The sequence below is a fragment of the Paraburkholderia sp. MM5384-R2 genome, from assembly GCF_014201025.1.
Classification (GTDB): domain Bacteria; phylum Pseudomonadota; class Gammaproteobacteria; order Burkholderiales; family Burkholderiaceae; genus Paraburkholderia; species Paraburkholderia tuberum.
Genome location: NZ_JACHDI010000027.1, coordinates 57672 through 101419, shown reverse-complemented (window position 1 = coordinate 101419; position 43748 = coordinate 57672). Strand labels below are relative to the sequence as shown.

Sequence of the window (43748 nt, the reverse complement as noted above, 5' to 3'; positions counted from 1 at the left end):
CACCTTCTCACACGACGTCGGCAAGGCAACATTGCGACAACAGAAAACCACATTTGTGCTTGCGCTCAATGGGGAAGCCCTTGTAGTAGCCTTAGCCGTCGTTCGCGTATTTACGCTGATATGCCTGCTGAATGCTGCAGAGCGGTCATTTGGCGAAGGCAACGGCGAACGACCACTGCCACTTGAGCGAACAGGTAGTCTCGTCCCACCCGGACTGTCTAAATGTCGAATCGTCAACTACTCATCGCATGGTGAGATGGAGTTTGCTAAACCACAGATTAATGTCGTGCTTGGTGGGCAGCCACGCCACCAAATTGATCTACGATTCGCGTTCAGCGTGGAGGCTTTCACTCATTGAAACCTTCTTCGTCATAGTCAAACGCATAGCTCTCCAATGCTACTGTTGGTAAGTACTCGCCCCACCTTCCACCTTTCTGTCGACCGGTCTCAGAGATTAGGTGAAGGTTTTTTCGAGCGCGCGAGCCCGTTACATACAAAAGCTTCCGGGCGCTCGTAAGTCCCTCAGGATCGCTGAAATGCGGCACCATTCCTTCCAGGAGAGTGCAGGCTATGACGACATCAAATTCTGCTCCCTTGACGCCATGAATCGTCGACACCGTTATCCCCGAGCGTTCCTGGAATACTCTCCGGAAAAACGCGATGTCTCGACTATCACGGACGCCCTCGCGCTCAAGTTTTCCGATGCGTGCGAGGGAACTGTCGAAGAACGCCGTATGGTGCTCCTCTAGTAGCTGATGGACGCGGTAGTCAATCTCGATTCTTCGGAAGAGTGAGTCGAAAAACTCTCGAAGGTAATCGAGGCCATCAGTTTCCGTGACTTGAATAGCGTTGCAGTGCTTCAGAAATGACTTCTGGTCAATCCGATGTGCGACGACTCCAGCATTAGACAATGCGGTCAGTACCTCCTTCGCCCATCTCATGCGACGCAGGTAAATTGATGGGGGCGGCTCGGTCAGCGCCAAGCACGCGACCGTATACCAGAAATTCTCAATGTCTCTCGAAAATGGCGCCATCCCGGGGCCGTCAAATGCAAATTCAGGTGCTTCCGTAACCAGACGTCGCGTCAGGGCTGCCAGATGTATCCATTGCGGCGCGAGAACGCAGATTTCGTTGGCTTCTATGCCGAGAACCTGTGTGCTGTGTCTGACCAATCGAACAATTTCGCCAACAAGATTGGCTTTGGATATGACCTTGTTGTAGGTAATTAAGCTCGGATAGTGCATTTGCCCCCGTACCTCGGACACCGCCTCACACTTGAGTTGATGAGCGCAATCTCGCCACCGCGTTCGAGCATTACAACGAGCAGCGTCCTCATAGCGCGCTGAAGTACCGCTCGCCACGCGAGTTCAGGCGCAGGACCGATTCGCGCTGCGGTCGCGGCGTCCGGCTTGGGCATGAACGCCACGCAGTGGATAGCGTCAAGCAGTAAGGCCGGTTTACCGATAACCATCTTGGCCGGTCGACCGGGGTGCCACAGCATGTGACGCGTGCTTCCTCCTCAACGAAGTCCGTCGTGCGCCTTGGCGGCAGATCCATGAGCTTTTCGCGCTCAAGGCGGAACGCCGCTGCGTTACGTCGGTTGCGGCGCATGATGACTTCACGCAGAAACTCCTCGTAGGCCGCGCGATCATCGAAGTCCCGGTGGCCGCGCAACATCAACGCCTGATCGATGGCTTCCTTCAGATAGCGATGAGATGACTCAACGCTGCCGTTCTCGTGACCCAGGCCACGATTGTTGCGTGTCCCGTCCATGCCATAGTGCTCGAGCAGCGCCGCATAGCGCACCGTGAAGTCTTCTTCATCTGCGAGGTTTCGGAACGCCGCTGACAGGCTTTCGGTGCGATGCTCTCGCGGGCAGCCCCCGGCCTGCCACAGTGCTTTCTGCAATCCCATGGACAGTGCTTCGAAGCTCTCGCCGCCTTCAACGATGTTGGCGTACTCCCAACGGGAAAACGCCAGCGCGAAGTGGTACAGCCGGTGTTCGAGGGGCACGCCAGCGATGGTCACTCGCAGTTCGGCCATATCGGTGAAGTCGGACAGACCGCGGGCAGCCGGCTCATGCAGCTGCGGGAAGAAGACTTCCTTCGATGGGCCAGATATCGCCCTCCAATGCCGCACGCGTCGCTCGAGCGTGCGGCGTGTGCTGTCGGGATACTCCCAAGTCTATCAATATAGACTTTTATCTCAATAGTAATGTTATGTTTCGATTTCTGGAGAAAACTCGGGCTTAGTGTTCTGGTGGGGTGCTATCGAATGATCCTAGCGGGTATTCAATCAAACTGCGCCTCTAATCATCAACGAGGAGGGTGTGGCAGAGTGTCGAAACTAAGTGGTTCCGCCGAGGTATATCAGTAGTCAGCCAGATGGTTGAGGAGATAGTCGACAAAGACTTTAACCCTCGGGGGCGTTAGCGGGCCGTTGTGGTAGCAGACGAAGTGTCCTCCGCCCCGTGGTGCAAATGCCGTCAATACTGGGATCAGTTCTCCGTTTTCGACCTGCTTACTGACTTGCTCGCTGTCGAGTTGAGCCGGCCCGCACCCGAAAAGCACTGCCTGCTCTAGGAGATCCGGATCATTGGCAACAATGTAGCCATCGAAGCGACGCTTTACTGCCCCGTCGTCTAGGTCAAACGTCCATTCAACAGGGCGGCCGGAATCTGTGCTTCGATGCAGGATGAGTCTGTGCTGGAGAAGATCGTCTATGGTTAGCGGGGTGCCATGTTCACTGAGATACGACGGCGACGCGCATACCACCAGCGCGGAGTCGCAAAGACGCCGCGCAACAAAATCGCCCTTGCTCACCTCGCCGTACCGGATCGCTACGTCGACGCCGGTTCGCCCCGGATCGGGACTGCAATCATTGAGATCAAAGTCGATCTCGATGCCTGGGTACGTTGAACAAAACGACGGTAACATGCTGGCGACGTACTGGCGTCCGAAGCTCGGAGAGCAGATGGCACGAACGTTGCCAATGCGGCTGGCAGTAGATCCGGTCAAATCTCGTAACTCGAATGATGTGATTCACGGCAGGAACATATTCCTCAAAGAGAATCGTACCTTCGGCCGTCAATGCAATTTTGCGATTAGATCGCTGCAGCAGGCGCACATTAACTGGGACTCGAGCCGGGCAATGCTCTTGCTCAGCGAGGGCGACGACACACGTAGGCGGCATGACGCTTCCGCGAGGCTGCCGCTTAGCGCGACGTTGATGAACCCAATAGCGCCTGAGAAGTTTCGTGAAATCCCCGCGCGGCGCAGCGTCGTCGATTCCCGAGCCACGAAGCCCCGAGGGTTCGTGGTTGTGCGCACGTAGCTATCATATTTTTCGTCATTCGAGGCCACGCCGTTACGTACACCGTGCGGAGCCTTGAGCCGACGTAGCGATCTATGCCGTGTGTTATATCGACGTTGCAGCTTGACGTTTGGCAGGTGTCACCGCTCGCCGGGAGACTAAAGTGCGGTAGGAATCAGGGCATTGGGAACGGCGGAGACGGCGCCACAGCATAGAGCGGACCCATCGCAGCGTAACAGCAGACCTGCCCGCTACAGTGGCCCCACTAAGAGCAACCGCTCGCCATGGAATCTTTATGGCCAATCAGTCGAATCGAATGGGAGACGATGCGTACGATCCCTGTTTCCTTGAGTGATTCGACACTCGGCCGCTATCAGGATCAGAGGTGGCGGATAGGTCTCGCGCCCACGTCTGAAATTGCAGACTGACGGGTGTTCGGGTGCGTCGCGGCGACGCCGTCTTTCGACCGCTAACGCGCGGCGGTGCCAGGCCGCAGAATTACCTACGAGGGATTGAAGATGGCGCCATGCGCGCGAGATTTGTGCCGCCGCGGGGCTCACGTGTCTTTCGGACATTCGCCAATCGACTGCGAGACTGCCCTCGTCGGACCATCCAACGCCGGAGACGCGCCCGTGATCAGCGTCGAGGTCGTTAAACTGACCTCGGTGGAATATAGCGCCTTTGTATCGTGCCCGTGACACTTGTCGAGTGGTGCAGGCGGCGCTGGATCAGCTACTTGGCAAACTAGCGCATGAGGTCAAACGTGGGCAGTAACGAATCGTGCGCGTGTCGAGGCGAGCGGAGCGCGGCCGCGGTGTGCGTTATCCCGCGAGACACTCGCACAACGTCAGTGCGAAGCGGCCTGCTTCACCTGCATCGGCAACATTCGCGAAGCCCATCACAAGGCCGCGCGGCGTCCGCCGCATGCGGCCATTCGCGTACCAGATCGAAAGTGGCAGCACGGCGACTCCCGCCTCGCGGGCGCGCGCAGCAACCGCAACGTCGTCGACCGGGCCATCAGGACCTTCAATGAACTGCGCTGCGAACTGGATTCCGCCCTGTGGCAATTCGACGGCCAATCGTTCGCCGAACGCCTGCTCGAGTGCGCGCACGATCAGCACGCGACGCGCGGCGTATAGAGTACGCATGCGCTTCAGGTGCCGCGCAAAATGCCTCTGCTCGATAAAGTCTGCCAGAGCGGCCTGCAGGAGGGTTGGCGATCCGGCGTTCATGCTGCGCGCCACCCGCCCGACACGCTCGACGGCCCGCTCCGGCACCACCGTATACGCCAGCCGCAAGCCCGAAAACATCACCTTGCTGAATGTGCCGCAATAGATCACATGATCGTGCCGGTCGCGGCTCTTCAAAGCCCGCAATGGCCGGCCCAGATAGCGGAACTCGCTGGCGTAGTCGTCTTCGACGATCCAGTTCGATGCCTGTTCTGCCCAGTCCAGCAGCGCCATGCGCCTGGCGAGAGATAACGTGTGCCCGAGCGGGCTCTGGTGCGACGGCGTGACCAGCGCGAAGCGCGCCTGCGCATCCAGTTGTGTCCCGCGTTCGACGTCGATTCCCTCTTCGTTCACCGGGACTGGGATGAGCTGAACCCCGGTTTCGGCGAGAAAGCCGCGCGCGAGCAGATAGCCCGGATCTTCGTACCACACGCTGTCGTTCGGGCGGCCGAGACTGCGCAATACGAGTTCGAGCGTCGCACGGTAGCCGCTCGTCACGAACACCTAGTCCGGCAGGTAGGTCACACCGCGCGACAGTCCAAGATACGTGGCGATGTGTTCACGCAGCGGCCGATAGCCAACAGGATCCGGGTAGGCGAGCATCGTTCGCTCGCCGCTGCGCGCGCGATGCGAAACGAGCCGATTCCAAAGCTTGACCGGAAACGCGTCGAGCGCGGGCAGCCCGGGTTGCAACGGCCGCGGCTCGCCGCTCATGGCGGCCGCAATGGGAATCGGGCGCGGCGGCAGTTCAGCGCCGCGCGATTCGCTTGGCGCCTGAGGTGCGGCAGCCGCTTTGGTGCGCTGTTGGCCGTTCGAATTCTGGGCGTTTTGCATACGAGACGAGTGCGTCACCGATGCCGGCAGCGAGGGCGACACGAACGTGCCTGCCGCGCCGCGCATTTGAAGGTAGCCCTCGTCGAGCAGGATTGTGTAGGCCAGCTCAACCGTGCCGCGCGCTGTGTTCAGTTGCGTGGCGAGGCTGCGCAGCGCCGGCACGCGATCGCCGGGGCGCAGATGCCCCGCGGCGATTGCCGTTCTGAAACGCTCGCAGATTTGCTGATAGATCGGCAGGTGATGCTGCCGATTGATATCTAACGTGAATGTGGTGGGCGGCATGGTCATGAGTGTCTTGCCGGCAAGGGGGCGAAAACGACTTGGCCTGGTCCGAGCGACAATTCTTGGCACTTTCCGATAGTTCATGGTCTTCCCACAATAGCTTCACACGATGCGAGGGCGGCGAGTAGTTTCACGCGATGCAACGGCCGCCCGCCGCGTAAACGTGTCAATTGACCCTCATCTGTGGAATGTGTCATGAAAATCGTCGTAATCGGTGGTTCCGGCCTGATCGGCTCGCGCCTCGTTACGCTGCTTCGGGAGGCGGGCCATGAGGCGCTTGCTGCGTCGCCGCGAAACGGTGTGAACGCCGTGACCGGCGAAGGCCTGAGCACCGCTCTGGCGGGCGCGGACGTCGTCGTGGATGTGGCGAACGCGCCTCCGTGGGAGCCTCAGGCGGTGCTCGATTTTTTCCGCACCTCGACGCGCAACCTCGGCAAGGCCGAAGTGGCCGCAGGGGTACGCCACCACGTCGCGCTATCCATCGTCGGCTGCGAGCGTACGCCCGAAAATGCGTATTTCGTCGCGAAGTTTGCGCAGGAAGAGGCAGTTGAAGCGGCGGGCGTACCCTACACCATCGTGCGTGCGACCCAGTTCATGGAATTCATCGGCGGCATTGCTGATTTCGGCACGGAAAATGGGACCGTGCGTGTTGGCGACGGCCTGTTCCAGCCGATCGCTGCGGATGACGTCGCGGCGGCCCTCGCGCAGGTCGCACTTGCTGCGCCACTGAACGGCACGGTCGATATCGCCGGCCCGGACCGTGTGCCGTTCGCGGAAATCATCTCGCGGTATCTGAGATCGGTGGGCGATGCGCGCCCGGTGGTGACGGATCGCGATGCGCGCTACTACGGAGGTCTCGTCGAGGAACGCTCGCTCGTACCGCTCGGCGACGCACGGATCGGCCGCATCAGTCTCGACCAGTGGCTGATGCAGCCTAAAAAGGGTTGATTTCAGGTATAGCCGAAACCTGAATCAACGTATTCGTAAATCTGGCTTGATCGGAGCCGCCGACCCGGCAGGCGCTGTAGCCGGTCAATCATTTTTCTGGGTAAAGCATGAGCACATCACAAAAAGTTGTCGTCGTGACCGGTGCCTCACAAGGCATAGGTGCCGAAGTCGTCAAGGCATTCCGCGAGCTTGACTATCGCATCGTCGCGACCTCGCGCTCGATCAAGCCGTCGAACGACCCGAACATCCTGAGCGTCGCGGGCGATATTGGTGACCCGTCAACCGCCCAGCGGGTCATTTCCGAAGGTGTCGCACGATTTGGGCGGATCGACACGCTGGTCAACAACGCCGGCATCTACATCGGCAAGCCTTTCACCGTACACACTGCCGAAGACTACGCCGCGGTGATGAACGTCAACGTGGCGGGGTTCTATCACATCACCCAGCTCGCCATCGCCGAAATGGAACGGCATTCGTGCGGCCACGTGGTGAGCGTGACGTCCAGCGCCGTTGACGTTGCCCATAGCGGCGTGTATTCAGCACTCGCAGCGCTGACGAAGGGGGGGCTGAACGCTGTCACGAAATCGCTGGCGATTGAGTATGCCAGCAAGGGTATCCGCGTGAATGCTGTCGCGCCGGGCATCATCAAAACCCCGATGCACGCGCCGAAGACTCATGAAGCGCTGGGCGCGTTTCATCCGCTCGGGCGCATGGGGGAGATGAGCGATATCGCCGATGCAATTCTCTTCCTTGATGCCGCGTCATTCATCACAGGCGAAATTCTGCACGTTGATGGAGGTCAAAGCGCCGGTCGCTAGCTTTCGCGGGCACTGCAAGCCAGTGCCCATTTGTATGGGGCAATAAGATCATTCGAGAGTTCATGGCATCGCGCATTCCGTTGATTGCGACGATGCGTTCGGCCGCGGGGTTCGGGCCGAATTCGATCCCATGAGGATTATTGCGCAGAGAATCCTGATGACGCGCAAGTTCGACAGGATGCTCCTCGCCGTGGATCGCGCGTGGCATGGTTTCGCCGCAACTTGGCAGGGCGCCGACTTCCACGGCTGAATGCAGCTCTGTGAAGAATAGCGGTTGATGCGAAGCTCGTCGTGACCGGGCGTGGACCCACCGTGCCCGGCCACGAAGAGGGCGGCTATTTGCCTCAGCGGCTCGCTCTTTGAAGGGGCCCGTCAGCGAACCTAAAAAAATACATTGCAAGGGAATTTCGCGCCGGTCATTTCGGTTGTGCACGCACCTGGTCTCGAGAGTGCGACTGCGCCTGTCGCCGCGCGCGAACTGGGGAATTGCGGTGCGATTCCACTCGCGCTACAAGGGCGTTACACGGCGCTACCCTATTGGTATTGCAAGGGACACGGGATTCGTGATTCCATTCGCCTTCGGCCCAACCGGACTGCCAGTCGTACCGTACGTGCCGTTACATTTTAGGACCCGGTCGCGGTCTTGGCGAAATAAAAGGTGACCGGCTGCTTGTCGTCACCAAGTGAGTCGTAGGGATTGACCTGCTGGCTGGTTGTGTAGCTGGTTGGGTTACTCGGACTGAATGTGGTGTTCGTGACGTTGCTGTCTCCGGAGTTCAGGTTATAGGACACCTAAATGTTCGTGGTCGCCGTAGGCGGGCACACCGGCAATCACCGTCGAACCAGAATCATCAATCACAGGAGTCCCCAGGGCGTCGAATTGCAGCAAGACTTGCTGGCGAAGAGTCGCTCACGAAACGGGCAGGAGCGCTCGTCCTTACCGGATACTCGCGAACGTGGCCTTCCGGTAGCAGCGAGTATGCGTGCGCCGCTGAGCCATTGGAACACCCTGCGGCTAACTCAATATTAGCCATTGGCTAACTGAATCTGGATAGGCTCGACAGCGTACTGCTCGTCGGTAACCTTCTCCTTCCAGATTACGCTACGCGTTGTACAGAGCATGCTGAGCGCGAGGATGGGCCGTGCGGCCGTGGCTGAATCAGCGTTCAGGAGGCTGTAACCGGGCAGGCACGAGATCGCATCGCCCGCCCGAATTTAGACGACAGGTTCACTCTCGCACTGGCCGCAGCCACAACCCGTGGTGGTGATCTGAATTTTGCCGCGTGTCTGGATGCGCGAGGCGCTCCGGGCGTGCAGCTCGCACGTCACGCTGACCACTGGAACAAAGAGGAGGCACATGCAAAGCAGGCAATCCGAAGACTGCCCATGAAGGGCTGTTCCGCGACTTTCTTCGATGGCAGAGGAACCTCGATGGTTGAGATCCACGGTCGAGCCGCCTCGTGCACGTACCTGAGACGCGTGCGTTGCCAGAATATTGCAATGTCATGTTGGCTTCGCGAGGTGGGGGCCGCTCGCCCGATCAACGGGTGACAATTGGCCGGGGGTAGGCGGTGCATCCCGCGATGGGAACACGAGCCTGCACTGGAAAGGCTGCAGCCTCGGTTCGACAGGAAGCCGGGCGAGCGTGCACCCAAACGAACTTCAGGTGTCGAGGGCCTCAAGCGAAACGTGATGAATATTCCTGGGAGCGCAAGGACGATGAGGAGGGCGCTGGGTATCGCGAGCCTCGAAGAGGTCAGCATCACGCGCATTACCGGAACGCGCGGCGGACCTGTAGACGCATGATCGGCGCCACGCCTTGATCGCAACGACCTCGATTTACCTTTAGAAAGATGAGGTGAAACTCGCGCCGGATGAATCAGGTCATCGCAGCAAGATGGCTTCGGATTGCCCGTCAAATGGGAGCACCGAGGCCTGCACACCTTTTATTTCCGTATTCTGAAGTGCCGATAAGCCAACACGATGAAACGGCAGTGGTGCGGTATCAGTCAACGAGTCTGGACTCCTATAGTGCGATGATTGCAGGGTTTGATGGACCGCTGGCATATTCGCCGAGCATTTCTTTCAGATCGCGTTCGATAACGGTGCATAGCGTTGAAATGGGAACATCGTTTGCACCGCCTTCGAATGGATTCTCCGTGCTTTCCCCAACCTGCTCGAGCGACGTGTACATCCACGATACTGCGACACTGCATGGCACCACCAGCCATATCATGTTGCCATGCATGAAACCGCTCACACTATCATTCAGTTTGTCGAATTCATGGAGCAGACCGAATGGGAAAAGAAAACAAAAGAATTTCACGAACAGCGAACTGACCGTTGCATATTGACGTGGATAGGGAAAATTTTTGAAGCGTTCCGATCTTGACTGGAGCTCGATGAGATCTCCAACGGCCTTCTGAAGCTCCATGTAGAAGCTTGAGTTCAACTGCCCCGCAGCGTGAAGCATCTTGAGGGAAGCGCCTTGCAGGCTCAGCACGAATGTAGCGATCGACGTAGAGGACAGCGCTTGCGCTGTTTCCGAGGGAGACAAATATTGTGGCAATAACTCGCTAATGTCTGTTTCCCACTCCGGCACACGATAATACCGCCGATATTCAGCGTTGAAATCCCTGTTCGTACTTTCCCAGATACGAGGTCGACGCAATTCATATCGCAGCGCGGTCAGCCAGGCAATGTGCCGATACACCAGTTTTCGAGACGTTTCTTCCTCGTTGATGAGATCGCGTGCGATTTCACCCCATCGACGGCTTCTGCTCAATATGTCGATCCAGACGTCGAGGGCTTCCATTGCCCGGTTGTAGGTTTGGACGTTTTTGAAGCCGACGATGAACGACGTCGCGGTTCCGAGCAAGACCACGATCGTCAGAGGTACCGACAACCATGTTAGAGCGAAGAACTTGTATAGAACGACAGGTACAGACCCGCAAATGAGAAGTGCATAGATTTGTCGTCGAGTCCAGATCAGGAACTCCGATAACGTATACGATTTTCCAAGATGCATTTTCTGTGTCTCAGGCTACCGCAGGTGAATAAGTGAAAGAAGATGCCGACAGCGTGCGCACTCAGCGCCACGCTCAGCGCCAACTGACACCAACCGGATTGCTACCCCTCTAAGACGTTGCGCGCCTGGTTTTGTAACGGGCGGCAGAAAAATCGTCCGCCAGACCTCATGATGCCGGTTCATTCACGTGGAGATTGTTGTTTTTCAGGCAACAATGAGGCATTCGTTGTGATCTTCCGTTAAGAGCTAGACATGCATATGATGGCGGCCGGGTTCGACGCCGGCGCCGCAATACGCTCGGACTTTCACGCGCAACGTTTCATCCGGCGGCCCTCTGCTCCATACGTGGCAATATGCACTGACAGAGAGTGGTTGGACTGCCACCCGGGTTTTCACACGGCTGGAGAGATCTGTTCATGAACAACGACGCACGTGCCTTCGATGCGCTTCGCCCTCGGCTGCACAAGATTGCGTATCGGATGCTGGGAACCATTGCCGAGGCCGAAGATGTCGTGCAGGACGTCTGGCTGCGCTGGCATGCGGCGCCCCGGGAACTCATCGAGAATGTCGAAGCGTGGCTCGTCGCTGTTGCGACGCGCCTGTGCATCGACCGTCTGCGTGCGGCAAAGATCCAACGTGAACATTACTCGGGTATATGGTTGCCGGAACCTGAAATGACGGACCCGTCCGCTACCCCAGAAGGGATCAGGGAGCGCGCCGACGAAGTTTCCCTGGCATTTTTGATGTTGCTCGAGCGGCTTAGCCCGGAAGCACGCGCGGCGTTCCTGTTACGAGAGGTCTTCGACGCGGACTATGCGGAAGTTGCCGGAGCTATCGGCAAGACGGAAGCCGCGTGCCGCCAACTCGTCAGCCGTGCGAAAGCGCAGTTGCGGGATGAACGTCCACGCTATGCTGTGCCGCGCGAAACCCATCTTCGCCTGCTGCAGACCTTCGCGCAGGCGCTGGAGCAAGGCGATTTCGCCGCGATCAATGCGTTGCTGGCCGAGGACGCGATGCTGATCGGCGACGGCGGCGGCAAGGTGCCGAGCTTCCCTAAACCGATGGTGGGCGGCCGGCGCATCGCACAGCTTTTCTACGCTGCTTGCCGGCGCTACGGCAGCGAAGTCAGCGTCAAACTCGTAATGCTCAACGGTCAATGGGCGTTGATACGATTTGTCGAAGGCAAGCTCGAGTCGGCACAGTCGTTCGAAACGGATGGCGTGCGCATTGTCCGTATTCTCGTGCAGCGCAATCCCGACAAGCTGGCGTGTATCGCGGCGTCAAACAGCGACGCCTGAACGGGGAGTGTCCGGAATTTTGTGTAAACGGGTTGAGGTTTAACCCGGCACCAGCCGCTCTTCGAACTGGATCGTGAAGCGGTTCAGTGCGGCCTTCCAGTCGCGGATCGGCATCGTCCACTTCTTGCTGATGTTGTTCAGGGCCAGGTAAAACAGCTTGGTGACGGCCTCATCGGTCGGGAACGAGCTGCGGGTCTTGATCACCTTGCGCAGGCTCATGTTGATCGATTCTATGGCATTCGTGGTGTAGATCACCTTCCTGATCTCCGGTGGGTAATCGAAGAACGGAATCACACGTGCCCAGTTGCGTCGCCAGCTCTGTCCGATGGACGGATAGTCCTTGTCCCACCTGGCCTCGAAGGTGCCCAGCATCTGTTCGGCCAGTTCGACGGTCGATGAAGTGTAAATCGTCTTCAGGTCGGCGGCGACTTCCTGCTGCATTTTCCACGGCACGAAGTTCAGGCTGTTGCGCACCATATGCACGATGCGCAGTTGCACGGCCGCTTTCGGGTAGACCGCTTCAACGGCTTCAGGAAAGCCTTTAAGCCCGTCGACGCAGGCGATAAAGATGTCCTGCACGCCGCGCGTCTTCAGCTCAGTGACCACCTGCAGCCAGAACTTGGCCCCCTCGGTCTGGGCGATCCACAGTCCCAGGACTTCCTTGTGGCCGGCCATGTTCACGCCGATGGCCAGAAACACCGCCTTGGTCCGCACCGCGCCGCTGTCGCGCACTTTGACGTGAATGCAGTCGAGATAGACAATCGGATAGAGCGCGTCGAGCGCACGGGCCTGCCAGACCTTCACCTCATCACTGACGGCGTCGGTGACCGCCGAGATCAGCGTCGGCGAGACCTCCGTGCCGTACATTTCTTCCAGGTGCCCCTGGATCTCGCGCACGCTCAGGCCACGCGCATACAGCGAAATGATCTTGTCGTCGAAGCCCGTCCAGCGCGTCTGATGGCGCTCCACCAGCTTCGGCTCGAACGCCCCCTGACGGTCGCGCGGAATATTGAGCGGCAACTCGCCAAACTCCCCCTGCAGCGTCTTGGCGCTATGGCCATTACGGGTGTTGCCCGTGGCATTGGTCACCGTTTCGCTTTTGCCATGGCCCAGGTGTTCGGACATCTCCGTCTCTAACGCACGCTCCACCAGCATCTTGGTAAGCTGTTTGAGCAGGCCGTTCTCGCTTATCAGGTCTTCCGGCTTCTGGTAATTCGCCAGCAGGCTGTCTGCCAGCTTGACGAGTTCAGCATCGGGTTTCTCTCTTTTATTGCGTTTCGCTACGGTCATCTATGCTCCTGTTGCTGGCAGTCTCCTGCCAAATGACCGTTTACACAAAACTTTTTACACCCTCCCTGAACGCCGATACCTCTCAGGTCTGCCTGCGCTAGCGTGCGGTTGATTGGTGTCGCAGGGGCAACACCGTGATCCCGTTCGCGGGCCTACCGTGCAATGCCGCGCTGGCCTACGATGATTTCGTGCGGCGCATTGCCGCTAACGGCATCCGCCCCAGCGCAAACGTTCACAGGAGCAGACCATGACGCAGCGTATCAACTACATTCAGCAATCACCGGAACTCTTCAAGAAACTCCTTGAATTGAGCAATCAACTGAAGGACAGCGCAATCGCAGAGTCGATCCGCGATCTCATTTCGATCCGGGCGTCGCAGATCAATGGCTGCGGCTTTTGCGTCGACATGCATGTCAAGCAGGCACGCCTGCACGGCGAGCGCGAACTGCGCCTTCATCATCTCGCGATCTGGCGCGAATCGACGCTTTTCGCGCCACGCGAGCGCGCCGCACTCGCGTGGACTGAAGCGTTGACGAAGCTTTCCGAACATGGCGTGCCGGACGATATCTACGAACACGTGCGTACGCAGTTGTCCGAGAAGGAACTGTCCGATCTGACGTACGAAGTCATGTCCATTAACGCCTGGAACCGCGCGAACGTAGCATTCAGGACCGTACCGGGTTCGGCCGACAAGGCGTTCGGCCTCGACAAGGCGAACCTCGTCTGAACCGTCTGGTTCTGCCGTTCTTTTCCACGTTCGTCCCGCCCGTGCGGGATGCGTTATCAGGCTGGCATACCATGTTCCCCGTTAAGAACATCTCAATCGCAATGCTCGTCGTCGCAGGCGCACATCTCGGTGTGGCTTGCGCGGCGGCTCCCGAAGCCGTCGTGACACCGCTGATGGAAAAGCCGCTCACGATTATCCCGGCAAGGAAGCGCTGATGATCAGCGTGACCTATCCACCTGGTTCCGTCGATCCCGTTCATCGGCATTACGCCGACGCCTTCGTCTATGTGCTGGAGGGATCGATCGTGATGCAGGTCAAGGGCGGCAAGGAAGTCACGCTCACGCCTGGGCAGACGTTCTATGAAGGTCCGAACGATGTACACACGGTCGGGCGCAACGCGAGCAAGACCCAACCCGCGAAGTTCATGGTGATTCTTCTGAAGGACAAGGGCGCGCCGGTTCTCGTGCCGGAGAAGTAAGTAGATACGTGCGGCGACGCTCCGGTTTTCGATATCTGGCGACCCCGGCGATCGGTAGGTGTGTGGCAGATGCCGCGTTGCTTACATGCTCTCGCGCAAGGCTGCGGCCATGCGTCGCGCGGCCCTGTCCATTTCATCCTCATTGAACGGCGCGAAACCCATCACCAGACCTTGGCCCACGTTATGGCCCCGAGTGTATCGGCCTAATGGCGCAGCTTCGACGCCGGCCAATTTCAATCTTCGAACGGCAGTGCGCTCGTCGAGCTGCGACAGACGGCCCACGACGTCCAGACCGGCGCAAGCCAACGGGATCTCGATCAAGTCCTGCCAGTGTTTCAGAGCCGCATGTTCGAACGCCTGCGCGCGCGCCGCATAGATTTTTCTGGTGCGACGCACGTGTCTCTCGAAATGTCCGTCGACGAAAAAGTCTGCCATGACAGACTGCGCCAAACCGTTAGCACTTCGATCGGTGACTGACGTCGCGCGGATAAACGGCTCGACGAGATGCGGCGGAAGAACGACAAAGGCAAGCCGTAGGGAAGGAAACATTAGCTTACTGAATGTGCCCGCCAGTACGACGCGGGAATCGGCGCCCGGCAGGCTGCGGAGCGCTGGAAGCGGCCTCGGGCGAAAGCAGTACTCGCTGTCGTAGTCGTCCTCGAAAATGATTGCTTCGCTCGCAGTCGCCCAGCGAAGCAGGGCAGAGCGCCGCTCTGCGGACAACGGCATGCCCAGCGGAGCCTGTCGCGACGTAGTGACATAGGCGAGGACAGCGGAAGGCGCGATGCGTATGCCCTCGTGCACACGAAGGCCGTCCCGGTCAACGGGCACATCGACCACTCGAGAGCCGCTCGCATGCATGATCTGACGCGCGCCCAATTTGCCGGGGTCCTCCATCCAGACGGAATCACCTGGCTTGCTCAGCAGGCGCATGCACAGGTCAAGAGCCTGCTGCACACTGCCGACGATGACGACCTGCTCCGGCGGCACTCTCACGCCACGCGCGATTGCCAGATGTTCCGCGATCGCCAATCGCAACGCGGGCAACCCGCCAGGCGTTGTGTCGTTGAGGGTAAGCAGGCGCGAGGTGCGCAATTGCCGTACATGAAGTTGCCGCCAAAGATCCACTGGAAACAGGCGAATGTCGCCACGATGCGGAAAGAATGGCTGCGGTAGTGAGTTCGTGACAAAGAGCGGGAGGGGGGGCTCATGCTCCCTGAGCCGTTTGATCCACGGCGCGTGGAGTTCTGTTGCGGGATCGTCACCGGCGACGGTTTGACGCGCAGCCATCGCTTTACACGGAAATGTGTGATCGGGCAAAACGGTGCTCACCCGCGTGCCACTTCCGGTGCGTGCGACCAGATAACCTTCCGACAGCAATTGCTCGTACGCTCCGGCGACGGTGCCCCGTGCAACACCGTACTGTTGCGCCAGTGTGCGCGTACCCGGCAGGAGACCACCTTTGGGTAAGCGACCGGAGACGATCGCCTGGCTGAGTGCCTTATATAACCACTGCTGCAGACTTTCGTTCGCATTGGGTGCTCCCAAAGGAAGGGACCACACGACGGCGGACCTCTCGCGTCTGCGCCTTCCCGTTGGAGCTTCAAATCGGCCGTTCATGAGGTTCGAATCTATTGCTGACCTTGGACAAGATTGAAGTGGAACGCAGATGCCAACCGCACACACTTGCTTTAAAGACGTGTTGGGCACCCAAGCTGTGACATCCAGATTGGCCGTTTCGATGGAATTCTCTCGTAAGAGGAACGTCTGCCGGCAGGCAGGAAAAGTGGCTCAACGCACCAATCCAAAACTGGCTCATTACACGTGAGCCCTTTGGCCGCATTATCTGTGGCATCCATACGCTGTTCTTCTTTCGCGATACAGAGTTCCCGATGCGTACACGATCACCTTCGCGAGCAACGGTTGCCCGTTATTCCAGCCTGAACAACAAAAAAATGGCACATACAACAGCTCCTCAAATTGCCGCGCCACTCACGTGCCGCGACCATAGCCGAAATCATATTCAAGACAGCGACGCAAATATCGCTCGAAGCCTCGCAACGAACGAGCGCGAGACGCGTTTTCCGGACATGGGGCCGAAGATCAGAACATTGTTCTTTCCAGCGCAGATGAACGACCTGGGACCTCTTTCCGGAAGGAACAGACACCCAGCCGTGTCGTTGACAGCGGTTGATGACGATTCAACTGAATTGAACGGCTTCGAAACGTGTCTAGTTTGCGTCAATGAATGGAATAGAGACTTCGCCGCTCCCTGCTTCATCGCTCACAGGCATGATAGTCAGGGAACGATCGATACGTTGTCGTTGTCCGTGACAACCATGGAAGTAACCGCCTACCCCGTCAAAGCAACCGCATATTTGTACAACCGAAGTTCTGCCGCCTATCTGGGATCGCTCGATCTCCGGTACTTCGGAATGTGCATGCCGCGAACGCTTCTTTTCGATGTCGCAGAGCACCGTTTACCCATATCGACACAGATTGAGATCAGCTTCGGTGTCGACGGAGGGGGACCGCCGCTCATTCCGCGGCCACCGACCATTACGAGCGTAGCGCTTGGTCTCGTGGAACGCCAATTCGACGCACAACAAAGCGTTCGAATCTCGATCGCTAACCCTTGAAGGAGAGACTCATGAGTTACGAAACAGGTCTTAGCGGATTGGCAGCAGCATCCACAGATCTCGATGTGATCGGCAACAATATCGCCAATGCGAATACGGTGGGATTCAAAAGTTCGACGGCACAATTCTCAGACATGTACGCGAACGCCGTCGCTACCTCCGTGAACAACCAGGTTGGAGTCGGCACCCGTTTGTCGACCGTTGAACAGGATTTTGCCAACGGTACGTTCACGGACACGCAACAGCCACTCGACATAGCCATCAACGGGGGCGGCTTCTTTCAATTATCGAATGGCGGTTCGGTTGTCTATTCACGAAATGGCGTGTTTCATCTGGACAAGAGCGGTGCAATCGAAAATGCACAGGGTCAGCAACTGATGGGCTATTCTCCCGGACCGAATGGGACAATGAATACGGGCAGCGCCGGGCCGATCATCATTTCCACGGCGGACGTGCCTCCTGTGGCGACGAAATCAATTGCAGCCGCTTTTAATCTGAATTCCACTGATCCTGTCCCTTCGAAAACGCCGTTCGATCCATCGGACTCGGCCACCTTCAGTTATAGCCAACCCATGCCGATCTACGATTCACTCGGCGGCGCGCAGACTGTATCGGTCTATTTCGTGAAAAAAGCGACGGGTTCTTATGAGGTGTACGCGACATCGGGTTCGTCATTGATTCCAGTAGGTCCAAACCCAGCAGGCGATTTGGGAGCAATCGCCTTTGACAACTCGGGCCACCTGACATCGTCAGGCGCCTCCAACCTTGGCTTTACCATTCCGAACGGTGCGGACGGTGGAGTTACGACACAATCGTTGTCGCTGGATTTGACAGGCACGACCCAGTACGGTGGGAAGAATGGCGTAATCAGTTTGCAGCCGGACGGCAATAGTTCAGGGCAACTCACGTCGTTCGCCGTTGGCCCTGACGGGGTATTGACCGGCTCGTTTTCGAACGGCGCCACGCGTGCGCTTGGCCAGGTGGTGCTCGCGACCTTCGCTAATCCGAACGGCCTCGTGAATCTGGGAAACAACGCGTATGAGCAGACAGCCGAATCCGGCGTTGCTCAAATTTCCACGCCCGGATCGACAAACCATGGGGTGCTGCAAGGTGCTGAGACCGAGAACTCAAACGTCGACTTGACGGCCCAACTTGTTGATCTGATTACGGCGCAGCGTAACTACCAGGCAAATGCGCAGACGATCAAGACGCAGCAGGCGGTCGATCAGACGCTCATCAACATATAGTTAGTACGTCATCCTGTGGCACGTTAATCAGCAATAACCCGCCATGCCAGCGGTAAAGAGGGTCGTGCCCGGTGGCCTGTCTGCCACCGGGGTTCGTATGCGAGCCCTATGAGCAAGCCATGCTGGGCAAAGAAGAGCCATCGCGACGATGCCGAGCAACGGCACATGCCAGCCAGATTGGTGAAGCCATGCGAACAATCCGTCGAGTCGATCGGCCAACATCGCACCGGCCAGGAGACCAGCGCATGCCCATATGCCCACGCTGGCGCAGTCGTGCAAAATAAAGGAGCGTGTTTTGATTGTCATGGCTCCGCAAAGAGGAACGGCGATCAGCGAAAGGCCGGGTACGAAACGGACAATCACTAACGCACGCGCGCCACGTCGCGAAAAGAAGTACTCGAACCTGGTAACGCTCGATTGCCTCGCGAACGACAGTTTACATATTAACTGGATGGCACGTCTGCCGTAGCGCTTGCCGCCTTGAAACCAGACAAAGTCGCCGAGAACACCGCCAGAAACGGCGGCGCCGAGCGGAATGGCGAAGTGAAGCAGTGCACGCGCGACGTCATATCTTGCGATAGCGATGCTTGCGCCGATGCTCATTAGCGTGGTGATGGAAGGAAACGGCAGACCGAGCGATGAAGCTAGCATGCTGAAGAATAGGATCAACGCTCCATACTGAGAAATCAGCTGATGGGAAAACATTTGATGATCCTCAGAAAATGATTTCGTCGTTGTCGTAAACGTAACCCGTCGCCCGTTTCGCTTCAGATCGCTCCGGCTAGCCACAGCGCAACGTTGACAGAGTAGCGGTGAACGTCTCGCAGGGCTTGCCGCTCCGTCAGCATCCCATTCCCGGCAGGTTCGGTCACAAAGCTCGGACAGCCAAGTCTCGGATCCCAGTTGTAGTCGGCAAAATGATGAAAGGTACTTTCGGCGACCGCTGGACCTCCCCAGACCGAAGGTTCGAATGCGACTGCAAGATTGAAGCTCTTTCCCGTTACTTTGCTTTTGCCTCGTGCGATCACCCGAGCCGGTTCGTCGTCGGGAGCATCAACAGCGCCCTCATGGGGGTGTGCGGGCAGGAACCGGATTGCGCCGCCCGGAGAGTCAAGGTCCGTCAATACGGGATGTGTGGGGCCAACGATCGTCACTTCCTGAAAGTCTCCGTTTGTGCCCGAGTGAAAATTGGGCCAGGAGATGTGAGTTGAGAACGGGTCGTCGGCCACACGTCTAGATGGGTCGGGATCCGGATTGCGTGTGTGAAAGTGGTGTGCCTTGCCCACTCCGCCCAAGCTGCACAGCGAACTGCCCAGATCCATGTGATCCCTGGTGACCAACAGGCCACGACCCGCGCGTCGGAATCGCGTGATTGCCGCGCAATCTTCGGGGGTCAGGCCGTCCCCTTCGTCAACGGCAAACAGCCACAACTCGTCGAACCCGGTTTCATCAAGACGGGAAAGAATCGGGTCCGGCTGTGCGCGCCGCTCGCGGTCCCGAGCGACGACATTGAACATCGCGCGTCCTTCGGAATCTCGATGTGTTCGCAGTAATTCTGTCAGGCGGCTGAATCGCGCAATCGACCAGTCATTGCTGCAAGGCAGGATGGTCGTTTGAAGTAGGATCTGGATGGTACGCATGATGGTGAGTAAGTCGCGGCGATCGATCACGGGGCGAAAGGAGCCGCCTGGTGGTCCATTCTGCTGGTGGATCCGCGGTCAGGCTCCTGCCTGCGAATGGCGGAGCCATTCGTCGAGACCGATGCGGCCGAGGCGCGCCTCGCCCAACGGCACGAGCGAATGCTCGTCGACCAGGCCGCCGAAGTGTCGGGCTTTGGGGTCTCTCACAACCTCACGCCGATCGCCGACGGCCTTCAGATAGCAGGCGATGATTTCGTTGAACGGTGCTCGTTGCGGGCCGGCGATCTCGACGATGCCGCCTCGCGGCGCCATGAGCGCCACATCGGCAACGATTGCAGCAACGTCATCCGCGGCGATGGGCTGGAACAGGCCTGGTGAAACCCTGATTACGTTTCGATCCGCACTTGACGCGGCGATGCCGCCGAGGAATTCCATGAACTGGGTGGAGCGGATGACGGTGTAGGGGATGCCGGAGGCCTTGATCAGCTTTTCCTGCGCAACCTTGGCGCGGAAATAGCCATTCTCGGGCGTCCGGTCGGTTCCGACGATCGATAGCGCGACATGATGCTGGACGCCTGCTGCCGCCTCCGCCGCGAGAAGGTTGCGACTTGAGGTCTCGAAGAATTCAAGCACTGCTTTGTCTTCAAACGATGGGGAATTGGCAAGGTCGATCACCACCTGCGCGCCGGCCACGGCTTCCTTGAGTCCCTCCCCGGTGATGCTGTTGATGCCGCTTCTGGGCGAGGCCGCGACGACCTCGTGCCCGTTCTGGCGCAGAATGGCGATCGACTTCGAGCCGATCAGACCGGTACCGCCGATGACGACGATCTTCATGGATTGCTGTCCTTTGTCGACCATTCGATATCCCGACTGGGCACGAATGCGGGTGAGGAAAAAGTCCGAGCGCATTTTGCGACTCTGCGGCGCGTTGACCACGCGCTACGCTGGTCAAGGCACGTCTTCATCTTAGGCGGGCGCCGCCTGTCGCGGTAGACGCGCAAACGGGCACACGGTGTTGCCCGACCGGCACCAATCAAGGACAGGCGCAAGGCCTTTTATCCGCTCGAATGCGCCGCGCTCTCACTGCGCATGCGATCTACTGACGAGTCTTGTTGATTGTTGTTGTCGAAGCAACACGGTGAGTTCGCTCGCGGGGCTACTGGCCCCCGATGTCCGAGTCTACGATCTGTCCTGACGGTGCGGCGCAAGCGATGTCTGCAATGTCGATTGGACACCCGGCAACCATCGTTCTTCGAGTCCGGGAATCATGCACAGTGATCTCGACACTCGCCGCTGAATTGAGCAGGCACCCGTTGCTATGAGTTCGGTGCTTATCGTCGACTTCGTAACTTTCAACCGAAGGCAATAATCATGTCGCAGAAAATCCTGATAGTGGGTGCCGGCTTCGCTGGAGTATGGGGTGCACTAGGCGCTGCTCGCGTGCTCGATGGTGCTGGCGTAAGGAACAGTGACGTTGAAATCACCTTGATTTCTCCGAAACCGGAATTACAAATCCGTCCGCGGCTGTACGAAAGCGAGCCGCAGCAGATGGCCGCACCGTTGCGGCCGCTGCTGGACGCAGTCGGCGTGAATTTTCTGGAGGGCAGTGTCGAACAGATCTCCGTTCATGACAAGACGGTGAGTGTCGTGTCGGCCAACGGGTCAACGCGGTCGTTCGCGTATGACCGGTTGTTGTTGACCAGTGGCAGCAGGTTGAACAGGCCGCCGGTTCCCGGTCTGACGGAGTACGCATTCTCTGTCGATCGCATCGAGGACGCGGTGGCTCTCGATAACCACTTCGCAGAACTGACGAAACTGCCGGATTCGCCGGCACGCAACACTGTTGCCGTTGTCGGGTGCGGCTTTACGGGCATCGAGGTCGCAACGGAATTGCCTAAGCGAATGCGTGGACTCTTTGGTGCCGACGCCGCGGTCCGTGTCGTCGTGATCGGCTCCCAGGGCGATATCGGTCCCGATCTTGGCCCGAATCCTCGGCCATATGTATCTGAAGCCTTTGAGTCGCTGGGCGTCGAGGCTATGCTTGGATCTGGCGTGGTGTCGGTCGATGCGGACGGAGTTCGCACGGCGTCGGGTACCCATATCGAAGCCATGACCGTGATCTGGGCGGGTGGAATGCGTGCCAGCTCACTGGCAGCGCAGGTATCGTCGCGTATTGACCCACTGGGACGCGTCGAGGTGACACCGGATCTGCGCGTGGCAGAAGCACCCGATGTATTTGTAGCGGGCGATGTAGCGCGTGCTCGGTGCGATGATGAGCATTATGCGTTGATGTCCTGTCAACACGCTATCGTGATGGGGCAATTCGGTGGGCACAACGTGGCAGCAGACCTGATCGGCGTCCCGACTCTGGAGTACAGGCAGCCGTTCTATGCGACGTGCCTCGACCTTGGCGAATGGGGTGCTGTTTACTCGGAAGCCTGGGATAGACAGATCAAACTGACGCACGCTGAAGGAAAGACGCGCAAACAGATGATCAACACGCAGTGGATTTACCCGCCAGCGCCGAACCGTACCGAAGCGTTGGCAGCGGGTAACCCGCAGGCTTCCCTCGGCTAGCCCGTTGGCGCCGCCCAAGCCTTTGCGGTGAGCGGATTGGGCCAGTCACGGGCGGCAGCGGCAATTAACGTTGTCAACAGACAATCAGCGCTGCTGCCGCACGCAGCGCGCCGACTCAGTCAACAACGGTCACGATATTGACAGTCCCCTGTCTGGCCATCTTTGCGTACGGGCACAGGCGTTCCGCTGTTCGAACCATCTCTTCCGCCACGCTTCGGTCAACGCCAGGCATCCGGACCCGCAGATCAATGACCAATGCGTAGCCTCCATCCATGGGATCACGACCGAACGAAACCTGCACCTCCACGACGGTATCGTTGACTTCCATTGCCGCGCGTTTCCCGATCAGGTTTAACGCGCCGTGAAAACACGCGGCAAAGCCCGCCGCGAACAACTGCTCGGGATTGGTTCCATCACCGGGCCCGCCGAACTCCGTGGGCAGCCGCAGTTGCACGTCAAGATTTCCGTCATCTGACCGGGCTACACCAGACGCGCGACCGTGCCCCGTCTCGCCGCCGGAAACGGTGACTGTGGTTGTGTACAGTGGCTGAAAATCCCGGCCCCGATACCTGTCGAGGAGGGAAAGCGGGGGGGCTTGCAGCTTCTTGTCGTCCATCGTGTGGTCTCGAGTTTAGTGATGCGCGTTCCGGCTCCCGATCGTCAATTCGAGCAATTGCATGGAGCGAACGATCGTATGTTAAATGAGGCGTCCTCCCGCTCACCCCGATTTCTGTCAGGCGGCGAGACAACGCCGCCCTCATGGTAGAAGAGCGCGGATGGTAATGGTAGCGTCATGCGGGAAGACATGATGTTTCCAGTTTGGCACCAATCCAAACGTCCACACCAAAGTGAAGGTTGCCTGGACCCATACCGACCGGCTGGATGAGAGCGGCCGCATTCAGCAATTTGCTTGCAACACGCGAGTGCTACACTGCTACGGGCCAGCTTCAGTGTGACGGCGCGACATGTGGAATGCGGCCGCCTCGTTAGGTTTCCGTGGCTGCCCGCAGGCGGGATGAGACAGAGCGGAATACGAAGTACCTGTAAGGAAATCCTGACAGGGGAATCCTGATAGGGAAATCCTGATGGCCTTTAATGGAATCGCCGATAGCTGTCCCGCCCGAGGCTAATGCTGGCACCTCGAAAAACTCACCCGTTCATGTGTCAGTAGTGGGGGGCCATCAGTGGATCAACCGGATACATCCCAACGAGGCTTTCGCATTGGCTTGCCCAATAGCGCCGACGCCTTGTCGACCTGTTTTGCAACGAGCTACGCTGGGATCATCGCGTTCATGGCGGTCGCGACCGAGGGAAGCTTCGCCAAAGCTGGGGAACGATTGGGGATCGGACGCTCGGCTGTCTGTCGAAATGTTCAAAAGCTCGAAATGCAGCTGAGCACTCGTCTGTTTTTTCGCACGACAAGGACCACAAACCTGACGCAGGAAGGCGAAAGGTTCTTCGAGAACTGCAACCAGGGCGTGACCCATATCGTCGAGGCCATGAACGACATGCTGGACCTCCGCCAGGGTCCACCTCGTGGCTTCATTCGAATCCGCTCGACAGTTGGATTCGGACGCAAGGTCGTTGCTCCGTTGCTTTTCAAATTTTCCGAGGTCTACCCGGATATCGCGGTAGATCTGAGCCTCGATGACAAGCCAGCCGATTTCGCTGCGGAACAGATCGATGTCGCGTTTCGCGACGGGTTCATCGAGGACTCCAGCATTATTGCCAAACAGTTGATTCCAATGCAGTTGATACTGTGCGCGTCCCGCGCCTATGCCGAACAGCGCGGGATGCCGTCTACGTTGGAAGACCTGGCGCGGCACGACTGTATCAATTTGAGACTTGGCGGTCGCGTCTCTGAGTGGGATTTCAAGATCGACGGCCACGCGCGCAAATATTTGCCAACCGCCAGATTGACTCTCAATGATGCAGATCTGGTGTTGCAGGCAGTTCTCGAAGGTCGTGGAATTGCGCAAATGCCGGGATATCAGATATCTGATTACATCGCGCGCAATGAGCTCGTTATGGCCTTGAGGCGGTATGTGCCGGACGATCGGGGCCACTACATCTGCTATTTGTGCCGACAGAACTTGCCGTCACGCATTCGCGTGTTGGTCGATTTCATGACGGAGGAGATTCGGGCACTCAACCCGCTTTGTCTGGGAGAATTCAATCCGGACTATTTGCAAAGCGGGCGTCAGGCGTGACGCTATTGCGGTCCAACGGGGAATCTTGGTGCACCCTCAAAATGCTGCGTTGAAGGCCGCAGTTCTTCTGTATCGTCGCGCTGCATAAATGTTCAACGTAGCAGCTGCAATCCCATCGCGATGCCGGCATGTCGAACGAAAATTGCCGTCCGACAGCGCGCTTGCGTGGGCGTCCCTCGTTGAGTCTGCAAATCGGGCTGTCCATTTACATCTTCGTCCCGAGCGAGCCACGGCCGACGAGGCCGCGCAGCCTCACTGACATCAGAAGCAATACCGCCGCCGCACCTATTGGTGTCTACGCGACAACAGTGAGTGTTCTGGTGCGTATCTACCAAGGTGAGGACTCGCCACCTACTATTCCGACATGGCTTCGTGATCGAATCGATTGAGTTGAAGGTCGTTGAGGTCGTTAGCGGAGAGTGCCATGTTTCGTCTCGGATCTCTGTCGATGTTGGTAGCCTGGATCATGCTATCCGCAATCAGTGTCGGACTTGCAATTGCCGTCTCGTTCAGCGGCATTTTCTGAAATCTGATATCGGCCTTCCGGATCGCGATCTTCCGTAGCCAGCGAGGTATGGGATCTGGAAGATGCGGCTCGAAAGGCGATATGACATCGGCGGCTCGCCATGGAAACTCCTTCTATTGATTGGCTCGTCGTTTCGCGGAAGTCGACCAGCACAGAATGCACTATCGCAGTTGGCGACCATCTCGTTAGTGAGCGTGACGGCTATACACACCACGGAATTTATGCGGGGAATGGGAAGGTTATTCACTATGGGGGCTTTCATCGTTGCGCGAAACGGCGCCCAATTGAATATATTTCTTTGCACGGCTTTGCAGCAGGAAAAGGATTAAAAGTTCAGCATGAACCAGACGCCATATATACCGGCCTCGATGCCGTGCAGAGAGCCAGATCTCGGCTCGGCGAAGACCGGTATCAGTTGCTGACCAATAACTGCGAACACTTCTGCACATGGTGTCTGCTAGGTGTCGGGCGCAGTGAGCAGGTACGGCAATGCTTGAGGAATCCGTGGACTGGTATCAAGACGCTTTTTTCGCTCGCGAAGGCGGAATGCATTCCTTCCGTCACCGCGCGAAGCCGCCTCGCCGGGACAGTCGCGGTGTAGGTGGCGCCGCAGACGCAGAGGTCGCGTCGGACGTGCACCGTGAGTTTTTCGAAGAACTCTTTTACTCAACGATCTGACAGGTCAGAAAATGAGCATTCAGTCACACACGGAACGGCGCGCATCACGCGCGCTGAAGCTGGGTGTCCCGGCGATGTTAGCGACTGTGCTGTCGGCGTGCGTGAACTACGCCGGCATTCACAGCGACGCGAAAATGGCCGATCCGCAACAGTATGCGACGCAGCAAAGCCTTCCCGCCGAACGAGGTCATTGGCCTGGCGCCAATTGGGCCGATCAGTTCGGCGACGCGCAATTGCAGGCGCTGATCGACGAAGCGTTGCAAAGCAACCCGACGCTCGACCAGGCGCATGCCCGCATTGCGTCTGCGTCGGCATACAGCGAAACGGCGAAGGCGGGCACGATGCCGCGCGTCGACGCGAGTTATTCGCTCACACGTCAACAGTTCTCGAATGCGACCTACTTGCCGCCCCCATTCGGTGGCTCGTGGCAGACCGAGAACAAAGGCCTGCTGAGCGCTTCTTATGACCTCGATCTGTGGGGCAAAAACCGCGAAGCGCTGAAAGCGGCAATCTCGCAGCTTCAGGCAAGCAAGGCCGACGCGGAAATCGTCAGGCTGACTCTGACGACGTCGATTGCGCGCACCTACAACCAGCTCGCGCGTCTGTATGCGTTGCGCGATATCGCGCAACAGGAAATCGCGGAGCGCGAGCAGATCGACCGGATTACAGCTCGCCGCATCACGATGGGCCTCGAAACGGAAGTCGAACGCAAGACTGCGCAGGCCAATCTTGCAACGAGCCGCGCTGCGCTGAAATCGTTCGATGGGCAGATCCTGACGACGCGTTATCAGATCGCCGCGCTGCTCGGTGCGGGTCCCGACCGCGGCCTGCAGATCGCACGACCGACGCCAGGTGTTGGCGACGACGTGCGCCTGCCTGACAACCTGCCCGCCGATCTCGTCAGCCGCCGTCCGGAGATCGTCGCTGCGCGCTGGCGGGTCGACGCGATGACCCACGGCGTGAAGGAGGCGAAGGCCGAGTTCTATCCCGACATCAACCTGAGCGCCGCGATCGGGTTCGACGCCTTCGGCTTCGGCCGCTTTCTGACGGCGGCGAGCCGCACGGCATCGGTCGGTCCGGCAATCCATCTGCCGATCTTTGACGCAGGCGAACTGCGTGCGCAACTGAAGGGCCGCTATGCCGACTTCGACTACGCCGTCGCGACCTACAACCAGGCGCTCGTCACAGCGTTGAGCGAAGTCGCGACGCAGCTCGCCGACGTGCGTTCGACGGAGGCGCAGCTTATCGATGCCCAGACCGCGCAGGATGCCTCCCGTAAAGCCGCCGAACTGGCGCTGGTGCAATACAAGGCCGGTCTCACGAATCAACTGACCGTCTTGAACGCCGACATCAACGCACTTTCCGCCAATCAGAGCGTCGCGAATTTGCGCATGAACCGCCTCGACCAGCAGATCGCGCTGGCTTCCGCGCTGGGCGGCGGTTTCGTCGACACGTCGAACGCAGACTCAGCAGCAGCGCCGCGCGCCGACGCGTCCGCAGCCAACCCGCCTGTCGTCGCCGCGCGCTGAGCGGCTGCCTACCGAATCTGTCTGGAGACTTGAAATGAGCGAAATCGATGCAACGGAGCGCCAGGAAACCCACCCAGCGAGCGCGAAACATGATGCGGCACCGACGAAAACTTCTGTTGCAAACGAAACCAGCGCACGCAAGCGGAAGGCGCTCCTAGCGCTGCTCAGCGTGGCTGTCGTCGTGTCGGCGGCGGCGTATGGCACGTATTACATGACCATTGCGCGCTACCATGAATCCACCGACGATGCGTACGTCAGCGGCAACCTCGTGCAACTGACGCCGCAGGTGGCGGGCACCGTCGTCGCTGTGAATGCAGATGATACGCAGATCGTTAAAGCGGGCGACCCCGTCGTTACGCTCGACAACGCCGATGCGAAAGTTGCCCTCGACAACGCCGAAGCGTTGCTGGGGCAGACGGTGCGGCAGGTGTGCAGCCTGTACGTGAACAACGAATTCTATGCAGCGAACGTCACGCAGAAGCAGTCCGACCTGGCTCGCGCGCAGGACGATCTGCGCCGCCGCCAGAGCGTCGCCGATATGGGCGCCGTGTCGGCCGAAGACATCGCGCACGCGCGCGACACCGTGACAGCGGCGCGGGCTGCGCTAGACGCTGCGCGTCAACAGGCAGAAGCCAACCATGCGTTGACCGACCGCACGACGATCGAACAGCACCCGAACGTGCAAGCCGCCGCGTCGAAAGTGCGCGATGCGTATCTCGCGTATGCACGCAACACGTTGCCCGCGCCCGTCACAGGCTATGTCGCGAAGCGATCGGTGCAGGTCGGCCAGCGCGTGTCGCCGGGCACGCCGTTGATGGCGATCGTGCCGCTCGATGGCGTGTGGGTCGACGCGAACTACAAGGAAAGCCAGTTGCGCAACATGCGCATCGGTCAACCCGTCACGCTGACGGCCGATGTGTATGGGGGGAAGGTGCAGTATCACGGCCAGCTCGTGGGCTTCTCGGCGGGCACCGGCAGCGCATTCGCGAGCTTGCCGGCACAGAACGCGACGGGCAACTGGATCAAGATCGTTCAGCGTCTGCCTGCGCGCATTCGGCTCGATCAGAAGGAACTCGAAGCGCATCCGCTGCGCATCGGCCTGTCGATGGATGTCGATGTGGACACGCGTAACAACACGGGCCGTCAGCTCGGCGCGGCGATGAACACGTCGTATCGCACGGATGTGTTTGCGGAATACGGTGCCCATGCAGATGCGGAGATAGCGAAGATCATTGCGCAGAACATTGTTCCTTTGCATTCGGAGTCCGCGGGCAACGCCGTATCGTCGATGTCTTCCGCAAAGCACGACCCGAGCGGCAAGAGCAGCGCCAGGCAGCGCGCAGGCTGAATCGCACCCCGGGGCGCGTCTCGCCGTCGCGTTTCGGTTGATTCAATCGTCGGAAAGGCCGGACGACTATGCCGCGCCTGTCGAATCCTTCAGACTGGAAGCGAGATGAATTCCCCAACGCAACTTGCACCGCCGCCGTTGACCGGCGGAAAGCTGGTTCTCGCGACGATCGCCGTCGCGCTCGCGACGTTCATGAACGTCCTCGATTCATCCATTGCCAACGTTGCAATTCCGACCATCTCGGGCAACCTCGGCGTATCCGTCGACGAAGGCACTTGGGTCATCACGCTTTTCTCGGCGGCCAATGCCGTCGCGATTCCCCTGACGGGTTGGCTCACGCAGCGTGTCGGCCAGATCCGGCTGTTCGTGGCTGCGATCGTGCTGTTCGTGTTCTCGTCGTGGTTGTGCGGCGTCGCGCCGAACCTGATCGTGCTACTCGCCGCGCGCGTATTGCAGGGCGCCGTCGCGGGCCCGTTGATTCCGCTCTCGCAGGCGATTCTGCTCGGCTCGTATCCGAAGGAAAGAAGTTCGACGGCGCTCTCGCTGTGGGCGATGACGGCGACAGTTGGGCCGATCGCGGGTCCTGCGCTGGGTGGCTGGATCACCGACAGCTATAGCTGGTCGTGGATCTTCTACATCAACATTCCTGTGGGCCTGTTTGCCGCCGCCGTGACCTGGGCGATCTACCGTGACCGCGACTCCCCCACGCGCAAGCTTCCCATTGACAAGATTGGCCTGCTCTCGCTGATCGCATGGGTCGCGTCGCTGCAGATAATGCTTGACAAGGGCAAGGATCTCGACTGGTTCAACTCGCCTGCAATCTGCACGCTCGCCGTCGTCGCCGCGATCAGCTTCCTGTTCTTTCTGATCTGGGAATTGACGGAGAAGAATCCGATCGTCGATCTTCGCCTTTTTGCGGGACGCAATTTCCGCGGCGGCACCATTGCGATTTCGGTCGCGTACGCGGTGTTTTTCTCGAACCTCGTGATCTTGCCGCAGTGGATTCAGGGCTATCTCGGTTATCGCTCGGTGGACGCGGGTCTCGTGACGGCGCCGCTCGGAATCTTCGCCGTGCTGCTCGCGCCCGTGATGGCGAAGATCATGCCGAAGTCGGATGCACGGGTGCTCGCGACACTGGCCTTCCTTGGCTTTGCAGGCGTGTTCTTCATGCGCTCGCATTACACAACAGGCGTCGACGTTTATACGCTGGTGCTGCCGACGCTGCTGCAAGGCATTCCGATGGCGCTTTTTTTTACGCCGCTTACCGCGATCATCCTGTCGGGGTTGCCACCCGACAAGATTCCGGCGGCCGCCGGTCTGTCCAACTTCGTGCGCGTGTTCGCGGGCGGCGTCGGCACGTCATTGATCTCGACGGGCTGGAACAACCGCACGATCCTCCACCATGCGCAACTTGCTGAACAGTCCAGCGTGAACAACCCCGACTATATGAGCGCCATCTCGAACCTCCACGCGACGCTCGGCGGCGGCCTGGATCAGGCCACCGCATTTTTCGAGCACTCGCTGACGGCGCAGGCTGCGATGCTCGCGCTGAACGATATCTTCTGGCTGTCGTCAATGATCTTCGTTGTGATCATTCCGCTGGTTTGGCTCACCAAGCCCGGCAAGGGCGGCGGCGGGGCGGCGGCTGCTCATTGATTAACACCATTTCACATACGCGAGGCATTCGATGAAGCTGCTCTACCGTCTTTTGTCTGCCACAAGCCTGTCCATCCTTCTGGCTGCGCCGGCTATGGCGCAGCCGTCGACCAACTTCAGGCTATCGAGCCCCGACATTGTTCCGGGCGGTACCATCGGTAACAAATTCGTGCTCAACGGTTTCGGCTGTAGCGGGGAAAACGTGTCGCCCGCACTCGTCTGGAAAAATGCGCCGGCAGGGACGCGCTCGTTCGCACTGCAGGTATACGATCCCGATGCGCCGAGCGGTAGCGGCTGGTGGCACTGGACGGTCTACAACATTCCGGCAGCCGTTACACAACTACCGCGAGGTGTCGGCAACGATCCGTCACGGCTGCCCGCAGGGGCCAATCCAGGCATGAACGACTTCCAGGACACCGGCGCGACAGGAGCCAACGGTAACTATGGAGGTCCCTGTCCACCGGTGGGCGACAAGCCCCATCGTTATGTTTTCAGGCTATATGCGTTGTCGGTTGATGATCTCTACGCCGCAGCAGGCATTCCGAAGACAGGTACCGCTGCCTTGCATGGCTTTGCGCTGAACAAGGCGTTGGGTGGCAAGGTGCTCGGCAAGGCGTCATTTACCGCCTACTACGGCCGGTAAGGTACGACCGCAGCCGGGACTGCGCCCGGTCGCGGCGACCGAACCGATGTTGTTCATGCTCAGCTTTCCTCGGGACCTCAAGCACGCGGCGCTATGAGTTGCTGCCGCCATCCGGCGGCACAAGGGCGACGATGTTCTGGATTCCGTGCCGTGCCATCTTGGTGTAAGGACAAAAGCGTTCCGTGTTGCGCACCAGTTCCCCGGCGACGGCGCGCTCGACACCAGGCAAGCGGACGCGGGTCTGCGCCGTCAACATGAACAAGCCATCGATCGGGTCGCGGCCGAAATCGACGGTGACGTCCACGGAGGCCCCGGGAATCGGAATGCCCGAGCGCGCTGCAAGCAGACTCAGCGCGCCATGAAAGCAGGCCGCGTAACCGGCCGCAAACAGTTGCTCCGGATTGGTGCCGCCTCCAGGACCACCCAGCGCCTTCGGCATGCGCAATTCGACGGCGAGTTGGCCGTCATCGGAGCGTGCAGTGCCCGACGCACGTCCGTGGCCCACGTCGCCGCCTGTTACGGTGACCGTGGTCGAATACAGCGTTTGCGCGTCTTGCCCGGAATACTTGTCGAGCAATGTCAGCGGCGGTGGACGCAATGTTGTCATGGTGCGCCTCGTGAGTGTTTGCCGCTTGTTGCGCTGCATGCGGTTCTACTGCCGATGAGTTCCGTGCCACCAATCACGACAATTCTCACGATGTCTCTCCATGAGCACGTGCGCGGCTGCCAAACCGCTGGCAAGTTTTGGAATCGCGCGTGCTTCATATGGCATATATGCTGTGCGGTGTTTTGCGGGACTGGCCGCGATTAGCGTGCCGTCTGTACAGGAAACATGTTAGGCATGCGCGACGACATGCGGTAGAGTCGTCGAGGGATCCGTCGTGTTGCATCGGAAACATCAGTCGACGCAGCGGGTTCCGAGCGTCGTCATTCGACTGCGGATAACGTCGTCATGGTCGTCATGCACTGCAGGTCGAGTGCTCTGGTGTGCTCGGTCATGTAGTCGATGAACACACGGATTCGGGCCGGAAGATGCTTGCGGCTGAGATAGCAGAGGTAGTGGCCGCCGTCTTCTGGTGCATGCTGCGCGAGGCAAGGCACGAGTTTGCCGTTGCCGATCAGATCGCAAACCTGATAGGCCGGCAACTGCGCGATGCCCACCCCGTCGAGCACCGCCTGCAACATCAGATCCTCGTCGTTGAATGTGTGTAGCGCGGCAGGCTGGCACCGCTGCGTGAGGCCATCGACCTTGAATTCCCACGCCCGGACGCGGCCCAACGCCCCCCGGAAGTTGACGCACCGATGATCCGCGAGTTCACTGACACGGCGCGGCAAGCCGTGCATCCGCGCATAAACGGGCGACGCGCAGACGATCATCTGCATCGGGATCAGTTGCCGCGCTATGATTCCGCTGTCCTCCATGCGCCCTTCGCGAAACGATACGTCGACGCGATCGGCAGTGAAATCGGCGGGCCGATCGTTCAACAACAGTTCCAGGGTGATCTCCGGATATTTGATGTGAAAGCCTCGCAGCAGCGGTGCGACAATCTTGCGGCCGAAGCCGGGCGTCGAGCCGATGAGTAGGTGGCCGCGCGGCGGCCCGTTACGCAGCTCCCGCATGTCTTCCAGCGCTTGCGCAATGCGCTCCATACCGGGCTGGCAGTTCTCATAGAACAGTTCGCCCTCGCGGGTCAGCGACGTACTACGTGTGGTGCGCAGGAAGAGACGCGTGTCGAGCTGGGCCTCGAGTTTCTGCACGTTGCGGCTAACCGACGAACGGCCGATGCCAAGGCGATCGCCCGCGCGAGCGAAGCTGCCTTCGCTGACAACGGCCAGAAAAGAAACGACGCCCGCGCAACTGGTCGCAAATCGGCTTGCAAACGGATCGTCGACACCAGCGGCGGGGCAGCGTGATGGAAAAACAGACATGGGAAGGCGGGTCGGGGAGTCCATACACTAGGCCAGACGGATCAGCGCTGTGATTTGTGACATCGTGCGCGGTTTTTTTTCGACGGATCGGCGAGTGGGCCGACCGTCTTACCGCATCGGCACGCAGAGTGGCCGAGGCGCTCGATTGGGTCAGCGGGCCGGTCAGGGCGCCTCTCGTGGGCTGTCTTGGCGCTTGGTGGACCTGACCGCCATCAATGCGCGAAAAGTGTTCTCTCTGCTCCACTGATTGCCGCGTCGTTCATCGCGATGATCGGCTCGACGTCGAAGCCCGCCACACGCCAAGCATCGATACCGCCCGTAAGCGGCAACGCAAGCTTGACGCCGGCCAGCCGCAACCGATTGGCCATCCACGCCGCAGAGACTTCGTTTGGACATGAACAATAGATGACGAGCGTCCGGTTCACCCCGTAGCGCTCCACGATTTGCGGCAGTTTCCGCTCATCGGCGAATACGGCCCCCGGAATGACGAACGGATCGAGCATTCTCCGCTCGGGGGAGCGAATATCGAACAGGATTGGCCGCGGAGTGTTCGCCAGCAATGCATGTAATTCGCCCACGCTGATCCGCGCCTTCTCGAGCGCTTTTGCCAGCATGATTCTCCGGCAGTATCGATACAACACATAGAGCACCAGTGCGATGCCGACCACGATCAAGGCCTGCCAGCCGAGCTGCGAGACAAGTCCGAAAACCACGTCGATCTGCGACGCGAATAGCGCACCGATCGCCAGCCCTACGGATGCCCACAGGGCAACCCCCGCGCAATCATGCAAGACGAAGGAGCGCAATCTGACCGCCATTGCGCCGCACAGCGGCACGGCAACGAGCGACAAGCCAGGTACGAAGCGCGCAACGACCAGCACGCGGACTCCCCAGCGGCCAAAGAAGCGCTCGGTCTTCCTGACGCACGTTTCACGCGACAGCGACAGTTTACAGACGGTACGGAGCGTGCGTTCGCCGTAGTGTCTGCCGCCCTGAAACCAGACGAGGTCGCCCAGCACACCGCCAATCACAGCGGAGCCTAGTACCGTCGCGAAGTAGAACAACGTCGACGATGCAACGTGCATGGCGAGCGCAGTGCCTGCTCCAACGGTGATCAATGTCGGCAAGACAGGCAACGGCAGACCCAGCGAAGAACCAAGCACATTCAGGAACACGACCAACATTCCGTATCGCGCGATCACTTCATGGGATACCACGATGTTCTCCTTGAGGCTGCATGTACCCGCCTTTACAAATGGTTCATCGCGCAACCTGGGCCGGGCCGCCCCAACGCTCGTCCGACCTTGATCGCTATCTTGACACCGCAGGAACGCGCGCCCGCCGGGCGCCGCAAAGATGATCCTGAACGCACAACAGACAACCATTGATGTGCGAGGCGCGCAGATCCAGAAGCGCGGTCAGACTTTCGGCAAGCGGGTTGGCCGCCATAGAACACGGGGTATTTGACGGCGCCGCGTCCGGCAAGGCTGTTTGGTTCATTTTCGCTTGATCAGCAGAAATAGATCGATCGAGGTGGGAGTCGATACACGCTACTTTGCGCCAGACAGTTCTTCCTCTGGTGTGCGCTCCGATGTCGGGGAGGCGTCCTTTCCCAGCCCGGCGATTTCGTCGATCTCCTGTCGATAGCGGTGCACGTCCCGCGTGACGAAGCCGATTTCGCGGCTCGGGATATCGAACCACTCGGGGTGTCCGAAAGAACGGCGAATATCCTCGAGGCCGCTCGCCCAATGCTCGCGCATCGTATCCTTGCTGAATTCATAGTCCTTGTAGTGACCCTCGAACGATTTGTTCTTGTAGATCAGGTGCACGACATTCACCGCACTGCCATCCGCCGTTTTCTGCGCCTCCCGCACCAACGGATGGGCAAGCCGCACCTTTTCGGGAATGTGTTCGAGCAGCGTCTTGATCATCTGAGCGTGCTTCTGGTTCTGCGACATGAACGCGGTGATGGCTCGCGTACGGCTCGAATATTGAATGTCTTTGGTGCGCTCGCTGACGTCGAGAAAATCGCCAGGCAGCTTGCCTCGTGAGCTCCACAGGTCGATCTGAAAAACCAATGTGTCCTCATGCTGGCTTTCCCTGATGATCTCCGTAAGGGGGGTGTTGGAAACCAGTCCGCCGTCCCAGTAGAACTCTCCATCGATCTCGACGGCTGGAAAGCCCGGCGGTAGCGCGCCGGATGCGATGAAATGCTCGGGCGCCAGACGCATTGTCGAATTGTCGAAGTAGACGAGATTGCCCGTTCGAACATTGACCGCTCCAACGGATACGCGAATATTCCCGTCATTGATGCGATCGAAGTTGGCGTATCGCAGAAGCGTTTCACGCAGCGCCGACGTGTCGTAATAGCTGACCTGATCAGGTCGTTTTCTGCCGAGCCCTGCGAGAGGCATCGCCGAGCGCGGGGAGAAGAACCCGGCCTGACCTTCCACCAGCGTGCGCGTCGCAGCCCATGCGCTCGACCACCTGCGCCCGACGTCTTCAAGCCCAGGCCACGCCGGAATGCGCGCACCGACATGCGAGAAGAAATCCGCAGGCTGACTGATCGTGTTCCAGAAGCCGCGCAGCGCCTCCACCCGGTCCGCAGGCGCATTGCCGGCGATGATCGCTGTATTCAGCGCGCCGATGGATACCCCGGATATTCGCGTCGGTTCCACGCCGACTTCAGCCATCCCTTCATAGACGCCGGCCTGATATGAGCCCAGTGCGCCGCCCCCCTGCAGCACGAGCCCGATTTCGTCGTAGGCGGGGAGCTTGATGCGATTGGGCTGCAGCAGGTTGTTACGCTGGCTCGGATACATGGTTGCCTCCTTACTGCATGAACCAGCCGTGGCTGACCACGATCGATTGTCCGGTGAGCGCGCTCGACTCGAAGCCGGCGAGAAATGCAACCGTATTCGCGACATCATCTAGCGACGTGAATTCGCCGTCGACCGTCTCCTTCAACATGACGTCCTTGACGACCTGCTGCTCCGAGATTCCCAAGGCTTTCGCCTGCTCGGGGATCTGCCTGTCGACCAACGGGGTTCTGACGAAGCCGGGACACACGACATTTGCGCGCACGCCACGTGGCCCACCTTCTTTCGCGACAACCCGGGCGAGACCGAGCAGCCCGTGCTTCGCAGTCACATACGCCGACTTGAGCTGCGACGCCTCGTGCGAGTGCACCGAGCCCATGTAGATCACTGCGCCACCTTTGTTGGACGCGTACATATGCTTGATGACGGCCTTGGTCGTCAGAAAGGCGCCGTCGAGGTGAATCGCCAGCATCTTTTTCCAGTCGGAAAACGGGTAGTCCTCGATCCGGTGGACGATCTGGATGCCTGCATTCGACACGAGCACGTCGATGCCGCCGAGCCGGCTTACCGTTTCGGCCACACCCGCATTGACCGCTTCTTCGCTGGTCACGTCCATCGCAACGGCGAACGCTTTCGCGCCATTGGCGACGATATCTTTGGCGACATTTTTAGCGTTCGAGAGATTCAAATCCGCGAGTACGACCGTCGCGCCGTCTGACGCAAGCTTGCGTGCGCACTGCTCGCCGATGCCGCTGGCTGCACCCGTAACGAGCGCGACCCTATCATTCAATGCCATACGTCCTCCGGGAGTTTACTGGTTGACTGCGAGTTTCAACGACTCGGCAGGGGCGAGATAGTCGTAGACCACTTCGCCGACATCGAGCGTCAGATTTGCAATGACGTGTCGCGCACCCATCACCTTGCGAACCGGCAGATCAGCAACCGATGCCAGTGCGTGCGGATGTAGCTCGAGAGCTGCTGGCCCTTCCCACGCACCGATCACATCGACGTCACGCAGAAAGAAGCGCACCAGTTCGCAAATGCGTACCGAGCCATCGACGTGGGGAATGACCTTGAGCAGGTAGTTGGGCGTGTCGGTGAGCTTGCGGCGCTCGGCCGCGGTGTCGAGCGCGCGATACTTGTAGCCCATCGTCCCAGTGGCGATGCGCTGAGTTCCGTAATCGAGCGTGCCGAGCAGCGTGTCCTTGCCATCGACACCGAGCTTCGGCGAAGCCAGCTTCTTGGGGAATCCCCAGATTTCGCGTCCACCTGCGATCGGGCCTTCGTCGTCCAGATACATCGAATGCGTGAAGTTGGCGCGATTGCCGTCCTCATCCAGCACCGAGATCACCTGGCCGCTTTCTGTATAGTCGCCGAACCCCGAAGAGTCGGGCATGCGGATGAATTCGTAGTGGACGATTGCGTTGTCGACCGTCAACGGTTCCGGAACGACGGACCTGAGCGCATCTATGTCCGTTTCATACGAGATGATGAAGTACTCCCGATTGACGAAGCGGAAGGGCGGACGCGGATATGCCGGATTGTGTACGGGCATCGCAAATGCGTTTTTGCGGATATCTTCTTCTGTCACGGATCATTCCTCGATGATGACGGGTTGCGTAACGCGCATTGCAACAGCTTTTGCTGCAGCGGCCTATGACGTGCGCGCAACGCAGTGACGGCTTTCTGTGCGCGTTTGCACGTTTTATTTACGGTGTTGCGTTTCACTGCTTACATCAGGCAGGTATGCCATCACCGTCAGGACAAAGCGTAAGCGTGGTTGTGTCGGGGCAGTAGCCCTGCAAAGGAGCTCACCGTGTTGCCTCGGCGACAACAATCAATGGCAGGTGGGCAGGGCTTTGTCGCCTTGCGGAGATGGTCGCGTAGAATTCTTGAGATCCCCGGCGACCAAGCATGGACCGTTGGTCGAGTCCTGACAGCCTAGCCGGTGGTTTTCTTCTGTCTCGCGATGGCGCTGTTCGTCGGGCGTGTGCAGGCAGGGATTCGTGCTCTCAGTGCGGCGGGGCGCAGATTGTCACGGCCTGCAATATGGCGCGACCAGTGTGCCGAGGCCTGATCGAGCAGATCTCCCCGTGCCGTGAGGCCGTCGCCGCGCTCCCGGGGCCCTTCGGCGGCGACGGCAAAGATGCTGTTGACGATCGATCGTGTGCACCGCGGCGCGCGTGAATGGCTTCATCGATCTGCCAAGCGGCAGCACATGCGGCGTGTCTTCATGGGTTTTGTCCCAGTAAGGTTTGCAGAGTAACGTTAAATCGGTATGCGAAGTGCTGTTTGCGTTGCCAGTTCGTACCATAGGGACAAGACTGCAGCCCGGAATTGCTTTGACAAATCGATCGCCCAGAATGGCGCGCCTGAGACGGTGACCATCGACAAAAACGGTGTCAACACCGCCGCGCTGTAAGCGATCAATGCCGATCGTGAAACGCCCATCAAGATTCGCCGGTCAAAACACCTCAGTAATGTCATCGAACAGGACCATCGGATGATCAATCGACGAACGCGGCCGATGCTGGGATCTATGACTTTTCACTGTGCCAGGATCCTTCTATGCGGGATTGAGACTGGATGCGTAGAGAAAGTCGATGGTGTCACCGTCCTTGTCGACGGCCCGGTAAAGATACCGCCATTCGCCCTTGACGGGATGTACGTCTCGTCGATCCGCCAGCTCTTGCCAACGGGCCGCTTGAGGTGGCGAAACTCTTTTCGAGCACTGGCAACAGCTTGATGGCACAACGGTGCACAGTCGAATGATCGACCGAAAACGGCCCGCTCGGCCATCATGTCTTCGAGGTGTCGCGTGCTCAGCGGGTAGGCCAAGTGCCAGCGCACGCAAGTCAGGATCACCTTGAGCGGACAATGCAGGCGTTTGAGCACTTGGGCCACCGCCGGATTCAACGCTTCATCGAGCTTTCGATTGTTCATGGCGTTCCGCACTTCATAGCGGAACCCCTTACTGCGACAGGACCAGCTGTCACTCGCGATCCGCAAACTCTGTCAGTTTCCTGCGCCGCAACACTCCCCATCAGTTCATGTTGACCTCCCACCTGACAGAAAACGGCGCGGCGTATCACCGAATCCGCCGGCGAGCAACAGATCGATAGGCGACGCGGGCGCTTTTTTGGGGGCTATGCGGTCATATGTGCATTCCTAGCCATTGTAGGTGTCATCACACGTTCATAGAACCGCCTGCTGGAACCCGTCGGCCTTACTTGTCTGTCGTCATCCCAGGTGCCGGGCGGAAGCGCACGCGTGCCGCTCCGACGACTCCCGGCGAATGCGAAACGCTACCCCATCTCATACGCATGTATGAAGTCACCACTCCTTCGCAGGAACAAAACCAGCCGTTCGTTGAATGTTTTTTCCCCTTTCGAGAGCCTAGATTTGTAGTCATGCGAAAGCACATTTTTCATAGTGAGTACGCGATGAACACTTTGCTCAACTGGATTTACATCGGCAGCAACGCCTATGTCGAGTACACGTTTGTTCCCTGGCTCGGCAGAAACGTGTATCGACGGACCGTGGACCTACGCGACATTTGCATTCAGTAACGAGAGTGCCCCGGCAAACTGAAAGAGGAACGAAGTATCAGCAACGCACGTGACGGCAGCAGGGCTGCCGTGGTGCATGGGAACCGAGTCGCATAGTATCTTTTTTGAGGGAAGCAAAATGAATCAGTTGGACACACCGGAACGAGGTTTTCGCCCCGGTTTGCCAAATCGCGCTGATGCGCTGTCCACAAGCGTTGCCGCGAGCTATGCGAGCATCATGGCATTCATGGCGGTGGTGAGCGAGGGGAGTTTCGCGAAGGCTGGCGAACGTCTGGGTGTCGGCCGATCGGCCGTGAGTCGAAATGTCCAAAAGCTGGAAAGTCAGTTGAGTACGCGCCTGTTTCTACGCACTACACGCGTCACGCAACTGACGCACGAAGGCAAGCGATTCTTTGAGAACTGCAACCAGGGTGTCACGCAAATCGTGAATGCCATGAACGACATGCTGGAGCTTCGCCAGGGCCCGCCACGCGGTCTGGTGCGCATCAGCTCGACGGTAGGCTTCGGCAGGAAGGTGGTGGCGCCGCTGCTGGAAAAGTTCATGAAGGCCTATCCTGATGTCGCCGTCGACCTGCTGCTCGACGATCGGCCGACGGACTTTGCCTCCGAGCAGATTGACGTGGCGTTCCGCAATGGACGCATCGAGGACTCCAGCATCATCGCCAGACAGCTGATCCCTATGCAGATGGCACTTTGCGCCGCGCCATCCTACGTGGAGGCGCACGGCCTGCCGCATACGCTGGAAGAGTTGTGCCAACACGAATGCATCAACTTCCGCATATCCAGCGGCCGCGTGTTCGAATGGGAGTTCAAGGTCGACGGTCGTGCACGGAAATACCTGCCGATGGCCCGTCTCACCTTCAACGATGCCGACCTGGTCCTGGATGCAGTTCTAAAGGGCTCCGGCATCGCGCAGATGGCGGGCTATCAGATCCGCCATCATATCGCGGCCAATGAACTCGTCGTGGCGCTGGCGAGGCATGCACCCGACGACCGTGGGCACTATATCTGCTACCTGAGCCGACAGCACTTACCGACGCGCATTCGTGTCTTCATTGATTTCATGACCGAACAGATCCGCACTCTCGATCTGAAATACGTGACCGAATTCAACCCTGAAGACGTCGAGACTCCGACTGAAGAATTGGTGGCATAAGTTCGGTTTGGTGACTCTGCGCGAGCGGCAACACCGCGCTTCATTGGTGCAAAAGTGGGAACACTGACGGGGCGACTACGTGGTTATCCCCGCGCGCCTCCGTTACCTACCATGTCATCCATCGGCACTTGAATGAAGCTGGTGGAGCTGGGCACACGTAACTTACAGTATGTGTATGCAAATGGTGATGGCGCAGTTACCGCGCAGGTTCTCTATCGAGTAGTGCGAAAGATGCACAAAGCGTCAGATTGCACGTTTTTGATTGGAATTTTTTGGAGCGTAGACCATGAAGATCGTCGTCATCGGCGGCATCGGCCTGATCGGCTCGAAGACCGTCGAAATTCTGCGCCAGAGGGCCATGAGGTCGTCGCCGCGTTGCCCAAAAGCGGTAAAACAGCATTACCGGCGAGGCGCTCAAGGAATCCATGGTGGCCGCGGCGGCGGTGATTGACCTCGCCAATTTGCCCTCATTCGAAGACAAGGCAGTGCTGGGTTTCTTCGAGACCTCCGGCCGCAACCTTCTCGCGGTGGAGGCTGCACCCTATACGTCTGTATGATTTGCGTCCGGGCGCTTCCGGACTAGTCTGTGATCGTGAAGCATTCGCAGAGCCAACCCGCATAATCGGCGCCTGCGCGCGACAGTCGAGGTCTGAGTTTTGGCTACTAACCTGCTTGTCTGCATTGTCGATGACGACGATGCCGTCCGCAGCGCGACCGAAAGCCTCGTTCGCTCGCTGGGCTGGCCGACACGCGTCTTCGCTTCCGCAGAGCAGTTTCTGCAAGCGCCAGATATCAGCGATGTGGCGTGCCTGATCTCCGACGTGAGAATGACCGGAATGAGCGGCATAGAGATGCACGAGCGCCTGCTTGAACGCGGGTGTGCGCCGCCGACCATCTTCGTCACAGCATTCCCGACCCCCGCCCTCGAGGCAAAAATCCTGGCAAACGGTGCGCTTGCGTTTCTGGCAAAGCCGGTCGACGCGACCGTCATTGCGCACTATCTAGCGCGCGTTTGCGGCGAAGCGCAACACTTCCCGCGTTGACGGCGCTGGGCCGCAGCAATGAAACGGAATTATTTCGATCGGAGCGGCTGGGTGTTGAGTGCTTCCGCCTTTCGAACGAGATCCGCAACGGAGCGCGCCGACATTTTCTTCATCACCTGTCCGCGATGGATCTTCACGGTGATTTCGCTCAGATGCATCTCAGAGGCGATCTGCTTGTTCATCAGGCCCTTCACGACGAACGCCATCACCTCTTTTTCCCTCGGCGTAAGCGACTGGTAGGCAGTGCGCAGTGCCGCAGTCGCCTGCTCACCCTCGAGCCGTTCGCTGTCGCGCTTGAGCGCCTGATCGACGGCATCGAGCATGTCCTGATCACGAAACGGCTTGGGGAAGAAATCCACGGCGCCGGCTTTCATGGCCTTGACCGACATCTCGATATCGCCATGACCGGTCATGAAGAGGACCGGCAGACGCAGACCGTTGCTGGCGAGTTCCTGCTGAAACGTGAGCCCGCTCTCGCCGCGCAGCCTGACGTCGAGAATCAGGCAACTGGGTCCGTCGTGTTTCGGAAAGGCGAGAAACGCTTGCGACGACGCGAACGTCTCGACGCGCAGGCCGGTCGAGCGCAGTAGCGTGCTCAAGGCAAGCTGCATTGATTCGTCATCGTCGATGACATACACAACAGGTGCTTGGCCTTCGTTTTTCGCTGAACTCAAATGCAGCTCCGAACTTATTTTGGCTCATCGAGAACCGTTAGGGTCCGCGGCGGCGATCGGGGTGGAGGGCATTGAAACGGGAGCAAAGCTCGCCGTCGGGCGCAATAAATCGGTGAAAATTACAGTGCGTTTTGCCCAGCCGCAAGTCTCTGGCACTCCATAGACCGGTGTAATAAATCTGCCCGACTGCCGCTCCATTATGGTCATGTTCCGCTGCCTTTTCATCAGAATCAGCCCGACATTTTCTTTGCCGAAGTGACCTCTGTGGCGCAGGACCCTGCCACCACGACAGTCAGCGCGCATCGACCGGCCCCACTGCGTCCGCCTGACCTCTCCCTATGGCACTACGCTCGCCGCGGTGTATCCTGAGGAAAATCTGCTTCCGCAACGTTGGAGTCGCGGAGATGCCGGTAGCAAATCGCTTTCGCGAGCGTATTCCGCTAGGATTGTTCGGACAAATGGGGCGTCCAATCCAATGAGGGGCAGCGGTTTGGTGACAGCGTGCGGCAGATGATGCCCGACATTTTGTTCCGATGCCTATGGATAAGACACTCCAGATCTTGTGGGACGATGGCGAGCGCGTCTTCTGTCGAGGGCGGCGCCCGCTAGGCGAAGGCCGCAGCCAGAATGTCCTGCTTTCGCGCCCTGCAGCCGAACATCCACTACCTGCCAGCCTCGATCGCCTCGCTCACGAGTTTGGCCTGAAGGACGAACTGGAGGGCGCGTGGGCGGTGCGCCCGCTGGAGCTGGTGCGTGAAGCGGGCCAGCCCGTGCTTGTACTTGAGGACCCGGGCGGTGAACCGCTAGTGCGGCTGCTCGACGCGCCCATTGACATGGCAGATTTTTTGCGGCTCGCCGTCGCCATCGCGGCGGCGCTGGGCAAGCTCCACCATCGCGGCCTGCTCCATAAGGATCTCAAACCCACCCATATCTTGGTGAACTGCGGCGACGGACAGGCACGATTCACCGGATTCGGCCTCGCCTCGCGGGTGCCGCGCGAGCGACAGGCGCCCGAGCCGCCCGAGACCATCGCCGGAACGCTCGCCTATATGGCGCCTGAGCAGACTGGCCGGATGAATCGCTCGATCGATTCGCGCAGCGATCTCTATGCGTTCGGCGTCACGCTCTACCAGATGCTAACCGGCGTGCTGCCGTTCATCGCTGCAGATCCCATGGAATGGGTGCACTGCCATGTCGCCAGAAAACCGGCCCCCCCCAGCACGCTGGTGAAGACCGTCCCTGAAGTGGTCTCCCAAATCGTCATGAAACTGCTCGCCAAAACGGCAGAGGAGCGCTACCAGACTGCCGCCGGTGTTGAGCACGATCTGCGGCAGTGCCTCGCCGGCTGGCAATATCAGCGCCGCGTAGACAGCTTCCCACTGGGCGAACACGACACACCTGACCGGCTCCTGATTCCCGAAAAGCTGTACGGACGGGAGGCCGAGGTCGGCACGCTGGTCGCCGCTTTTCAGCGAGTGGTCAGGAGCGGGACGCCGGAGCTCGTGCTGGTCTCCGGATATTCCGGTATCGGCAAATCCTCCGTCGTCAACGAACTGCACAAAGCGCTGGTGGCGCCGCAAGCGCTTTTCGCATCCGGCAAGTTCGACCAGTACAAGCGGAA

Annotated in this window: 37 protein-coding genes and 7 pseudogenes (1 of these 44 only partly in view); 22 read left to right on the top strand and 22 right to left on the bottom strand. The window is 59.1% G+C overall.

What is annotated here, in order from left to right:
- The coding region (locus HDG37_RS38875) for a hypothetical protein (protein ID WP_221312193.1) at nucleotides 1-358 on the top strand (358 nt) is incomplete at its 5' end.
- Here the strand turns inward: HDG37_RS38875 and HDG37_RS31475 are convergent.
- Nucleotides 348-1244, bottom strand: a complete 897-nt coding sequence (locus HDG37_RS31475; RefSeq protein ID WP_184054475.1) for a 3'-5' exonuclease — start codon at nucleotides 1242-1244, stop codon at nucleotides 348-350. The two genes, HDG37_RS38875 and HDG37_RS31475, sit on opposite strands and share 11 nt — an antisense overlap.
- Before the next feature lie 44 nt (nucleotides 1245-1288).
- Here HDG37_RS31475 and HDG37_RS39710 point away from each other — a divergent pair.
- A pseudogene (locus HDG37_RS39710) lies at nucleotides 1289-1450 on the top strand (integrase core domain-containing protein); the annotation flags it as partial.
- Between the two features lie 41 nt (nucleotides 1451-1491).
- Here the strand turns inward: HDG37_RS39710 and HDG37_RS31465 are convergent.
- From HDG37_RS31465 to HDG37_RS31450, 4 genes and pseudogenes are all read right to left on the bottom strand, one after another.
- Nucleotides 1492-2160 (bottom strand): annotated as a pseudogene (locus tag HDG37_RS31465) (IS21 family transposase); the annotation flags it as partial.
- Between the two features lie 209 nt (nucleotides 2161-2369).
- Nucleotides 2370-3017: a substrate binding domain-containing protein gene (locus HDG37_RS31460; protein WP_184054473.1), complete on the bottom strand. Its 648-nt coding sequence runs from the start codon at nucleotides 3015-3017 to the stop codon at nucleotides 2370-2372.
- Nucleotides 3018-3086: 69 nt separating this feature from the next.
- The gene (locus tag HDG37_RS40480) at nucleotides 3087-3299 is read right to left on the bottom strand and encodes a LysR family transcriptional regulator (protein WP_409260258.1); all 213 of its coding nucleotides are present in this window, start codon (nucleotides 3297-3299) and stop codon (nucleotides 3087-3089) included.
- An 834-nt stretch (nucleotides 3300-4133) separates the two neighbouring features.
- Nucleotides 4134-5663, bottom strand: a pseudogene (locus tag HDG37_RS31450) (PLP-dependent aminotransferase family protein).
- Between the two features lie 189 nt (nucleotides 5664-5852).
- Here HDG37_RS31450 and HDG37_RS31445 point away from each other — a divergent pair.
- The gene (locus tag HDG37_RS31445; RefSeq protein WP_184054469.1) at nucleotides 5853-6605 is read left to right on the top strand and encodes an SDR family oxidoreductase; all 753 of its coding nucleotides are present in this window, start codon (nucleotides 5853-5855) and stop codon (nucleotides 6603-6605) included.
- Nucleotides 6606-6712: 107 nt separating this feature from the next.
- Complete coding sequence (locus HDG37_RS31440; RefSeq protein WP_184054468.1) at nucleotides 6713-7423, top strand: SDR family NAD(P)-dependent oxidoreductase; 711 nt, start codon at nucleotides 6713-6715, stop codon at nucleotides 7421-7423.
- On the opposite strand, the gene HDG37_RS31435 is transcribed toward HDG37_RS31440, so the two are convergent.
- From HDG37_RS31435 to HDG37_RS31425, 3 genes are all read right to left on the bottom strand, one after another.
- A complete protein-coding gene (locus tag HDG37_RS31435; RefSeq protein ID WP_184054466.1) occupies nucleotides 7374-7667 on the bottom strand; it encodes a hypothetical protein in 294 nt (97 codons plus the stop codon). The genes HDG37_RS31440 and HDG37_RS31435 overlap by 50 nt on opposite strands.
- 380 nt (nucleotides 7668-8047) lie before the next feature.
- The gene (locus tag HDG37_RS31430) at nucleotides 8048-8215 is read right to left on the bottom strand and encodes a flagellar basal body FlgE domain-containing protein (protein ID WP_184054464.1); all 168 of its coding nucleotides are present in this window, start codon (nucleotides 8213-8215) and stop codon (nucleotides 8048-8050) included.
- Nucleotides 8216-9449: 1234 nt separating this feature from the next.
- Nucleotides 9450-10451 (bottom strand): bestrophin family protein, encoded by a 1002-nt coding sequence (locus HDG37_RS31425; RefSeq protein ID WP_184054463.1) that lies wholly within the window; start codon nucleotides 10449-10451, stop codon nucleotides 9450-9452.
- Nucleotides 10452-10867: 416 nt separating this feature from the next.
- On the opposite strand from HDG37_RS31425, the gene HDG37_RS31420 reads away from it, so the two are divergent.
- The gene (locus tag HDG37_RS31420) at nucleotides 10868-11749 is read left to right on the top strand and encodes an RNA polymerase sigma-70 factor (RefSeq protein WP_184054461.1); all 882 of its coding nucleotides are present in this window, start codon (nucleotides 10868-10870) and stop codon (nucleotides 11747-11749) included.
- 39 nt (nucleotides 11750-11788) lie between these two features.
- Here HDG37_RS31420 and HDG37_RS31415 read toward each other — a convergent pair whose 3' ends face one another.
- Nucleotides 11789-13039, bottom strand: a complete 1251-nt coding sequence (locus HDG37_RS31415; RefSeq protein ID WP_184054459.1) for an IS256 family transposase — start codon at nucleotides 13037-13039, stop codon at nucleotides 11789-11791.
- 247 nt (nucleotides 13040-13286) lie between these two features.
- On the opposite strand from HDG37_RS31415, the gene HDG37_RS31410 reads away from it, so the two are divergent.
- Together HDG37_RS31410 and HDG37_RS31405 are read left to right on the top strand one after the other, a co-directional pair.
- The gene (locus HDG37_RS31410; protein ID WP_184054457.1) at nucleotides 13287-13766 is read left to right on the top strand and encodes a carboxymuconolactone decarboxylase family protein; all 480 of its coding nucleotides are present in this window, start codon (nucleotides 13287-13289) and stop codon (nucleotides 13764-13766) included.
- Nucleotides 13767-13837: 71 nt separating this feature from the next.
- Nucleotides 13838-14244, top strand: a pseudogene (locus tag HDG37_RS31405) (cupin domain-containing protein).
- Nucleotides 14245-14325: 81 nt separating this feature from the next.
- Here HDG37_RS31405 and HDG37_RS31400 read toward each other — a convergent pair.
- Nucleotides 14326-15807 carry a PLP-dependent aminotransferase family protein gene (locus tag HDG37_RS31400; RefSeq protein WP_311541669.1) on the bottom strand — a complete coding sequence of 494 codons (1482 nt, stop codon included), beginning with the start codon at nucleotides 15805-15807 and terminating at the stop codon, nucleotides 14326-14328.
- A 329-nt stretch (nucleotides 15808-16136) separates the two neighbouring features.
- Here HDG37_RS31400 and HDG37_RS31395 point away from each other — a divergent pair, with 329 nt between their 5' ends.
- Both HDG37_RS31395 and flgE read left to right on the top strand, forming a co-directional pair.
- Nucleotides 16137-16883, top strand: a complete 747-nt coding sequence (locus HDG37_RS31395) for a hypothetical protein (RefSeq protein WP_184054453.1) — start codon at nucleotides 16137-16139, stop codon at nucleotides 16881-16883.
- A gap of 11 nt (nucleotides 16884-16894) precedes the next feature.
- Nucleotides 16895-18130: a flagellar hook protein FlgE gene (gene flgE / locus HDG37_RS31390; RefSeq protein ID WP_184054451.1), complete on the top strand. Its 1236-nt coding sequence runs from the start codon at nucleotides 16895-16897 to the stop codon at nucleotides 18128-18130.
- A gap of 27 nt (nucleotides 18131-18157) precedes the next feature.
- Here flgE and HDG37_RS31385 read toward each other — a convergent pair whose 3' ends face one another.
- From HDG37_RS31385 to HDG37_RS31375, 3 genes are all read right to left on the bottom strand, one after another.
- A complete protein-coding gene (locus HDG37_RS31385) occupies nucleotides 18158-18835 on the bottom strand; it encodes a DedA family protein (RefSeq protein WP_184054449.1) in 678 nt (225 codons plus the stop codon).
- A gap of 62 nt (nucleotides 18836-18897) precedes the next feature.
- The gene (locus tag HDG37_RS31380) at nucleotides 18898-19770 is read right to left on the bottom strand and encodes a hypothetical protein (RefSeq protein ID WP_184054487.1); all 873 of its coding nucleotides are present in this window, start codon (nucleotides 19768-19770) and stop codon (nucleotides 18898-18900) included.
- 78 nt (nucleotides 19771-19848) lie between these two features.
- The gene (locus tag HDG37_RS31375) at nucleotides 19849-20604 is read right to left on the bottom strand and encodes an SDR family oxidoreductase (RefSeq protein WP_184054447.1); all 756 of its coding nucleotides are present in this window, start codon (nucleotides 20602-20604) and stop codon (nucleotides 19849-19851) included.
- 537 nt (nucleotides 20605-21141) lie between these two features.
- On the opposite strand from HDG37_RS31375, the gene HDG37_RS31370 reads away from it, so the two are divergent.
- Complete coding sequence (locus HDG37_RS31370) at nucleotides 21142-22347, top strand: NAD(P)/FAD-dependent oxidoreductase (RefSeq protein WP_184054445.1); 1206 nt, start codon at nucleotides 21142-21144, stop codon at nucleotides 22345-22347.
- Between the two features lie 115 nt (nucleotides 22348-22462).
- Here HDG37_RS31370 and HDG37_RS31365 read toward each other — a convergent pair whose 3' ends face one another.
- On the bottom strand, nucleotides 22463-22963 hold the full coding sequence (locus tag HDG37_RS31365; protein WP_184054443.1) for an Ohr family peroxiredoxin: 501 nt from the start codon (nucleotides 22961-22963) through the stop codon (nucleotides 22463-22465).
- Nucleotides 22964-23531: 568 nt separating this feature from the next.
- Between HDG37_RS31365 and HDG37_RS31360 the strand changes: the two genes are divergently transcribed.
- The 6 genes from HDG37_RS31360 to HDG37_RS31335 all read left to right on the top strand — a co-directional run bounded on the left by HDG37_RS31360 (nucleotide 23532) and on the right by HDG37_RS31335 (nucleotide 30937).
- On the top strand, nucleotides 23532-24557 hold the full coding sequence (locus HDG37_RS31360; protein WP_184054441.1) for a LysR family transcriptional regulator: 1026 nt from the start codon (nucleotides 23532-23534) through the stop codon (nucleotides 24555-24557).
- A 626-nt stretch (nucleotides 24558-25183) separates the two neighbouring features.
- Nucleotides 25184-25684, top strand: a complete 501-nt coding sequence (locus tag HDG37_RS31355) for a lecithin retinol acyltransferase family protein (RefSeq protein WP_184054439.1) — start codon at nucleotides 25184-25186, stop codon at nucleotides 25682-25684.
- 151 nt (nucleotides 25685-25835) lie between these two features.
- Nucleotides 25836-27290 carry an efflux transporter outer membrane subunit gene (locus HDG37_RS31350; RefSeq protein WP_409260257.1) on the top strand — a complete coding sequence of 485 codons (1455 nt, stop codon included), beginning with the start codon at nucleotides 25836-25838 and terminating at the stop codon, nucleotides 27288-27290.
- Between the two features lie 34 nt (nucleotides 27291-27324).
- Complete coding sequence (locus tag HDG37_RS31345; protein ID WP_184054435.1) at nucleotides 27325-28638, top strand: HlyD family efflux transporter periplasmic adaptor subunit; 1314 nt, start codon at nucleotides 27325-27327, stop codon at nucleotides 28636-28638.
- Between the two features lie 105 nt (nucleotides 28639-28743).
- On the top strand, nucleotides 28744-30294 hold the full coding sequence (locus tag HDG37_RS31340) for a DHA2 family efflux MFS transporter permease subunit (RefSeq protein WP_184054433.1): 1551 nt from the start codon (nucleotides 28744-28746) through the stop codon (nucleotides 30292-30294).
- A gap of 31 nt (nucleotides 30295-30325) precedes the next feature.
- Nucleotides 30326-30937, top strand: a complete 612-nt coding sequence (locus tag HDG37_RS31335) for a YbhB/YbcL family Raf kinase inhibitor-like protein (RefSeq protein ID WP_184054431.1) — start codon at nucleotides 30326-30328, stop codon at nucleotides 30935-30937.
- A 91-nt stretch (nucleotides 30938-31028) separates the two neighbouring features.
- Here HDG37_RS31335 and HDG37_RS31330 read toward each other — a convergent pair whose 3' ends face one another.
- The 6 genes from HDG37_RS31330 to HDG37_RS31305 form a co-directional block, all read right to left on the bottom strand.
- Nucleotides 31029-31544, bottom strand: coding sequence for an Ohr family peroxiredoxin (locus HDG37_RS31330; protein ID WP_184054485.1), 516 nt, complete (start codon nucleotides 31542-31544; stop codon nucleotides 31029-31031).
- Between the two features lie 320 nt (nucleotides 31545-31864).
- Nucleotides 31865-32866, bottom strand: a complete 1002-nt coding sequence (locus HDG37_RS31325) for a LysR family transcriptional regulator (RefSeq protein ID WP_184054483.1) — start codon at nucleotides 32864-32866, stop codon at nucleotides 31865-31867.
- A gap of 212 nt (nucleotides 32867-33078) precedes the next feature.
- On the bottom strand, nucleotides 33079-34083 hold the full coding sequence (locus HDG37_RS31320; RefSeq protein ID WP_184054429.1) for a DedA family protein/thiosulfate sulfurtransferase GlpE: 1005 nt from the start codon (nucleotides 34081-34083) through the stop codon (nucleotides 33079-33081).
- Nucleotides 34084-34416: 333 nt separating this feature from the next.
- Complete coding sequence (locus HDG37_RS31315) at nucleotides 34417-35688, bottom strand: patatin-like phospholipase family protein (RefSeq protein WP_184054427.1); 1272 nt, start codon at nucleotides 35686-35688, stop codon at nucleotides 34417-34419.
- A gap of 10 nt (nucleotides 35689-35698) precedes the next feature.
- A complete protein-coding gene (locus HDG37_RS31310; protein WP_184054425.1) occupies nucleotides 35699-36481 on the bottom strand; it encodes a 3-hydroxybutyrate dehydrogenase in 783 nt (260 codons plus the stop codon).
- A gap of 15 nt (nucleotides 36482-36496) precedes the next feature.
- Nucleotides 36497-37276 carry an acetoacetate decarboxylase gene (locus tag HDG37_RS31305; RefSeq protein WP_184054423.1) on the bottom strand — a complete coding sequence of 260 codons (780 nt, stop codon included), beginning with the start codon at nucleotides 37274-37276 and terminating at the stop codon, nucleotides 36497-36499.
- 720 nt (nucleotides 37277-37996) lie between these two features.
- On the opposite strand from HDG37_RS31305, the pseudogene HDG37_RS31300 reads away from it, so the two are divergent.
- Nucleotides 37997-38266, top strand: a pseudogene (locus HDG37_RS31300) (DDE-type integrase/transposase/recombinase); the annotation flags it as partial.
- A 12-nt stretch (nucleotides 38267-38278) separates the two neighbouring features.
- Here HDG37_RS31300 and HDG37_RS31295 read toward each other — a convergent pair.
- A pseudogene (locus HDG37_RS31295) lies at nucleotides 38279-38628 on the bottom strand (IS6 family transposase); the annotation flags it as partial.
- Nucleotides 38629-39128: 500 nt separating this feature from the next.
- Between HDG37_RS31295 and HDG37_RS39705 the strand changes: the two are divergent.
- The 4 genes and pseudogenes from HDG37_RS39705 (at nucleotide 39129) to HDG37_RS31280 (ending at nucleotide 41453) form a co-directional block, all read left to right on the top strand.
- Nucleotides 39129-39254, top strand: a complete 126-nt coding sequence (locus HDG37_RS39705) for a hypothetical protein (RefSeq protein WP_260335165.1) — start codon at nucleotides 39129-39131, stop codon at nucleotides 39252-39254.
- A gap of 118 nt (nucleotides 39255-39372) precedes the next feature.
- A complete protein-coding gene (locus HDG37_RS31290) occupies nucleotides 39373-40410 on the top strand; it encodes a LysR family transcriptional regulator (protein ID WP_184054421.1) in 1038 nt (345 codons plus the stop codon).
- 286 nt (nucleotides 40411-40696) lie between these two features.
- Nucleotides 40697-40946: pseudogene (locus HDG37_RS31285) on the top strand (NmrA family transcriptional regulator); the annotation flags it as partial.
- Nucleotides 40947-41066: 120 nt separating this feature from the next.
- Entirely contained in the window at nucleotides 41067-41453 is a 387-nt protein-coding gene (locus tag HDG37_RS31280; protein WP_184054419.1) for a response regulator transcription factor, read from the top strand.
- Nucleotides 41454-41482: 29 nt separating this feature from the next.
- On the opposite strand, the gene HDG37_RS31275 is transcribed toward HDG37_RS31280, so the two are convergent.
- Nucleotides 41483-42145 carry a response regulator transcription factor gene (locus tag HDG37_RS31275; RefSeq protein ID WP_184054481.1) on the bottom strand — a complete coding sequence of 221 codons (663 nt, stop codon included), beginning with the start codon at nucleotides 42143-42145 and terminating at the stop codon, nucleotides 41483-41485.
- Between the two features lie 521 nt (nucleotides 42146-42666).
- Between HDG37_RS31275 and HDG37_RS31270 the strand changes: the two genes are divergently transcribed.
- Nucleotides 42667-43748: the start of an ATP-binding sensor histidine kinase gene (locus tag HDG37_RS31270; protein WP_184054417.1), read on the top strand. It continues 4429 nt past the right edge of the window; only the first 1082 of its 5511 coding nucleotides appear in the window; the start codon lies at nucleotides 42667-42669; the stop codon falls past the right edge of the window.

Excerpts from the sequence above, each read along its gene's own strand:
- HDG37_RS31350 (WP_409260257.1), top strand. The coding sequence starts at position 25,836 with ATGTTAGCGACTGTGCTGTCGGCGTGCGTGAACTACGCCGGCATTCAC.
- HDG37_RS31475 (WP_184054475.1), bottom strand. The coding sequence starts at position 1,244 with ATGCACTATCCGAGCTTAATTACCTACAACAAGGTCATATCCAAAGCC.
- HDG37_RS31290 (WP_184054421.1), top strand. The coding sequence starts at position 39,373 with ATGAATCAGTTGGACACACCGGAACGAGGTTTTCGCCCCGGTTTGCCA.
- HDG37_RS31345 (WP_184054435.1), top strand. The coding sequence starts at position 27,325 with ATGAGCGAAATCGATGCAACGGAGCGCCAGGAAACCCACCCAGCGAGC.
- flgE (WP_184054451.1), top strand. The coding sequence starts at position 16,895 with ATGAGTTACGAAACAGGTCTTAGCGGATTGGCAGCAGCATCCACAGAT.
- HDG37_RS31420 (WP_184054461.1), top strand. The coding sequence starts at position 10,868 with ATGAACAACGACGCACGTGCCTTCGATGCGCTTCGCCCTCGGCTGCAC.
- HDG37_RS31445 (WP_184054469.1), top strand. The coding sequence starts at position 5,853 with ATGAAAATCGTCGTAATCGGTGGTTCCGGCCTGATCGGCTCGCGCCTC.
- HDG37_RS31365 (WP_184054443.1), bottom strand. The coding sequence starts at position 22,963 with ATGGACGACAAGAAGCTGCAAGCCCCCCCGCTTTCCCTCCTCGACAGG.
- HDG37_RS31385 (WP_184054449.1), bottom strand. The coding sequence starts at position 18,835 with ATGTTTTCCCATCAGCTGATTTCTCAGTATGGAGCGTTGATCCTATTC.
- HDG37_RS31340 (WP_184054433.1), top strand. The coding sequence starts at position 28,744 with ATGAATTCCCCAACGCAACTTGCACCGCCGCCGTTGACCGGCGGAAAG.
- HDG37_RS31355 (WP_184054439.1), top strand. The coding sequence starts at position 25,184 with ATGGAAACTCCTTCTATTGATTGGCTCGTCGTTTCGCGGAAGTCGACC.
- HDG37_RS31375 (WP_184054447.1), bottom strand. The coding sequence starts at position 20,604 with ATGAAGATCGTCGTCATCGGCGGTACCGGTCTGATCGGCTCGAAGTCG.
- HDG37_RS31410 (WP_184054457.1), top strand. The coding sequence starts at position 13,287 with ATGACGCAGCGTATCAACTACATTCAGCAATCACCGGAACTCTTCAAG.
- HDG37_RS31425 (WP_184054463.1), bottom strand. The coding sequence starts at position 10,451 with ATGCATCTTGGAAAATCGTATACGTTATCGGAGTTCCTGATCTGGACT.
- HDG37_RS31415 (WP_184054459.1), bottom strand. The coding sequence starts at position 13,039 with ATGACCGTAGCGAAACGCAATAAAAGAGAGAAACCCGATGCTGAACTC.
- HDG37_RS31440 (WP_184054468.1), top strand. The coding sequence starts at position 6,713 with ATGAGCACATCACAAAAAGTTGTCGTCGTGACCGGTGCCTCACAAGGC.
- HDG37_RS31395 (WP_184054453.1), top strand. The coding sequence starts at position 16,137 with ATGCGTACACGATCACCTTCGCGAGCAACGGTTGCCCGTTATTCCAGC.
- HDG37_RS31310 (WP_184054425.1), bottom strand. The coding sequence starts at position 36,481 with ATGGCATTGAATGATAGGGTCGCGCTCGTTACGGGTGCAGCCAGCGGC.
- HDG37_RS31325 (WP_184054483.1), bottom strand. The coding sequence starts at position 32,866 with ATGTCTGTTTTTCCATCACGCTGCCCCGCCGCTGGTGTCGACGATCCG.
- HDG37_RS31330 (WP_184054485.1), bottom strand. The coding sequence starts at position 31,544 with ATGACAACATTGCGTCCACCGCCGCTGACATTGCTCGACAAGTATTCC.
- HDG37_RS31315 (WP_184054427.1), bottom strand. The coding sequence starts at position 35,688 with ATGTATCCGAGCCAGCGTAACAACCTGCTGCAGCCCAATCGCATCAAG.
- HDG37_RS31335 (WP_184054431.1), top strand. The coding sequence starts at position 30,326 with ATGAAGCTGCTCTACCGTCTTTTGTCTGCCACAAGCCTGTCCATCCTT.
- HDG37_RS31370 (WP_184054445.1), top strand. The coding sequence starts at position 21,142 with ATGTCGCAGAAAATCCTGATAGTGGGTGCCGGCTTCGCTGGAGTATGG.
- HDG37_RS31380 (WP_184054487.1), bottom strand. The coding sequence starts at position 19,770 with ATGCGTACCATCCAGATCCTACTTCAAACGACCATCCTGCCTTGCAGC.
- HDG37_RS39705 (WP_260335165.1), top strand. The coding sequence starts at position 39,129 with ATGAACACTTTGCTCAACTGGATTTACATCGGCAGCAACGCCTATGTC.